At 66.1% G+C, this 56,875-nt stretch carries 53 protein-coding genes and 1 tRNA gene (2 of these 54 only partly in view); 15 read left to right on the plus strand and 39 right to left on the minus strand.

Annotated features, from left to right (window positions below; all coding sequences use genetic code 11):
• On the minus strand, positions 1–113 hold the 5' end (the start) of the coding sequence (locus F1C58_RS12315) for a LemA family protein (RefSeq protein WP_185201382.1). The gene continues 454 nt to the left of window position 1, outside the view; the window shows 113 of its 567 coding nt (coding positions 1–113); the start codon lies at positions 111–113; its stop codon lies beyond the left edge, outside the window.
• A 166-nt stretch (positions 114–279) separates the two neighbouring features.
• Here F1C58_RS12315 and F1C58_RS12320 point away from each other — a divergent pair, with 166 nt between their 5' ends.
• Positions 280–807: an adenine phosphoribosyltransferase gene (locus F1C58_RS12320; protein ID WP_185201383.1), complete on the plus strand. Its 528-nt coding sequence runs from the start codon at positions 280–282 to the stop codon at positions 805–807.
• Between the two features lie 47 nt (positions 808–854).
• Entirely contained in the window at positions 855–2,822 is a 1,968-nt protein-coding gene (locus F1C58_RS12325; RefSeq protein WP_185201384.1) for an amino acid transporter, read from the plus strand.
• 16 nt (positions 2,823–2,838) lie between these two features.
• Here the strand turns inward: F1C58_RS12325 and F1C58_RS12330 are convergent, their stop codons facing one another.
• From F1C58_RS12330 to F1C58_RS12345, 4 genes are read right to left on the minus strand one after another with little or no spacing between them, the layout of a single operon-like run.
• The gene (locus F1C58_RS12330) at positions 2,839–4,176 is read right to left on the minus strand and encodes a D-arabinono-1,4-lactone oxidase (protein ID WP_255461094.1); all 1,338 of its coding nucleotides are present in this window, start codon (positions 4,174–4,176) and stop codon (positions 2,839–2,841) included.
• A 46-nt stretch (positions 4,177–4,222) separates the two neighbouring features.
• Positions 4,223–5,470: an amino acid deaminase/aldolase gene (locus F1C58_RS12335; protein WP_185201386.1), complete on the minus strand. Its 1,248-nt coding sequence runs from the start codon at positions 5,468–5,470 to the stop codon at positions 4,223–4,225.
• A complete protein-coding gene (locus F1C58_RS12340) occupies positions 5,470–6,753 on the minus strand; it encodes an MFS transporter (RefSeq protein WP_185201387.1) in 1,284 nt (427 codons plus the stop codon). The genes F1C58_RS12335 and F1C58_RS12340 overlap by 1 nt, the downstream gene beginning before the upstream one ends.
• Positions 6,750–7,376 carry a TetR/AcrR family transcriptional regulator gene (locus tag F1C58_RS12345; RefSeq protein ID WP_185201388.1) on the minus strand — a complete coding sequence of 209 codons (627 nt, stop codon included), beginning with the start codon at positions 7,374–7,376 and terminating at the stop codon, positions 6,750–6,752. Before F1C58_RS12345 ends, F1C58_RS12340 begins: the two co-directional genes overlap by 4 nt.
• A 119-nt stretch (positions 7,377–7,495) precedes the next feature.
• Between F1C58_RS12345 and F1C58_RS12350 the strand changes: the two genes are divergently transcribed.
• Positions 7,496–9,745 (plus strand): hypothetical protein, encoded by a 2,250-nt coding sequence (locus tag F1C58_RS12350; RefSeq protein ID WP_185201389.1) that lies wholly within the window; start codon positions 7,496–7,498, stop codon positions 9,743–9,745.
• On the opposite strand, the gene F1C58_RS12355 is transcribed toward F1C58_RS12350, so the two are convergent.
• From F1C58_RS12355 to F1C58_RS12365, 3 genes are read right to left on the minus strand one after another with little or no spacing between them, the layout of a single operon-like run.
• Positions 9,742–10,701, minus strand: a complete 960-nt coding sequence (locus F1C58_RS12355) for a carbohydrate kinase (RefSeq protein WP_255461095.1) — start codon at positions 10,699–10,701, stop codon at positions 9,742–9,744. The genes F1C58_RS12350 and F1C58_RS12355 overlap by 4 nt on opposite strands.
• A gap of 33 nt (positions 10,702–10,734) precedes the next feature.
• Complete coding sequence (locus F1C58_RS12360) at positions 10,735–11,067, minus strand: putative quinol monooxygenase (protein WP_185201391.1); 333 nt, start codon at positions 11,065–11,067, stop codon at positions 10,735–10,737.
• Positions 11,064–12,182, minus strand: a complete 1,119-nt coding sequence (locus tag F1C58_RS12365; protein WP_185201392.1) for a LacI family DNA-binding transcriptional regulator — start codon at positions 12,180–12,182, stop codon at positions 11,064–11,066. Before F1C58_RS12365 ends, F1C58_RS12360 begins: the two co-directional genes overlap by 4 nt.
• Positions 12,183–12,397: 215 nt before the next feature.
• Between F1C58_RS12365 and F1C58_RS12370 the strand changes: the two genes are divergently transcribed.
• The 3 genes from F1C58_RS12370 (at position 12,398) to F1C58_RS12380 (ending at position 15,323) form a co-directional block, all read left to right on the plus strand.
• Entirely contained in the window at positions 12,398–13,405 is a 1,008-nt protein-coding gene (locus tag F1C58_RS12370) for a substrate-binding domain-containing protein (protein WP_185201393.1), read from the plus strand.
• 140 nt (positions 13,406–13,545) lie between these two features.
• Complete coding sequence (locus F1C58_RS12375; protein WP_185201394.1) at positions 13,546–14,550, plus strand: ABC transporter permease; 1,005 nt, start codon at positions 13,546–13,548, stop codon at positions 14,548–14,550.
• Positions 14,547–15,323 carry an ATP-binding cassette domain-containing protein gene (locus tag F1C58_RS12380; RefSeq protein ID WP_185201395.1) on the plus strand — a complete coding sequence of 259 codons (777 nt, stop codon included), beginning with the start codon at positions 14,547–14,549 and terminating at the stop codon, positions 15,321–15,323. Before F1C58_RS12375 ends, F1C58_RS12380 begins: the two co-directional genes overlap by 4 nt.
• 14 nt (positions 15,324–15,337) lie before the next feature.
• Here the strand turns inward: F1C58_RS12380 and F1C58_RS12385 are convergent, their stop codons facing one another.
• The 6 genes from F1C58_RS12385 to F1C58_RS12410 all read right to left on the minus strand — a co-directional run bounded on the left by F1C58_RS12385 (position 15,338) and on the right by F1C58_RS12410 (position 22,591).
• On the minus strand, positions 15,338–16,597 hold the full coding sequence (locus tag F1C58_RS12385; protein ID WP_185201396.1) for a D-arabinono-1,4-lactone oxidase: 1,260 nt from the start codon (positions 16,595–16,597) through the stop codon (positions 15,338–15,340).
• Between the two features lie 3 nt (positions 16,598–16,600).
• Complete coding sequence (gene aspS, locus F1C58_RS12390; RefSeq protein ID WP_185201397.1) at positions 16,601–18,373, minus strand: aspartate--tRNA ligase; 1,773 nt, start codon at positions 18,371–18,373, stop codon at positions 16,601–16,603.
• A gap of 55 nt (positions 18,374–18,428) precedes the next feature.
• Complete coding sequence (locus F1C58_RS12395) at positions 18,429–19,040, minus strand: DedA family protein (RefSeq protein WP_185201398.1); 612 nt, start codon at positions 19,038–19,040, stop codon at positions 18,429–18,431.
• On the minus strand, positions 19,033–19,890 hold the full coding sequence (locus F1C58_RS12400) for an SGNH/GDSL hydrolase family protein (protein WP_255461096.1): 858 nt from the start codon (positions 19,888–19,890) through the stop codon (positions 19,033–19,035). Before F1C58_RS12400 ends, F1C58_RS12395 begins: the two co-directional genes overlap by 8 nt.
• Positions 19,887–21,020, minus strand: a complete 1,134-nt coding sequence (locus F1C58_RS12405) for a glycosyltransferase family 1 protein (protein WP_185201399.1) — start codon at positions 21,018–21,020, stop codon at positions 19,887–19,889. Before F1C58_RS12405 ends, F1C58_RS12400 begins: the two co-directional genes overlap by 4 nt.
• Before the next feature lie 104 nt (positions 21,021–21,124).
• Positions 21,125–22,591 carry a SulP family inorganic anion transporter gene (locus F1C58_RS12410; protein WP_255461097.1) on the minus strand — a complete coding sequence of 489 codons (1,467 nt, stop codon included), beginning with the start codon at positions 22,589–22,591 and terminating at the stop codon, positions 21,125–21,127.
• 294 nt (positions 22,592–22,885) lie between these two features.
• On the opposite strand from F1C58_RS12410, the gene F1C58_RS12415 reads away from it, so the two are divergent.
• Entirely contained in the window at positions 22,886–23,305 is a 420-nt protein-coding gene (locus tag F1C58_RS12415; RefSeq protein WP_185201401.1) for a MerR family transcriptional regulator, read from the plus strand.
• Positions 23,306–23,340: 35 nt separating this feature from the next.
• Here the strand turns inward: F1C58_RS12415 and F1C58_RS12420 are convergent.
• The 9 genes from F1C58_RS12420 to F1C58_RS12460 form a co-directional block, all read right to left on the minus strand.
• Positions 23,341–23,414: transfer RNA gene (locus tag F1C58_RS12420), tRNA-Leu, on the minus strand.
• Between the two features lie 57 nt (positions 23,415–23,471).
• Positions 23,472–24,791 carry an NAD(P)/FAD-dependent oxidoreductase gene (locus tag F1C58_RS12425; RefSeq protein ID WP_185201402.1) on the minus strand — a complete coding sequence of 440 codons (1,320 nt, stop codon included), beginning with the start codon at positions 24,789–24,791 and terminating at the stop codon, positions 23,472–23,474.
• Between the two features lie 10 nt (positions 24,792–24,801).
• Positions 24,802–26,106: a S8 family serine peptidase gene (locus F1C58_RS12430; protein ID WP_370543657.1), complete on the minus strand. Its 1,305-nt coding sequence runs from the start codon at positions 26,104–26,106 to the stop codon at positions 24,802–24,804.
• Positions 26,099–26,596, minus strand: coding sequence for a DUF501 domain-containing protein (locus tag F1C58_RS12435; RefSeq protein ID WP_185201403.1), 498 nt, complete (start codon positions 26,594–26,596; stop codon positions 26,099–26,101). The genes F1C58_RS12430 and F1C58_RS12435 overlap by 8 nt, the downstream gene beginning before the upstream one ends.
• A gap of 18 nt (positions 26,597–26,614) precedes the next feature.
• The gene (locus F1C58_RS12440; RefSeq protein ID WP_185201404.1) at positions 26,615–27,160 is read right to left on the minus strand and encodes a septum formation initiator family protein; all 546 of its coding nucleotides are present in this window, start codon (positions 27,158–27,160) and stop codon (positions 26,615–26,617) included.
• 73 nt (positions 27,161–27,233) lie between these two features.
• Positions 27,234–28,514, minus strand: coding sequence for a phosphopyruvate hydratase (eno, locus tag F1C58_RS12445; RefSeq protein WP_185201405.1), 1,281 nt, complete (start codon positions 28,512–28,514; stop codon positions 27,234–27,236).
• Between the two features lie 79 nt (positions 28,515–28,593).
• Positions 28,594–29,904 carry a histidine--tRNA ligase gene (gene hisS / locus F1C58_RS12450; protein ID WP_185201406.1) on the minus strand — a complete coding sequence of 437 codons (1,311 nt, stop codon included), beginning with the start codon at positions 29,902–29,904 and terminating at the stop codon, positions 28,594–28,596.
• Entirely contained in the window at positions 29,897–30,508 is a 612-nt protein-coding gene (locus F1C58_RS12455) for a TetR/AcrR family transcriptional regulator (protein ID WP_185201407.1), read from the minus strand. Before F1C58_RS12455 ends, hisS begins: the two co-directional genes overlap by 8 nt.
• Before the next feature lie 336 nt (positions 30,509–30,844).
• On the minus strand, positions 30,845–31,519 hold the full coding sequence (locus tag F1C58_RS12460) for a YabN family protein (protein WP_185201408.1): 675 nt from the start codon (positions 31,517–31,519) through the stop codon (positions 30,845–30,847).
• A 54-nt stretch (positions 31,520–31,573) separates the two neighbouring features.
• Between F1C58_RS12460 and F1C58_RS12465 the strand changes: the two genes are divergently transcribed.
• Positions 31,574–32,344 (plus strand): CPBP family intramembrane glutamic endopeptidase, encoded by a 771-nt coding sequence (locus F1C58_RS12465; protein WP_185201409.1) that lies wholly within the window; start codon positions 31,574–31,576, stop codon positions 32,342–32,344.
• On the opposite strand, the gene F1C58_RS12470 is transcribed toward F1C58_RS12465, so the two are convergent.
• On the minus strand, positions 32,341–33,795 hold the full coding sequence (locus F1C58_RS12470; protein ID WP_185201410.1) for an MFS transporter: 1,455 nt from the start codon (positions 33,793–33,795) through the stop codon (positions 32,341–32,343). The two genes, F1C58_RS12465 and F1C58_RS12470, sit on opposite strands and share 4 nt — an antisense overlap.
• A 56-nt stretch (positions 33,796–33,851) precedes the next feature.
• Between F1C58_RS12470 and F1C58_RS12475 the strand changes: the two genes are divergently transcribed.
• Positions 33,852–34,685, plus strand: coding sequence for a DUF1206 domain-containing protein (locus F1C58_RS12475; RefSeq protein ID WP_185201411.1), 834 nt, complete (start codon positions 33,852–33,854; stop codon positions 34,683–34,685).
• A 10-nt stretch (positions 34,686–34,695) separates the two neighbouring features.
• On the opposite strand, the gene F1C58_RS12480 is transcribed toward F1C58_RS12475, so the two are convergent.
• Positions 34,696–35,580: an NAD(P)/FAD-dependent oxidoreductase gene (locus tag F1C58_RS12480; protein ID WP_185201412.1), complete on the minus strand. Its 885-nt coding sequence runs from the start codon at positions 35,578–35,580 to the stop codon at positions 34,696–34,698.
• A gap of 76 nt (positions 35,581–35,656) precedes the next feature.
• On the opposite strand from F1C58_RS12480, the gene F1C58_RS12485 reads away from it, so the two are divergent.
• Entirely contained in the window at positions 35,657–36,241 is a 585-nt protein-coding gene (locus F1C58_RS12485) for a helix-turn-helix domain-containing protein (protein ID WP_185201413.1), read from the plus strand.
• Between the two features lie 63 nt (positions 36,242–36,304).
• On the opposite strand, the gene F1C58_RS12490 is transcribed toward F1C58_RS12485, so the two are convergent.
• Entirely contained in the window at positions 36,305–37,663 is a 1,359-nt protein-coding gene (locus F1C58_RS12490) for an HNH endonuclease signature motif containing protein (protein WP_185201414.1), read from the minus strand.
• Positions 37,664–38,079: 416 nt separating this feature from the next.
• On the opposite strand from F1C58_RS12490, the gene F1C58_RS12495 reads away from it, so the two are divergent.
• Positions 38,080–38,514 carry a VanZ family protein gene (locus F1C58_RS12495; protein WP_185201415.1) on the plus strand — a complete coding sequence of 145 codons (435 nt, stop codon included), beginning with the start codon at positions 38,080–38,082 and terminating at the stop codon, positions 38,512–38,514.
• A gap of 180 nt (positions 38,515–38,694) precedes the next feature.
• On the opposite strand, the gene mfd is transcribed toward F1C58_RS12495, so the two are convergent.
• On the minus strand, positions 38,695–42,306 hold the full coding sequence (gene mfd, locus F1C58_RS12500; protein WP_185201416.1) for a transcription-repair coupling factor: 3,612 nt from the start codon (positions 42,304–42,306) through the stop codon (positions 38,695–38,697).
• Positions 42,307–42,784: 478 nt separating this feature from the next.
• Between mfd and F1C58_RS12505 the strand changes: the two genes are divergently transcribed.
• Positions 42,785–43,462 carry a hypothetical protein gene (locus tag F1C58_RS12505; RefSeq protein WP_185201417.1) on the plus strand — a complete coding sequence of 226 codons (678 nt, stop codon included), beginning with the start codon at positions 42,785–42,787 and terminating at the stop codon, positions 43,460–43,462.
• 33 nt (positions 43,463–43,495) lie between these two features.
• Here F1C58_RS12505 and pth read toward each other — a convergent pair whose 3' ends face one another.
• From pth to F1C58_RS12545, 8 genes are all read right to left on the minus strand, one after another.
• A complete protein-coding gene (gene pth / locus F1C58_RS12510) occupies positions 43,496–44,089 on the minus strand; it encodes an aminoacyl-tRNA hydrolase (protein WP_185201418.1) in 594 nt (197 codons plus the stop codon).
• A 32-nt stretch (positions 44,090–44,121) separates the two neighbouring features.
• Positions 44,122–44,757, minus strand: a complete 636-nt coding sequence (locus F1C58_RS12515; RefSeq protein ID WP_185201419.1) for a 50S ribosomal protein L25/general stress protein Ctc — start codon at positions 44,755–44,757, stop codon at positions 44,122–44,124.
• 211 nt (positions 44,758–44,968) lie between these two features.
• On the minus strand, positions 44,969–45,481 hold the full coding sequence (locus tag F1C58_RS12520) for a gluconokinase (protein WP_185201420.1): 513 nt from the start codon (positions 45,479–45,481) through the stop codon (positions 44,969–44,971).
• 152 nt (positions 45,482–45,633) lie between these two features.
• Positions 45,634–46,728 carry a substrate-binding domain-containing protein gene (locus F1C58_RS12525; protein ID WP_185201421.1) on the minus strand — a complete coding sequence of 365 codons (1,095 nt, stop codon included), beginning with the start codon at positions 46,726–46,728 and terminating at the stop codon, positions 45,634–45,636.
• A gap of 173 nt (positions 46,729–46,901) precedes the next feature.
• Complete coding sequence (locus F1C58_RS12530; RefSeq protein WP_219731972.1) at positions 46,902–48,008, minus strand: ABC transporter permease; 1,107 nt, start codon at positions 48,006–48,008, stop codon at positions 46,902–46,904.
• On the minus strand, positions 48,005–49,507 hold the full coding sequence (locus F1C58_RS12535) for a sugar ABC transporter ATP-binding protein (protein WP_185201422.1): 1,503 nt from the start codon (positions 49,505–49,507) through the stop codon (positions 48,005–48,007). The genes F1C58_RS12530 and F1C58_RS12535 overlap by 4 nt, the downstream gene beginning before the upstream one ends.
• Positions 49,504–50,295, minus strand: a complete 792-nt coding sequence (locus tag F1C58_RS12540) for an IclR family transcriptional regulator (RefSeq protein ID WP_185201423.1) — start codon at positions 50,293–50,295, stop codon at positions 49,504–49,506. Before F1C58_RS12540 ends, F1C58_RS12535 begins: the two co-directional genes overlap by 4 nt.
• A 6-nt stretch (positions 50,296–50,301) precedes the next feature.
• The gene (locus tag F1C58_RS12545) at positions 50,302–51,225 is read right to left on the minus strand and encodes an SMP-30/gluconolactonase/LRE family protein (RefSeq protein ID WP_255461098.1); all 924 of its coding nucleotides are present in this window, start codon (positions 51,223–51,225) and stop codon (positions 50,302–50,304) included.
• Between the two features lie 249 nt (positions 51,226–51,474).
• On the opposite strand from F1C58_RS12545, the gene F1C58_RS12550 reads away from it, so the two are divergent.
• Positions 51,475–52,413, plus strand: a complete 939-nt coding sequence (locus F1C58_RS12550) for a sugar phosphate isomerase/epimerase (protein WP_185201424.1) — start codon at positions 51,475–51,477, stop codon at positions 52,411–52,413.
• On the plus strand, positions 52,413–53,330 hold the full coding sequence (locus F1C58_RS12555; protein WP_185201425.1) for a D-isomer specific 2-hydroxyacid dehydrogenase family protein: 918 nt from the start codon (positions 52,413–52,415) through the stop codon (positions 53,328–53,330). The genes F1C58_RS12550 and F1C58_RS12555 overlap by 1 nt, the downstream gene beginning before the upstream one ends.
• 34 nt (positions 53,331–53,364) lie before the next feature.
• Here F1C58_RS12555 and F1C58_RS12560 read toward each other — a convergent pair whose 3' ends face one another.
• The 3 genes from F1C58_RS12560 to F1C58_RS12570 are packed head-to-tail and all read right to left on the minus strand — an operon-like array spanning position 53,365 to position 56,057.
• Positions 53,365–54,411 (minus strand): L-idonate 5-dehydrogenase, encoded by a 1,047-nt coding sequence (locus tag F1C58_RS12560; protein WP_185201426.1) that lies wholly within the window; start codon positions 54,409–54,411, stop codon positions 53,365–53,367.
• Positions 54,412–54,456: 45 nt separating this feature from the next.
• Positions 54,457–55,224: an SDR family oxidoreductase gene (locus F1C58_RS12565; RefSeq protein ID WP_185201427.1), complete on the minus strand. Its 768-nt coding sequence runs from the start codon at positions 55,222–55,224 to the stop codon at positions 54,457–54,459.
• Positions 55,221–56,057, minus strand: a complete 837-nt coding sequence (locus F1C58_RS12570) for an IclR family transcriptional regulator (protein ID WP_185201428.1) — start codon at positions 56,055–56,057, stop codon at positions 55,221–55,223. Before F1C58_RS12570 ends, F1C58_RS12565 begins: the two co-directional genes overlap by 4 nt.
• Before the next feature lie 102 nt (positions 56,058–56,159).
• Between F1C58_RS12570 and F1C58_RS12575 the strand changes: the two genes are divergently transcribed.
• Positions 56,160–56,294 carry an NAD(P)-binding domain-containing protein gene (locus F1C58_RS12575; RefSeq protein ID WP_185201429.1) on the plus strand — a complete coding sequence of 45 codons (135 nt, stop codon included), beginning with the start codon at positions 56,160–56,162 and terminating at the stop codon, positions 56,292–56,294.
• A gap of 18 nt (positions 56,295–56,312) precedes the next feature.
• On the opposite strand, the gene F1C58_RS12580 is transcribed toward F1C58_RS12575, so the two are convergent.
• The gene (locus F1C58_RS12580; RefSeq protein WP_185200817.1) for an IS3 family transposase occupies positions 56,313–56,875 on the minus strand; it runs 582 nt beyond the window's last position. Within the gene, positions 56,313–56,875 belong to an annotated coding region that runs on past the window's edge; the region does not span the whole gene.

The following is a 56,875-nucleotide window of genomic DNA, read 5'->3' on the forward strand; positions in this document are numbered from 1 at the left end:
GCTTCGTCGACGCGCACGTTGAGACGCACGAGCCCGTTGTAGGTCGACCACAGGTAGATGCCGATGATGACGACGAGTACGACGATGACGCCGACGACGATGAGGGTATCCATGACCATTCTCTCGGAACTGGATGCTGCGAAGCGGCGAACCGCAGGACGAGACAACTATATCCGCGACCCATTCCGACCCCGCTTTTTTGGAGCACACTCGGAGCGAACGCCGAGTCGTGACAGGCTCTACTGTCAGCACGGCCACGGGAAACCTCAAGGAGCACGGATGTCACAGGACGCCCGCGAAGCGATCGAACGCCTCAGCAGGAAGGTCGTCGACTTCCCCTCGCCGGGAATCGTCTTTCGTGACCTCAGTCCGGTTTTCGCCGATGGACCGGCCTATACCTCCGTGATCGACGCGCTTCTCGCGCCCTTTGCCGGAAAATTCGACGCCCTGGCCGGAATGGAGGCACGCGGCTTCGTGCTCGCCGCCGGTGCCGCCTACGCGACGGGGCTCGGCTGCGTGATGATCCGCAAGCCGGGCAAGCTTCCCCGCGCCGTCATCACCGAGGAATACACGCTCGAATACGGAACGGGCACGCTAGAAGTGCACCCCGACGAACTCGAGCCGGGCACTCGAGTGTTGTTGCTCGATGATGTGCTGGCCACCGGGGGCACCCTTGCCGCCAGTTGTCGACTCGTCGAACGCGCCGGCTGGCGCGTCGCCGGAATCAGCGTCGTGCTCGAGCTCGGAGAGCTGCACGGAACCGACAAGCTTCCTGATCGTCGGGTGAATTCACTGCTCACCATCTGAGCGATATTCTTGGCGAGTGAGGTTCGACCTCCGAGAGAGGGGCACTCATGTCTTCCCTGCCGCCGCAGCAGCGCAGCTCCGAATCGACTCGCACCACGGGGGCATTCCGCCGCTGGATGTTGCAGGGGCTGACCGAGCGCTCCGGGTCGCATCAAGGGCCGCACGCTCAGGTAGCCGAGAAGACGCACTCGTGGTGGAGGGTCATGTGCCTCACGGGTGTCGACTACTTCTCCACGCTGGGCTACCAACCCGCGATCGCCGCAGTGGCCGCGGGGCTCCTCTCCCCCTTCGCGACCATCGTGCTCCTCGCTCTCACCCTGTTCGGCGCCCTGCCCGTCTATCGTCGGGTGGCGAGTGAGAGCTTCCGTGGATCCGGATCGATCGCCATGCTCGAGCGACTGCTGCCGTGGTGGGCAGGCAAGCTCTTCGTGCTGGTGCTGCTCGGGTTCGCCGCCACCGACTTCATGATCACCATCACCCTCTCCGCGGCGGATGCCTCGGCTCACGCCATCGAGAACCCCTTCGCTCCCGGGTGGTTCCACGGCAACGAGGTACTGATCACCCTCGTGCTCGTCGCGCTGCTCGGAGGCGTCTTCCTTCGCGGATTCCGGGAGGCGATCGGCATCGCCGTGGTGCTCGTCGCGGTGTATCTCGCTCTCAACGTGGTGGTCATCCTGGTCTCGATCGGCCAGATCTTCGCGCATCCGATCGATGTGACCAACTGGTGGAGCGCGGTCAACACGCAGCACGGCAATCCGCTGGTGATCGTGGGAATCGCTCTCGTCGTGTTCCCGAAGCTCGCCCTGGGACTCTCCGGCTTCGAGACCGGGGTCGCGGTGATGCCGCAGATCACCGGCGACGCGAGCGACACCGATGCGAAGCCGGCCGGGCGCATCCGCGGGGCCCATCGGCTGCTCACGAGTGCGGCCATCATCATGAGCGCGTTCCTCATCACGTCGAGCCTCGTCACGACGATCCTCATCCCGCAGAAGGCGTTCCAGTCTGGTGGACCGGCCAACGGGCGGGCGCTCGCCTACCTCGCACATGAATACCTCGGACCGTTCTTCGGCACCCTCTACGACCTCTCGACGATCTGCATCCTCTGGTTCGCGGGGGCATCCGCCATGGCCGGGCTGTTGAACCTCGTGCCGCGCTACCTGCCCAAGTACGGGATGGCGCCGAACTGGGCGCGCGCCGTCCGGCCTCTCGTGCTCGTCTTCACCGCCATCGCGTTCCTCATCACCATCGTCTTCCAGGCCAACGTGGATGCCCAGGGAGGCGCCTACGCCACGGGCGTGCTGGTGCTGATCACTTCGGCGTCGGTCGCGGTGACGCTCTCCGCCTTGCATAAGAAGCAGCGCAAGCGCACCGTCGGGTTCGCCTTCATCGCCCTGGTGTTCCTCTACACGACCATCCAGAACATCCGGGAACGGCCGGACGGCATCCGTATCGCCGCGCTCTTCATCATCGGCATCCTGGTGATCTCGATAGTGTCGCGGGTGCAGCGATCGCTGCAGTTGCGGGCGACCTCGGTCGAGCTGGACGCCACCGCCCTCGAGTTCGTGACCGCCGATGCCGCCCACGGTCACATCCGCATCATCGCGAACGAACCGGATGACGGCAGCAAGTCGGAATACCAGAAGAAGAACTCCGACGAGCGCCGCTTCAGCCACATCCCCCAGAAGTCGAAGATCATCTTCCTCGAGGTGCACCCGGCTGATTCCTCCGACTTCGAGGAGGACCTGCTCGTGCGCGGCATCGAGAAGCACGGCTACCGGGTGCTCGAGGTGAACAGCGGCAACATCCCGAACACCATCGCCGCGGTGCTGCTGCAGATCCGCGACGAGACCGGAATGGTGCCGACGATCTACTTCGAGTGGAGTTCGGGAAACCCGATCTCCAACATGTTCAAATTCCTCGTGACCGGGGTCGGCGATGTCGCACCGGTGACCCGCGAGGTGCTTCGTGAATCGGAGAAGGACCCGAAGCGTCGACCCGGAGTGCACGCGAGTTGAGCCGGCGAGCACGCACTCAGACGCCGAGCACGCGATCCAGGTACGCATTGGTGAACGCCCGGTCCGGGTCGAGTCGATCACGCGCGGCCACGAAGTCGGCGTGATGCGGATAGACCGCCGCGAGTGACTCTGCGTCCTGGTAGTGGATCTTGCCCCAGTGCGGCCGCCCCTGGTAGCCCCGCATGATCTGCTCGACGCCCCGGAAATACTCCTCCGGGTCGTCGCGGAAGTAGCGGTGCACAGCGATGTAGCCGCTGTCGCGCTGTGACGCGGTCGATAGCCAGTTCTCGTCCGCGGCCGCGACGCGCACCTCCACCGGGAAGGAGATCCGCCAGCCGCGCGAATCGATGAGCGATCGGATGTCCCGCAGCGCATCCGGAATCGCCGCCCGCGGGATCGCGTACTCCATCTCGCGAAACCGGGTGGTGCGCGGGCTGACGAAGACCTCGTAGGAGTGATCGGTGTAGGTGCGGTTGCCGTAGACGCGGGTGGCGAGACGGTTGATCCCCGGCGTGAGCGCCGGTGCCACCCGGCCCACGTTGCAGAGCATGGCGAGCACGGCATTCGACAGCACTCGGTCTTCCAGGAACGCGGCCACCGGGCCGACGGGGTGCCGCTCGGCATCCACGGGCAGCCGCGTGTTGGACTTCGTCATCACACCGTCGGTGTGCGGCCACCAGTAGAACTCGAAGTGATCGACGGCGGCCACGCGCTGGTCCAGCCCGTCGAGCACCTCGTCGAAGCCCCCGGGGCGTTCGACGGCGTGCAGCAGGAAGGCCGGCACGCACTGCAGAGTGAGATCGACGAGGATGCCGAGCGCACCGAGTCCGAGGCGTGCAGCGGGCAAGAGCTCGGGGTTCTCGGTCTCGCTGATGCGCATGATCGAGCCATCCGCCGTCACCATCGTCACCGCGACGATCTGAGCGGCGAGACCGGGGTAGCGCGCACCGGTGCCGTGGGTGCCGGTGGAGGTCGCTCCGGCGATGGTCTGCCGGTCGATGTCTCCCATATTCGGCAGAGCGAGCCCGTAGGGGCCGAGCAGTGCGGGCAGTCGGTGCAGCTTGGTTCCTGCCGCAAGGGTGACTCGGTTTCGCGGCAGGTCGACTCCGAGCAGTCCCTCGAGGCGTGACACGTCGAGCTGCACATCCTGCGCGCGGGCGATGGCGGTGAAGCTGTGACCGGCGCCGACGGTCTTCACGGTGAACTCGCGCTCGCGGGCGAAACGCACGATCGCCGCCACTTCGTCGACGCTCGACGGGCACGCCATCAGGAGCGGACGCACCGACTCCGAACGACCCCAGTTGCGCCAGGTCGTGCCCGGGGTGATGCCCGCGATCGCTGTTTCGACTGTCACCATTCACTCCTCAGCGAGACTCTACTGCGAGCGCGTTTCGAATCTGTCACAGGAAGACCTTGCCTTCGCCGCGGTAGGTCGGTGCCGATTCGACGACGCGATCTCCGTCCACCAGTACGAAAGCATCGAGGTGCTCGCTCAGCTCGCCGGCCTTCGTGTGCCGGAGCCACACGCGGTCACCGACCTGCAGCCGGGCAGCCGCCTCGCCGGTGAGTGGGGTCTGCACCTCTCCGGCCATCTCGTTGGGGACCATCTTGGTGCCCTCCGGCCAGGCCACGACGGGAAGCCGATCGACCCCGGGCGGACCGGATGCGACCCACCCGCCGCCGAGTAACGTCGCCATCTGCGCCGAGGGTTTGCGCACCACCGAAAGCACGAAAGAGGCGGCGGGAGCCGGGAGGAAGTGGCGGTAGTGGTCGAAGAGATGAGGGCCGAACAACCCGCTGCCCGCAGCGACCTCGGTCACCGCCTCCTCCGCACTGGTCGACTCGAGCGAACCGGTGCCGCCTCCGTTGACGAACTCGAGGTCGGCGAGTGAACGCACCGCCGCGACGGCCTGCGCCCGTCGCGCGGCAAGCTCGTTGGCCGAATTCTTCTGGATCCAGCGCACTGCCGCGCCCCGGGCTGCGCTCGCCGGCTCGTTCACGAGCCCGGCGATCTGGCCCTCGTAGGCCATCAGCCCGACCAACGCGAATCCGGGGCGGGCGACGATTCGTTCGGCGAGAGCCCGGGCATCCTGTGCGGTGAAGACCGGGGAACGGTAGGTGCCGAGATGGCCGAGTACCTTCGGATTCCAGGAGGCGTCGAGCTCGAGACAGACTCGGATGCGTTCACGGTTTTGGGGGGAGATCACGGCGTCGATGTAGTCGAGCTGTTCGACGCTGTCGACCATCAGCGTCACCCTCGCGGCGAGCAACGGGTCTAGCCCGAGTCGCCGGATCGCCGCCCGGTCGACGCTCGGGTAGCCCACGACGACGTCGGTGATGCCCTCGTGCCGATCATCGCCCTCCGCGAGCCAGAGCGCCTCGGGAAGGGTGTAGGCGAGCACCCCGGAATAGCCGGGAAGAGCGAGGACCGCATCGATCACGCTGCGCACCCGCACCGATTTCGATGCGACCCGGATGGTCGTGCCTCTCGCTCTCCGCAGCATGTCGAAGGCATTGTGGGCGAGGGCGGGCACCGAGATCACGCCGAACGGGGGGTCGAATTCGGCCGTTGCGCCCTGGAGCGACGTCCAGTATTCGGCCGGACGGAGCCAGGGGGAGTCCGCGGGCGGCAGGAGAGACAGCGGCATCAGCGCACCGATCGGATCGGCAGAACGGCGAGTGCACCGAGCAGGGCTGCTAGCGCGGAGAGGACGAACAGCCCCTGGAAGCCCGCGAGTGCGGCGACCACGAATGCTCCGATCAGCGGCGCGATCGCCTGGGGCACGGCCGTGGCGATATTCATGATTCCGAGATCCTTGCCGCGGGTGTGGGCATCGGGCAGCACCTGTGTCGCCAGCGCCTGGTCGACGGACAGGAAACATCCGTAGCCGAGACCGAGAATTCCGGCTGCCACCATCGCGACACCGAGCACGGGCACGAAGGCGAGCATCAGGGCCGCGACGCCCTGGAGTGCGGCGGCGGCGAAGACGAATGCCTTGCGCCGACCGAGCCGGTCGGAGAGCCGTCCGAGCACCAGAGAGGCGAGCACCACGAACACCATGTAGATGAGGATCAGCACGAGCAGCACATCGTCGGCGTGCTCTACTTTCAGGCCGTCCTGCAGAAAGTAGAGCAAGAGGGAGGTGCCGAAGGCGTTGCCGAAGTTGACGAGGATGCGGCTGGTGAGGGTCCACCCGAAGTCCGGATACTGCCGCGGGCTGATCCAGAAGCCCGCGACGAGGCCGCGAAGGGTGAGGGGCGATCTCGCGGACCTGGGGAGCACGGCATCCGGGATCCGCAGCACGAAGGGCAGCACCAGCACCACCAGCAGCACCGCGACCACGGTGTAACCCACCACCTGGCTGAGCACGAGAACCACCACGAGCAGCACGCCGAGGATGGTGCCGATCGCCTGGGGGGCGGAGATCCATCCCGAGACGAATCCTCGCTGCTGCACCGGCACCTGGTCGGAGATCACCGCGGTGAGCGCGGCGGTGAGCACGCAGAATCCGATGAGGGCCAGGGACCAGAAGATGCCGATACCCAGAAGCGACTGCTGCACGCCGAGCAACACGAGCGCGGTGGCGAACACCAGCGCGCCCCCGAGAATCCAGGGCCGGCGGCGGCCGAGCCTCGACGTCGTGCGGTCGGACAGTGCGCCCGTGAGCGGAAAGGCGATGAGCGCGAACACGCCGGCGATCCCCGACACGATGCCGAACGCGACCACCTTGTCGACCCAGTAGGTAGCGCTGAGCTGCGCCTCGACCTGGGCGGGCAACAGCAGCTGGATCGGCGTGAGCTGGGCCATCCAGACTCCGAGCCAGGCAATGGCGAAGAGCGCGATCCATCCGCCGGAGACGGGCCGTTTCGGCTCGCCGAACACCTGCCCCACCGAGTCGGTGGTCGAACGGTCGAGGGCGGGGGTCGTCATCGGACGTCCACATTGCCGGCGACGAGCGGCAGCTCCACAGCGAGCGCGCCGATCGTGTCCGCGGCGAAGTCCATCAGGCGCCCCGCGGCGACGTCGTCGCGGTCGGCGAGCCAGGCGATCGTGAGCCCGTCGGTGATCGCGATGAGAATGCGCGCGAGCTGTTCGATCGGCAGGGTCCACTCCACCGCGGTGAGCTCGGCACCGCGCTCGAGAAGGACGCGGGCGGTGTGGAAATAGCTCGCATACTGCGCCCGGGGCAACTCCTCGAGGCCCGGGGTCCGCAGCGCGTACTGCACGAGCTCCTGCATCGCCTGCTCCCGCGACGGATGGGCTCTCAGCAGGTCGAAGTATGCCTGAAGCCCGGCTCTGACGGCCGAGCGGATGTCCGCATCCCGGTCGAGGGCCTCGAGAGTGACGCGCTGCTCGTCCTGCACCACGAAGGCGATGAGTTCGCGGATCATCTCGTCGCGCGACCGGAACGCGTAGTGGAAGCTCGCGAGCGACATCTCAGCCTCGGCGACGATCGCCCGGGTGGTTGCGCCGTGCACGCCGTCGCGGTCGATGACCCGAAGGGCGGCCCTCACCAGTGCGGCTCGTCGTTCTGTGGAACTTACCCGGGCCATACCGGCTCCTCTCTGTGGGTCACTCGTCCCAGTCGCGTGACTTGAATCATGGCGGGGATCATCGGCCGCGTCAATATGCCGATCGACTCCGGTGCCCTCCCTCTCGATCGGTTGAGCGGATGATTACTCACTTCCATTACCACGCACAGATAATTGACATCGGTCACGATGCCGTGCTGAATGGACTCACGGTGCAGCCCTCACGCTCGAGCGTCCCCCCACGTCCGTTTCGCGATCGCGGAGCGAGCGCATCCCGCCGACGCCTCCTGACGGTGCTCGCCGTCGCCGGCTTCGCGTTGCAGTCCGTCCTGGTCCTGGGAGCCGCCGCGGTCCCGCCCGACTCGCCGAGCGCGGCGGATTCGACAGAAGTGCCGGATTCGGCGACTGCCGCGACCGCAACCCCCACGCCGAGCCCCTCCCCCACGCCGTCTGCGATGCCCTCGAACTTCAGCTTCAGCGCGCCCGACTTCTCTCCCACGAATGCCGTGCGGCTGAGCGGCACCAAGGACGCGGGAAGCAGCGTCGTGATCTCCCCCCGCTCGGCCACGGGCAGCCCCTTCTGCACCATCCCGGCCTCCGATGACACCGAATTCGACTGCACCGCGGCCGTGGCGAGCGGCGCCGCGATCAGCCTCATCGCGGTGCAGACGCTCGCCGGGGTGGCATCCGCCCCTCTGTCCGCCACTGTGGACGTGCTCGGAGCGCCCACCATCGACGGTGCGCCCGAATCTCTGACGACCGGCATCATCTCCGGCTATGGCTTCGCGGGCAGCACCGTGACCGCGGTCGTGGACGGCGGGGCGGCCGGATGCTCGTCCGTCGCGACCGACGCCGGCTACTGGTCCTGTGTACTCACCGTGCCCTCCGGACCCTATGTGATTCGGGCGAAGCAGTCGCGCGCCGACCTCGGCGGTGGGGCATCGTCGTCGCTGTCCGGCTCCCTCTCCCTCGTCGTGGACCGGGATTCCCCGGCGAGCGCGGTGATCACATCACCGGCACCAGGCAGCCAGGTGGCCGGCACCCAGGTCGCCGTCTCGGGAACCGGAGAGGCCGCGCCCGCCGGACTCTCCGGCACGGCAGACGTGTACCTCGACAACCTTCCCGCCTGCCAGTCGGCAATCGTCGGCGGCACCTTCAGCTGTATTGTCGGCGGAGTTTCGAAAGGTCCCCACAGCCTTCTGGTGATCCAGCGGGATGCCGCGGGCAATTACAGCGCTCCGAGTGCGCCGATCACCGTCACCTTCGGTTCGCGCGGCGCCGCGGCTCCCGCTCCCCCGGCGATACCACGACCGCCAGGCTCCCCCGCCGTTCCGAGTACGCCGCCGAGCGCCGCCCCGCCGAGCACGACTCCCAGCGCACCGCCTTCTGTCACCCCCCTGCCTCCGGGAGGCTCCATCGACAACTGGGGAACTCCGACGACCTTCGGTGCGATGCTTCCCACCCTGTCGAGCAGCGTGACGTCGGGCAATCTCGCACTCGCCCCGCTCCTCGCGATCGCATTCGTGCTGCTCATCGCGTTGCCGCTGCGCCTGCTGGCCGGGGCGCTTCGCGGACGCATCCGAATGCCGTCGCTGCAGTTCACCGGCCGCAATCACGCTCGGCCTTCGGCGTCCGTGCCCGTCATCGAATCGGCACCGTTGAACCCCTGGGTCGTCGGAGCGATTCCGCTGGCGGCAGCGGCGGCGCTGATCGTCATCGCCGGCGGGGTCGACGACCAGGTGCGTTACCTGAGACTCAGCCTCGCGGTGGTGATCGGTCTTGCCGTGCTCAACGTGGTCGGGGTGGCCGTTGCGACCCGATGCGGCTCATTCGCGCAGCGCGTCAGCGGCCGGCTGCGGTTCGTGCCACTGTTGCTCTTCGCCGCGGTTGTGGCCGCGGTGCTGTCGCGGGTAGCGGGCATCCATCCCCCGGTGATCGCCGGCGTGCTCATCGGGGTGGGGTTTTCGAGCACAGTCGCCGCTCGAGCGCGCGCGATCGTGAGCCTGGTGGAGATCGGATCGGTCACCGTGCTCGCCGCCGGCGCCTGGCTGCTTCACGGCCTGTTCGGAGCCGCATCGGGATTCTGGGCGCTGTTGGCCGCAGAGTCCCTCGCCACCATCGCGCTCGCCGGACTCGGATCGGTAGTGGTGCTCATCCTCCCGATCGCCTCCCTGCCCGGGCGAGCGGTATTCGAGTGGTCTCGACCGGCCTGGCTGGCGACGATCACGGTTGCCGCGCTGTTCGCCTCCGTCGTGGTGCTCGGCGGCGGCGACGCATCCTTCCCTGTGATCGGCGCGATCGTCTGCGCCGGCGCCTTCGCCGCCCTCAGCGTGGCCGTGTGGGGTTGGTTGCGCTTCGTCGAACCCGGCGCGGTCGAGCTGCACGACTAAGCTAGCGCCTCCGCAAGAGTGGGAGGGTTCGAACCGGGGCGCGAGACCGTGACTGCGGCGCAGGAGACGGCGAACTCGCCGATGTCGGCCAGCACGGTCTGGTCGAGAGCGTCGCCGCCGGCGAGCGCGGCCGCATCCACTCCCGAAAGCAGGAGAGCCTGTAGTTTGTGCACGACCGCACTCATGAAGGAATCCCCCGCACCGATGGTGTCGGCCACCGTGACTCGCCGGCCCGCCACGCTCACACGATCAGTCGCTGTCGCCAGCAGCGCTCCGGATGCCCCGAGAGTGACGATTGCGAGCGTGGCACCCATCGCCAGGAGACGGTCGACGACCCCGTCGGGAGTCAGCTCGCCGAAGAGCCAGAGGGCGTCTTCATCGCTCACCTTGACCACGGTGGACAGCGCGGAGAGCCGCTGGACGACGGCAAGCGAGTCGGGCTTCGACCCGATGATCGAGGGGCGGATGTTGGGGTCGAAGGTGATGATCGCCCGACGCTCCGCAGCGGCCTCGAGCATGGCTTCGAGTTGGGATGCCCCCGGCTCGAGGAAGGCGGCGATCGAGCCGGTATGCACTAGCGCGCTCTGGTGGACTATCGAGCTGTCGGGCAGGTCGGCAACGAAACCCAGGGACCAGTCGATCAGAAACTCGTAGCTCGCCGATCCGCTGTCATCGAGGGTGGCGGTCGCGGTGGAGGTGCGCCCGTCGACGATCGAGCCCGGCACGAGTGGAACCCCCGCGGAGGCGAGGTAGTCGGCGATGACGACACCGCGCGCGTCCGTGCCGAGGTTCGTCAACAGCTGCACCGGGCTGCCCAGCCTGGCGAGACCGACGGACACGTTCATCGGCGATCCGCCCGCATGCTCGTCGTGGCCGCCCGGCGAGGCGACGACATCCATGAGCGATTCGCCGATCACGAGCACTCCCGCCGAGGGAGAGGGGGCTTCACGGGTCATGCGGTTCATCCTTTCGTGGCAGGGCCAGAGCTTTCACGGCAGGTCCAGTGCTTTCGGGGCAGGTCCAGTGCCGACGGTGATCGGGGACAGCATCGTGAGCCGGGATCCGCCTCCCACGACCAGTCCTCCCAGCCTCAGGTTGAAGTCGTGTCCGTGGCTGCTCGCGAGGTGCTCATCGAATGCGGCCTGGTCACGATAGGTCTCATAGACGAATACCGTATCGGGCGAATCGACGCGGTGGTGCGGATCGAACACCATGTTGCCCGGCTCGGCTCGCACCTGCTGTGCGAACTCCGCGATGAGGTCGGAGACGAGAGCGTGGTTGCCTGCGGTGGCGGTGAATTCGGCGTACAGCGCGATCGTCATGTGGTCGCGGTGCCCGTCGCCACTGTGCCGGAAACGGGACCGACCGAGCCGCGAACGACGAGTTTCATCGGCAACACGACCGATCGAAGAGCCGTGGCACTACCGGTGTCGGCGTGGACGGCGTCCGAGGCGATCTGCGCCACGAGGTTCTCGACGGCGGCTTCTGCCATCGCCTCGATGGGAAGGTCGACGACCGTGAGCCCGGGGGTGAGCACCGGCGCCAAGGGCGCATCGTCGAACCCGATGTAGGAGATATCGACACCGACGGTGAGACCGCGTTCCTTGGCCACACTCAGCATCGCGAGAGACACGTTCGCATTCGAACCGAGGATGGCCGTCGGCGGGTTTGCAGAATCGAGGATGCTCCGAACAGCCTGCCGAGCCGTCTCTCCGCCGTCCGCGGCGAACCACACCCAATCGTCGCCCACCGGCAAGCCCGCGGCAGCCATGCCCTCGAGATACCCCTCGGTGCGGTCGTGCAAGGTGGAGACGAGGCCATCCGGCCGCACGGAGGTCTGGCCGTGGATGTTCGCGGTCACCACCACGAGGCCGATACGGGTGTGGCCCCTGGCCCGGAAGTGGTCCAGCGCATCTCGCGCCCCGGCACGGTTGTCTGCCGAGATGCTCGGAAGGTCGAGGGAATCCAGAGTGCGGTCGAGGAGCGTCACCGGCTTGCCCTTGAGCGCGTCGGGACTGATGAATCGCAGGTCGTGCACCGCACTCGGAACCAGGATGACGCCGTCGACCTGTTTCTCCAGCATCACCCGCATCGAGTCGCGCTCTGCCGAGAGGTCTTCGTTGGTGTTGGAGACGAGCACCTGGTAGCCCTTGCGGTGCGCGGCCTCGATCACCGCACGCATCGCGAGGTCGAAGACGCTCAGCCCGACCTCGGTGATGATGAGGCCGATCGTCTGGGTCTTGCCGGCCCGCATCGAGCGAGCGAGAACGTTCGGCACGTACCCCAGAGTCTCCGCGGATCGACGCACCTTGTCCCGGGTCTCGGAGTTGACGACACCGTAGTCGGAGAGGGCGCGGGAGGCGGTGGCACGAGAGACACCCGCGTGCAGGGCGACATCCCTGATCGTGAGGGGGGCTTCGTTACCCGATTGTTTCATGAAGGAATTCCTGTGCGTTTGACAGCGGCGTTGAACGGTGTGATGATCATACCCACATCAGCGAGATCGATCTCATAAAACTTCTGAGATCGATCTCACCCCCTCGTCGAACTTCACAGCCCGGCCACGTGCCGGTCCCCCACGGTCAGACGAATTGATGTCGCGGAATGGCATAAGCGATCCGCGACCATGCACTCAAAGGAGAGTTACCAACAATGAACCGAATCGTCAAAACTGGGGCTGTGTTCGGGGTCGCGACGACCCTCTTGCTCGGCGCAGTCGCGTGCAGCTCCACCTCCGGAACCACCAGCTCGAGCGGTGCATCCAAGTCCCTGACCATCGCGTTCGTGATGGGTGCGGAGGCGGATCCCTTCTTCAAGGCGATGAAGGTCGGCGCCGAAGCCGAGACCACCGCCAAGAAGGCGAAACTGGTCTGGCAGGGCGATCCCTCGGTCTACTCCCCCGCGACCCAGATCCCCATCGTCGACCAGGTGCTGGCGCAGAAGCCCAGCTGCCTGGTGCTCATCCCCACCGACCCCAAGGCGCTGCAGGCCTCGGTCACCAAGGCGAAGGCCGCGGGCATCCCGGTCGTCAACGTCGACACTCACGTCGAGGACCTCAGCGATGTCGTCTCCTTCATCACCGGAGACAACAAGCAGGGTGGCGAGGCTGCCGCAGACGCGATGGCCAAGGCGATCAAGTACACCGACGGCCAGAAGTACCAGGTCGTCGCCGGACTCACCTCCGCCACCGCCACCACCAACGTCGACCGCCTCGAGGGCTTCAAGTCGCAGCTCGCCTCCAAGTACCCGGGCATCGACCTCGTCGACACCGCGTACTCGCAGTCGCAGGCCGCCACGGCCAACAGCAACGTGAGCAACTGGCTCACCAAGTACCCGAACCTGAGCGGCATCTTCGCGATCGATGGCACCAACGCCACCGGCGCGGCCTCCGCCCTTCAGGCGAAGGGCCTCACCGGCAAGGTCGCCCTCATCGGCTACGACGCGTACCAGACCAACGTCGACCTGATCGGCAAGGGCGTCTTCACCGCGCTCATCGCCCAGGACCCGGCCGAGGAAGCCCGCCAGGCCGTCGACACCTGCGTCAAGTACATCGAGACCAAGTCGAAAGACGGCATCACCGCCGCAGTGACCCTGCCGAACATCCTGCTCGACAAGTCCACGTCGGCAGCCGACCTCAAGAAGTACACCTACGTCCAGTAAGTAGGCAGCACCTCTCGTCCGGTGCCGCGAGACTCTTTCGTCCGCGGCACCGGACCACTCCCCCACTCTGTACAGTGCATTACACGCAACGAAGCGAAGGGCCGATCGTGCCAACCAATCAAAAAACGGCAGAGTCTCCAGTGGCAGCGACGGGCGCCCCAGCCGGCCCGCTGACCGGGCGGATCGGCCGCATCCTCTCGAACCAGCAGACGATCCTGCTGCTGGTGCTCGTGGGCATGATCATCCTCTTCTCGGTGCTGAACCCCGTGTTCTTCACGACGGATGTCTTCGGCAACATCCTGCTCGACTGGGGACCGATCGCCCTCATCGCCGTCGCAGAGACATTCGTCGTCATCTCGGGCGGAATCGATCTCTCCGTTGGCGCCACCCTCGGATTCGCCGGAGTCATCGCCGCCTATGCGATGCAGGCGATGACCGGAGCGGGTCTCCCTGACGGCCTCGCCATCTTCTTCGGCACCCTCGTGGCCGCGGCGGTCGGCATCGGTGTCGGTCTGATCAACTCGCTCCTCATCAACCGCGCTCACCTCGTGCCGTTCATCGCCACGCTCGCCACCCTGGGTGCCGCGGGCGGCATGTCCATCGTGCTCACCGGCGGAGCGCCGATCGGCAATGGCCCGCCCTCCGCCATCTCCCTCAGCGTGCCGTGGCTCGGACCGCTCTCCTGGCCGGGGATCGTCGTGATAGTCATCGTCGTGATCACCGGCCTCTACCTGCACAAGTCCCGCTTCGGGCGTTACACCTTCGCCGTCGGCTCCAACCCCTTCGCTGCCCTCGCGGCCGGAATCAACGTGAAGCGCCAGATCACCAAGATCTACGCGCTCTCGGGCTTTCTCTCCGGCCTCGCCGGCATGTACCTCTACCTGCGGCTCGGGTCGGGCGCCCCGACCTCTGGAGCCGGCAACGAGCTCGATGCGATCGCCGCGGTCGTCATCGGTGGTGTCGCCCTCTCCGGCGGAATCGGTCGCATGACCGGTACAGTGCTCGGCTCCCTGATCCTCGCCACCGTCACCAGCGGTCTCATCATCATCGGCGTCGAGCCGAACTGGAAGCAGGTTGTGGTGGCCATCCTCATTGCCGCCGCCGTTTCGCTCCAGGCACTTCGTTCGAAGGGAAGAACCTCATGACCGACAGCCCGCTCTACGAAGTCCGCAACATCTCGAAGAGTTACGGCAGTGTCGTCGCCCTCGAGAATGTGAGCCTGCAGGTGCGCGCCGGAGAGGTGCTCGGCCTCGTCGGAGACAACGGCGCCGGTAAGTCCACCCTGGTCAAGGCGCTCTCCGGGGCTCACCTCCCGGACACGGGAGAGATCCTGCTCGACGGCGTCGCCCGTCGGTGGAAGAGCCCACACGACGCGCTCGAATCGGGAATCGAGACCCTCTATCAGGACTCGAGCCTGGCTTCACACCTCTCCGTGTCGTCCAACGTGTTCCTCGGTCGCGAGCTCACCGCTCCCGGCATCCTCGGCAAACTCGGTTTCCTGGCCCAGAAGAAGATGGACTCCGTCGCCCACGCGGACCTCGAGCGCGTCGGCATCGCGGTGCCGGCCTCCAACCGCCCGGTGGCGCAGCTCTCCGGTGGACAGCGTCAGGCCGTGGCCATCGGACGTGCCGTGTCGTGGGCTCGCAAGGTGATCATCCTCGACGAGCCGACCAACCACCTCGGGGCGCGTCAGGCCAAAGAGGTGCTCGAGGTCATCCGCGCGGCCAAGGCCAAGGGGCTCGGAGTGATCTTCATCTCGCACACGCTTCCGCACATCCTCGAGGTCACGGACCGCGTCGTGGTGCTGCGCCTCGGAAGGGTCGTGCACGATGCGCCGACGTCGAGCTTCACCGTCGACTCCCTGCTCGGCACGATCACCGGTCTCATCACCGAGGCGATCCCGACGCTCGACTCGTAGCGCGACCGCGCCCTTCAGTCGGTGAGGCCGAGCACCCGTTCGAGATAGGCATTGCGGAAGCGATGCTGCGGGTCGAGGCGCTCGGCGAGCGACGTGAATTCTGCCAGCCTCGGATAGAGCGCAGCGAGATCCGCCACGGCCATCGTGTTGACCTTGCCCCAGTGGGGGCGGGCCCCGAACGGCGCGAGTGCGGCCTGGATCTGAGGCACCAACCGGGCGACCGCCTCCGGTTCGTTCTTCCAGGTGAAGTGGATGGCGAGGCTGGGACGCCCGTTCGCCGTGCTCAGCCAGAGATCATCCGCTGCAATGGTGCGCAACTCCGTGATCAGCAGGTGCGGCGCGATGGACTCACCGAGCGCGCGCACGGCGGCCAGAGCCTCGGGCGCCGTGCGGCGATCCACAAAGTACTCGGTCTGCAGTTCGTCGCCATTGCTCGGCGTCGAATCGAGCCGGAAGTGCGGCAGCCGCTCCGACCACGGGCCGGGGATGCCTCCCTGCACCGTCGTGTTGCTCTCTCCCTCGACCAGTGAGACCTCCGCCGTCGACGCGACAGTCCCGAACAGCGTCGGTGGCATCGAGCCGGATTCCCCGGGCGCCAGTCGTGTCTTGAACCACGCGCTCTGCAGGCTGTCACCCCGCCAGTCGGTGAAGAGGCTCACGCTGTACGCCGCCGCGGTGATCTGCTCGAACTCGGCAAGCACATTATCCCAGGGCAGACCGGTGTACACGTCCTGACGAACATCGAAGCTCGGCTGGATGTCGAGGGTCACGCGGGTGACGATGCCGAGCGCGCCGAGGGAGACGACCATCCCGTCGAACTGCGGATCGCTGCGGTCGACCTCGAGCAGCGTGCCCTCCCCGGTCACCGACTGCAGCCCCGCGACCGCGGTCGACAGATTGCCGAGGGCGTTGCCTGAGCCGTGGGTGCCGGTCGCGATCGCACCGGCCACGGAGATGTGAGGGAGCGAGCCCATGTTGTGCAGGGCGAAACCCCGATCGGCCAGCCAGCTCGCGAGCACCCCGTACCGGGTGCCGGCGGCGACCGACACGGTCATCCGATCGGTGTCCAGTCGCGGTTCCGGCTCGCGCTCCACCAGCGACACGAGAGTTCCCGTGGTGTCGGCCAGGTCATTGAAGGAATGACGGGTGCCGAGGGCCCGGATGCGGGGAGAAGCGATCACCAGCGCCTGCAACTCTTCGACGCTCTCTGGCCTGCGCAGTTCCGCTGCACCGAACCGGTAGTTGCCCGCCCAGTTGACGCCGACCTCGCTCACGGCTCAGCCCCGGGGCACCGCACGCACGCCGAGCGTGCGGTACAGCTCGGTCAGCTGAGCAGGCTCGAGTTCGGCCGGCGCGCCGGTGAGCGGGTCGTTGCCGCCGCCGGACTTGGGGAACGCGATCACGTCGCGGATCGAGTCCGTGCCGGCGAGGAGAGAGACGACACGGTCGAAGCCCATGGCGAATCCACCGTGCGGGGGCGCCCCGAACGCGAAGGCCTGCAGCAGGAATCCGAACTTCTCCTGTGCCTCCTCGTGGGAGATGCCCATGACCTGGAAGACGCGCTCCTGCAGCTCGCGCGTGTTGATGCGGATGCTGCCACCGCCGATCTCGTTGCCGTTGCAGACGATGTCGTAGGCCCAGGACAGCGCGGACTCCGGGTCAGTGTCGAAGCTGTCGAGGAACTCGTCCTTCGGCGAGGTGAAGGCGTGGTGCACCGCGGTCCAGGCGCCCGCGCCGACCGCGACATCGCCGCTGGCGACCGCGTCACCGGCGGGCTCGAAGAGCGGAGCATCCACGATCCAGGTGAACGCCCAGGCCGCGGGATCGATCAGGTCGAGGCGCGCCGCGATCTCGCCGCGAAGGGCTCCGAGCAGTCCGCGAGAGGCCTTCACCGCACCGGCAGCGAAGAAGATACAGTCGCCCGGCTTCGCCCCGGTGTGGGCCGCGAGTCCGTCGCGCTCCGCCTCGGAGAGGTTCTTGCCGACGGGACCGCGCAGCTCGCCGTCCTCACCGACCAGCACGTAGGCGAGCCCCTTCGCACCGCGCTGCTTGGCCCATTCCTGCCAGGCATCGAGGGTACGGCGGGGCTGGTCTGCGCCGCCGGGCATGACGACTGCCCCAACATACGGCGCCCGGAATACACCGAATTCGGTGTCGGCGAAGTACTCGGTGCACTCGACGAGCTCGAGCTCGAAGCGCAGGTCCGGCTTATCGGATCCGTAGCGGCGCATCGCTTCGGCGTAGGTCATCCGGGCGATCGGGGTGGTCAGGGTCACGCCGATGGTGCCCCACATCGCGGAGAGCACCTCTTCGGCGAGGGCGATCACGTCGTCCTGTTCGACGAAGCTCATCTCGACATCCAGCTGCGTGAACTCCGGCTGGCGGTCGGCGCGGAAGTCTTCGTCGCGGTAGCAGCGGGCGATCTGGAAGTACCGCTCGAAGCCGCCGACCATGAGCAGTTGCTTGAAGAGCTGCGGACTCTGCGGAAGCGCGTAGAACGAGCCCGGCTTGAGGCGGGCGGGCACCAGGAAGTCGCGGGCGCCCTCCGGGGTGGAGTGGGTGAGGGTTGGCGTCTCCACCTCGACGAAGTCTCGATCGACGAGCACGTTGCGCACCGCCGCCGAGACCTTCGACCGCAGCTTGAGCGGATAGGCCGCGGACTCCCGCCGCAGGTCGAGGTAGCGGTAGGCCAGTCGGGTCTCTTCGCCCGGTTCGTCATCGAGCTGGAAGGGAAGCACGTCGCTCGCCGCGAGCACGGTGAGGCTGGTCGCTTCGACCTCGACCTCTCCGGAGGAGATCGCCGTGTTCACGTTGCCCTCGGGGCGCTCGCGCACGATGCCAACGATCTTCACGCAGGATTCGACCCGCAGGCTGTCGGCAGTGGCGACCTGGGCGTCGCGGAAGGTCACCTGCGCGATGCCCGAAGAATCCCGGAGGTCGATGAACGCCACGCCACCGTGGTTGCGGATTCGCGCCACCCAGCCGGAGAGTGTGACTTCGTTGCCGGCATCCGATCGCTGGAGCGAGGAGGCGTAGGTGGTTCTGTACATGGGTATCCCTGGGCTGTCGGTGGTCGCGAGACCGACTACCAGCCTAGGACACTGGTCACCACGAGGCCCGCTCCCTGCTGAGCGTGACCAGCCGGTGGATGCCGCCGATCGCCGCCGCGGACACCACGCCGAAGGTGATCGAAGCCGCAAGACCGAGGAAGGGATTGGAGACGAAGAGCTCGCCCGCGGTCACCGCGACGCCGACATGATAGGCCGTGTAGATCGTCGCGGCGAGAAATGAGAAGACGAGATATCGCCGCACCGGCAGCTCGGTCGCGCCCGCCGTCATGGTGACCGCGACGCGCACGAAGGGCAGGAATTTCGCTCCGACGAGGATGACTCCGGGGCTGTGCTCGATGCGGGCGGATGCCCACTCGAGGCCGCGCTGTGCTCGCGCGCCCCGCATCCAGACCCACCTCCTCGGATGGATGGAGCGGCCGATCAGGAACGCGATACCGTCTCCCACCATCGTCGCCGCGGTCGCCACCTGCATGACCACGAGCGGGGCGGGTCCGTGCCCGGAGGCTCCGAGAGCCGCGAGCGTGACCACCATCGTCTCGCCCGGCACCAGCGGGAAGAAGCCGTCGATGACGAGCAGCGCCACGAGGACCACGAGTGCCCAGGGCGAACTGGCGACGGCGAAGACTACATCGGCGAATTCATTCACGAGCGCCCTCCGCCCGCTCCCTCACCAATCGGCGGAGTCCCCCCTTGGGCGGCACCGCCACGGGATGCGGCCAGCGCGGCTCCGTCCAGTCGCCGAGGGTGACCCGTCGGATCTTGCGATGGAGCAGCGGCACCACCCAGTCGCGCAGCCACTGGCCCTGGTCGGCCAGCCATCGGGAGGTCGATCGGGATTCGAGCGCGTCGAACTGCTTCGGCGTGATGGAGTGCCGCACGGCGAGCAGGTCGAGCACCCGGGCGGCGAGCAGTTTGTGCCCGAACTTAGACAGGTGCAGGCGGTCGGGCGACCACATCCGCGGGTCCCGGTAGCCGTCGAAGGTCCAATAGTCCACGAGCGTCGCCCCGTACTTCTGCGCGATCCGGCGCACGCCCTCGTTGTAGGCGTGATTGCGACGGCGGAACAACCAGACGACCGGGTACAGCGGAACGTCGTATCCCGTGAACAGCAGGAGCGTCGCTCCGGTCTCGGACAGCGCCTTCACGAGTCTCTCGTAGTCCTCGAGGATGGATCGGATCTCCGTGCCCGGGTCGAGCACGTCGTTGCCTCCAGCGTAGAGGGTGACGAGGCTCGGATGGAGCCTGACGGCGGCGTCCAGTTGATCGGTGACGATTTCGCGGATTCTCTTGCTCCGCACCGCGAGGTTGGCGTACTGCCAGCCGGGTTCGGCTTTCGCCAGCTTCTCGGCGACGCGATCGGCCCAGCCGCGCACGCCGTTCGGCAGTCGCGCATCCGGATCCCCGACGCCCTCGGTGAACGAGTCTCCCAACGCGACGAAGAGTCGCACCGGGGTGACATCCTCGCCCGCTCGCGATGCCCTGTCCGTTCTGGTCACCGTCGCAACAGGAGCGCGTGCTGGGCGATCGCGAGTTCGAAGTGATGGATCAGCAGTTCGCAGACCACGGGCCAGGTACGGCCCTGGACGCTATCGAAAGCGGCCTCGCCGAAGGCCGCGCGCTTGGCATCGTCGCCCACGAGGTCCAGCACCCGACGGCGCAGTTGGCCAAGGTCGCCCGGGGTGTACAGCCACCCGGTGCGCGACGAATCCACCAGGTCGACCGGGCCGCCGCGACCCGTCGCCACTACCGGCACTCCGGATGCCATCGCCTCCTGGATGGTCTGACAGAAGGTCTCGAACTCACCCGGATGCACGAACAGGTCGACGCTGGCCAGGGCCGTCGCCAGCTCCTCGCCGCCCAGGAATCCGGTGAAATACGCCGTCGGAAGCAGGGCTTCGAGCGTTCCCCTCTCCGGGCCGTCACCGACGATCACCAGTCGAGTGCCCTCGATTCCGGCGAGAGCGGCGAGATCTTCCACCTGCTTCTCGACCGCGAGTCGCCCCACGAAGCCGATGAGGGTCTCGCCGTTCGGCGCTGCCTTCGCGCGGAACGCGGCGCTGCGCTTGCCGGGGTGGAAGCGGGTCGTGTCGACCCCGCGCCCCCACAGCTCTACTCGCGGAATACCGTGCTGCTCGAGTTGCCGAGCCGCGGACAGGGAGGGAGCAAGAGTGCGGGTCGCCAGCTGGTGGATCGCGGTCACGCGCTGCCAGGCCAACGCTTCGAGGAACGGAAGACCGTACTTTCCGAGATATCCCGGCACGTCGGTCTGGTAGACGGCGACCGTCGGCAGGCCGAGTTGGTCGGCCGCCTTCGCGGCGCGTCGCCCGAGTTCGAATGGCGAGGCGAGATGGACCACGTCCGGAGCGAAGCTCGCGAGGATGCGCCGGACCCTGGAGACGCCACCGACGGCGAGGCGCACATCGGAATATCCGGCGACGGAGACGGATGGCAGCCGCACGACCCGCACGCCGTCTCCGCGATCGACGTCGTTCGCGTCGATCGCCGACGGGGCGATCACCAGCACTTCGTCGCCCCGACTCACGAGATGCTCGAGAACACGCTGCAGCGAGTGCGTGACCCCGTTGACGAGGGGAAGGTAGGTCTCAGCGACAATCGCGATCCTCATGCTTCGACGCTGCCATCCGCCCGTAGTCAGCGACCTGCTTTCGGGTGTCTGTCAGCCAAGGGCGAGGTGAACTCTTGGGTTCAGCGCCGCAGCGTCGACCGCGGTCAGTGATCTCCGCCGAGGTTGCCCGCGAGGCGCGCGTGCATCGCGGTGCTGGCGAGGTTCATCCCCGTGATGCTCACGGTCTTGCCGTGTCGTTCGTACTTGTCGGTGATGCCATCGAGAGCCGCGACGGTGGACGCGTCCCAGACGTGCGACTCAGACATATCGATGACCACCCGTGCGGGATCGTCCGCATAGTCGAACTGGGTGGTGAGGTCGTTGCTCGAGGCGAAGAAGAGCTCTCCATTCACGGCGTACCGTGCGGTGGCGACGCCGTCCTCTGTCGTGAGCGTCCGTTCGACGGTCACGAGGTGCGCGACCCGTCGGGCGAATGCGACAGTCGCGACGACCACTCCGACCACCACGCCGATCGCGAGGTTGTTGGTGAGAACCACGACGATCACCGTCGCCACCATCACGATCGTCTCGCTTCTCGGCATCCGCTTCAGCGTGGACCAGCGCACGCTGTGCCAGTCGAAGGTGCCCACGGACACCATGATCATCACGGCCACCAGCGCCGCCATCGGTATGGTCGCAACCACGTCACCGAGGCCGACGACGAGGATCAGCAGGAACACTCCGGCGAGGAAGGTGGAGATGCGGGTGCGGGCGCCGGAGGCCTTCACATTGATCATCGTCTGGCCGATCATGGCGCAGCCGCCCATTCCACCGAAGAGCCCGGACAGGATATTCGCGGCTCCCTGGCCGAGAGTCTCGCGGGTCTTGTTGGATCGGGTGTCGGTGATGTCATCCACGAGCTTGGCCGTCATGAGGGACTCCATCAGTCCGACCAGCGCCATCGCCAGCGAGAAGGGGGCGATGATCGCGAGGGTCTCCCACGCGATCGGAACATGCACGATGAACAACTGCGGCAGGCTCTTCGGCAGCGCTCCCTCGTCGCCGACTGTCGGCACCCTGATTGCGGTGACAACGACCGCGAGAGTGATCAGGACGATGGCGACGAGGGGAGCCGGCACGACCCTGGTGAGCCGCGGCATCACGACCATGATGGCGATCCCGGCTACGACAAGCGGATACACCAGCCAGGGTACACCGATCAGGTTCGGCAGTTGGGCCGAGAAGATCAGGATCGCCAATGCATTGACGAAGCCGACCATGACGCTCCGGGGGATGAATCGCATCAGCTTGGCGACTCCGAGCAGCCCGAGAACGATCTGGAACACCCCTGCCAGAATGACGGCGACGATGAGGTAGTCGAGACCGTGGTCCCGCACGAGAGGGGCGACGACAAGCGCGATCGCGCCCGTCGCAGCCGTGATCATGGCGGGCCGCCCACCAATGAACGCGATAGACACCGCCATCACGAACGACGAGAACAGCCCGACGCGCGGGTCCACCCCGGCGATGATCGAGAATGAGATCGCCTCCGGGATCAGTGCCATCGCGACGACGAGGCCCGCGAGCACCTCACGGGTGAGGATGCGAGGCGATCGAAGCGCGGTCGACACCGTCGGCTCCGCCCGGTATCGCTGTGTTGTGGGACGTGTCGATCTTCTGGTGATTGCCAAGGTGGCCTCCGGACAGGGGGCTCTCTCGTGAGAGCCGGTGAGTAAGAGCGGTGAGCGCATCGGTGCGCAGTCCCAGCACAGTCGTGTTCGACTACGGGGTGAGTTCGAGCTGGCGCTGGGTTCGAGCAGAGACTGAGATCGACCAGAGACTGAGATCGAGCAGAGGCTCAGGAGAATATCGACCAGCGCTGCAACACTACTCTAACGTAAGGGTTACTTGTGAGGAGGCACGACATGGAGCGAGCTGAAGCGACGATGCACATCGGCGAACTCGCGGAGAGGACCGGCCTGTCCCTCCGCACGATCCGGCACTACGACGAAGTGGGGCTCCTCGAACCCACCGGCCGTACGGTGGGGGGATTCCGACTCTACACGCACGACGACTTCGGTCGCCTGATGCTGATCCGCCGCATGAAGCCGCTCGGCTTCACCCTCGAGGAGATGACCGAGCTGTTGCGGATCATCGATTCGTTCGGCAGCGACCGGGCGGGATCCGACGATCCCGGGGAGTCGCACAGTCCAGTGCAGACGCACAATCCCGTGGAGCGCGCGAAACTCGACAGCTTCATCGCCCAGGCCGTCGAACGGCGGGCCAAGCTCGAGCAGCAGCTGGCGATGGCCGATGAATTCCTGGAGCTTCTGCGCGCGCAGTGAGACTTCCGCCCGGCGCGGCAGACGATCACAGCGGGTGCCCCCACAGGGATTCGAACCCTGACTGGGACGATTTTAAGTCGTCTGCCTCTGCCGATTGGGCTATGGGGGCGAGCAGCACCAGTCTGCCAGTCCATCCGCCCGGTCGACCGGAGCGATGAGCGTGCGGCTACGCCTTCGGTCGCGACGCGAAGGTCTCGAAGGCCTCGCGAGGGGTCTCGCGGGCTTCGATCGACACGACGTCACGTCGCAGCACGAAGTTGTCGACCCAGCCGCTGAAGACACGGATCTTGCGCTCCCACGTGGGGATCGCGAGCACGTGGTATCCGCGGTGCATGAACCAGGCGGGGATGCCCGTGATGCCGATCTTGCCCGACTGGAACGCGCCCTCACCGAGTCCGAGGCCGGCGACGGCTCCGAGGTTCTTGTGGAAGTAGTCCTTCGGCAGGTCCCCGCGAAGGGTCGCGATGATGTTCTTCGACATCAGCTTGCCCTGGCGAACGGCGTGCTGCGCGTTGGGAACACAGTAGCCACCGACGCCGGCACCCGTGAGGTCAGGAACGGCCGAGACATCGCCGGCGCCCCAGGCATCCGCCACCACACCGTCGTCGTTGATGACCCGGAGGTCGGGCTGCACGCGAAGGCGACCGCGCTCTTCGATGGGAAGGTCGGTGTTGCGCAGCATGGGGCTGGCCATGACGCCTGCCGTCCAGACGATGAGGTCGGTTTCGAAGGTCTCTCCGGTGGAGAGCTCGATCACACCGTCGACCGCCGAGGTCAGCTGAGTCTCGAGGTGGATCTGGGCGCCGCGCTGGGCGTAGTTCTTGATGACCCAGAGGCTCGTCTTGAGCGACACCTCCGGCATGATGCGCCCCATCGCCTCGATGAGGTGGAAGTGGGTGTCATCGAAGGTGATGGTGGGGTAGTAGCGCAGCAGGGCGCTGGCGAGACTGCGCAGTTCGCCGAAGATCTCGATGCCGGCGAAACCGCCACCGACCACCGTGAAGGTGAGCAGGCGGTCGCGCTCGGGGCCGGCGGGAAGAAGGGCGGCCTTGTCGAAGTTGGTGAGCACGCGGTCGCGGATCGCGGCGGCCTCTTCGATGGTCTTGAGGCCGATGGCCTGGTCGGCGACTCCCGGAATCGGGAAGGTACGCGAAACGGATCCCGCGGTGACCACGATGATGTCGTACTCGAACTCCCACGGGTCGCCGATGTCCGGCGTGATCGTGGCGGTCTTGTTCGCGTGGCTGATGGCGGTGACCTTGGCCGTGATGATCGTGGTCTTCTCGAGATGACGACGGTGGGAGACCACCGCGTGACGCGGCTCGATCGACCCGGCCGCGACCTCCGGAAGGAAGGGCTGGTAGGTCATGTAGGGAAGCGGATCAACAATAGTGACCTCGGCCTCACCCGGCCGCAGTGAGCCCTCCAGCTTGAGAGCAGTGTAGAAACCGGCGTAGCCGCCGCCGACAATCAGGATTTTAGGCACGTCGGTAAGTCTATGGCCTGCGCCGCGGACCCTTGGACTCTCGTAGTCGAATCGCCTCGCGGAAAATGCTCCGCAGCACAAGAATCAGCAACGTCGCAAACACAGCGTAGACCAGAACCGGTATACCGATGTCTCTCAGATCGCCGACCGCGGGCAACACCCGGCCGAAGGGGCTCAGCGGCCCCGCGACCGCCCTCGGGGCCGGGCTTGCCGACGGGGGCGCCGAACTCGTCGGAGCCGGCTCGGTGGTCGCAACAGCCCGCCGATTCAGACGGATCCAGTTCTTCAGATCGTCCGCCGGATCCGCTGAGACGCTCGCCACTGTGGCGCTCACGGCGGCGGATGCATCGAACAGGCCACTGCCGTAGACGATGGGGTTGCCCTGGGAACGGGCGGTGGCCGTGAGCCGGTTGATCACATTGCCGGCGCTGAGACCGGGATGCGAGGCCTTGATCAGGGCAAGCACGCCTGCCACGAGCGGAGTGGCGCCACTCGTGCCCGCCCAGCTGTAGTACCCCCCGCCCGGAGCCGCTCCGACGAGCCCTTCGCTCGGGGCGGACACCGAGAGGGTGATGCCCTGCGACGAGGCGTCGAAGCTCGCGGTGCCGTTCTGGTCGACGCCGGCGACGACAACGACCCCCGGCATGGTGGCCGGAGCGCCGACTTCCGCGGTGCCGCTGCCCCGGTTGCCGGCGGCGGCGACCACGATCACCCCCTTCTCCATGGCGTAGAGGAAGGCATCATCCCAGCTCGTCGGCCAGTCGAGAGTGTTGCGAGTGAGCGACATGTTGATGATGTCCGCGCCATGATCCACGGACCAGCGCACGGCTTGCGCGATCTGGTCGTCGGAGCCGACGCTGCCGACGCCGAAGCCCACCGACACAGAGAGGATCTTGGCCTCCGGGGCCACCCCGAGGATGCCGAGGCCGGTTCCGTGACCGTGCCCGGCGAGCAGGGAGGCCACCATCGTGCCGTGCTGGCTGTCGGAGCCGATAGGAGTCTGTCCGTTCGCGGAGCCCACCCCCGAGACATCGGTTCCCCCGATCACCGTGCCGGTGAGGTCGGGATGCGATCCGTCGACACCGGTATCGATCACCGCGATCGTGACGCCCGCGCCCTTGGTCGTGGCCCACGCCTTCTGCACGCCGTAGTCGGCGAGCCAGTACTCACGGTCTCGGATGTTGTCCGCCGATGCGGGGGAGGCCAGAAACACGGTCGCCGCGATCGCCAGTACGAGGGCGGCTGCCACCCCGACGCGGGCCCGTCTCACGGTGCCGCCAGTCACGGTGCCGCCCGTCACGGTGCTCCTAGTCACACTGGCAGACCAGCGGCGACCAGTCCGCCTGCTCGAGCGCGAGATCGCCGATGGGGTTCACCCCGGGTCCCGCGGCGAGTGAGTGGCCGGCGAGGGCATGGAGGCACTTGACCCGGAGGGGCATGCCCCCGGCCGAGATGCCCGCGATCTCCTCGACGAATTCCAGGCCCTCCCGGTCGGCGAGGTAGGCGCGGTGGGCGTCGAGGTAGTGCGCTCCGACGGTCTCGTCGGCGAGCAGCTGCTGCAACTGCGCCATCACACCGTTGGCTTCGAGGGTGGAGATAGCGGCGGTGGCGGCGGGGTGGGAGAGGTAGTACAGCGTGGGGAATGGCGTGCCATCGTCGAGACGCGGACGGGTGGCCACCACAGTGGGGTTGCCGCAGACGCAGCGTGCGGCGATGCCGATCACGTTGCGGGCGGGTCGTCCGAGCTGACGGGACACCGCGTCGATGTCGGCCGCGGTCGGAGCCGCGAAGGGTGGAGTGGTCATGTCTGTATCGACTGCCTGTTACTTCGACTGGCCGGAGATGACCGGCGCGACGATCTTGTTTGCCGGCGCATCCGTGAGTCCGGCGGTGAATACCGAGGAGAGCATGGATTTGACCCAGTCCACCTGGGTGGTCTGCAGCTTGTCACTGATGGGCTGGCCGTTGGCTGTCGTCGGGGTGGCAGCGGCGGCATCCGTGATCAGGTAGCTGTACTCACCGGGGAAGACGTAGTCGAGACGTTCACGAGCGAGAGCTTCGATGTACTTGGGATCGCTCCAGCGCGCCTTCTGTCCCTTGAGGTCCTCGACCGCATTCTTCGACGCAGCGACCTCGGCCTGCAGGGTGGCGATCTGCTGGCGCTGTTCCACCAGGATGCGCAGCGACGGTGCGAGCACGACGATGAACATCACGATGAGCACGAGTGCCGTGATCGCGAACCCGGACAGACGGATGCTGCGCAGCCACTGTCCGGAAGGCGCCTCCGCGGGCATCTGCACGGGAACACGCTGCACCGGCACACGCCGCGAAGAGCTGCGCGTGCGCCGGGTGCGGCTGTCCTTGGTCATGCCTCGAGCCTAACCGCGCGAATCCGCCCGGCCTCTCGACACGTCGCTGGCGCTCCCACTCGGTGAGGGAGCGTCAGCCCTTGAAGCGCGGGAAGGCGCTGCGCCCGGCGTAGACGGCTGCCTCGGCGAGCTCCTCCTCGATGCGCAGCAGCTGGTTGTACTTGGCGACGCGCTCGCTTCGTGCCGGCGCTCCCGTCTTGATCTGCCCGGAGTCCGTCGCGACCGCGAGGTCGGCGATCGTGGTGTCCTCGGTCTCGCCTGAGCGGTGCGAGAGCATCGCCGTATAGCCGGCGCGCTGGGCGAGGGAGACCGCATCCAGGGTCTCGGTGAGAGTACCGATCTGGTTCACCTTGATGAGGATGGAGTTGGCCGCACCGAGGTCGAGGCCCTTCTGCAGGCGGGTCGGGTTGGTGACGAACAGGTCGTCGCCCACGATCTGCACCTTGCCGCCGAGCTCGGCGGTGAAGTGCTGGTAGCCCTCCCAGTCGTCTTCCTGCAGCGGGTCTTCGATCGACACGAGCGGGTAGTTCGCGGCGAGGTCGGCGAAGTAGGCGGTGAGCTCGAGCGCGGAGAGCTGCTTGTTCTCGAAGTGGTAGGAGCCGTCCTTGTAGAACTCGGTGGCGGCGACATCCGTCGCAAGGGCGATGTCGTGGCCGAGCGTGAAGCCGGCCTGCTCGATCGCCGTGGCGATGAGGTCGAGAGCCTCGCGGTTGCTCGACAGGTTCGGGGCGAAGCCGCCCTCGTCGCCGAGTCCGGTGGAGAGTCCCTTCGACTGCAGCAGCGACTTGAGAGAGTGGTAGGTCTCCACGCCCCACCGCAGTGCCTCGCTGAACGTCGAGGCGCCGAGCGGCACGATCATGAATTCCTGCACATCGATGTCGTTGTCGGCGTGAGAGCCGCCATTGATGATGTTGAGGAGCGGCACGGGAAGGGTGTGCGCGTTCGGTCCGCCGACGTAACGGAACAGCGGCAGGTCGGCCGAGTCTGCTGCGGCCTTCGCGACGGCGAGTGAGACACCGAGGATGGCGTTGGCGCCGAGCTTCTTCTTGTTGTCAGTGCCGTCGAGCTGGATCATGGCCTGGTCGATGAGGCGCTGGTCGGTGGCGTCGAAGCCCTCGAGGGCCGGTCCGATCGTGTCGATGACGGCCGCCACGGCCTTCTGCACGCCCTTGCCGCCGTAGCGTTTCTTGTCGCCGTCGCGCAGCTCGTAGGCCTCGAACGCTCCGGTGGACGCCCCGGAGGGAACTGATGCGCGGGCGACGATGCCGTCTTCGAGAAGCACCTCGACCTCGACTGTCGGGTTTCCTCGGGAATCGAGGATTTCGCGGGCGCCTACTGCTTCGATCAAAGCCACGACGGGACTCCTTAACGTTGGGGGATTTGCGTTCGCCATCTTACTCGGCGGCCCGTTCCCCCACTCGGCGGCCGTGCTCCTACTCGGTAGTGAGGGCGCGCATCCGCAGGTCGCCGACGGTCGTCGTCGTGGCCGACACCGTCGCCATCTCGACGAACCCGGATGCCGCAAGCTGCGCCAGCAGCGGCTTCAGGTTGCGCGGTGCGCGCTCCAGCCGCACGCGCCGCCCACTCTCGATGAGCTCGCTCTTCAGCCGCATCAGGATGTCGGATGTCACCTCGCTGTCATACACGAGGGCGACGCCTCCCGTGCCTTCGCCGTCCTGCAGCCGCGCGAGATCCACGATGCGTTCGAAACCGATCGAGAAGCCTGCGGCCGGCACATCCACGCCGAGGAAGCGACCGATCATGCCGTCGTACCTTCCGCCGCCCCCGAGCGAATAGGGCAGCTCGGGGTGCACGACCTCGAAGATGGCGCCGGTGTAGTAGCCCATGCCCCGCACGAGGAAAGGATCGAACTCGATGGTGGGTCTCGACGCCGCCGCGTCAGCGCCTCGATCGCCGGCACCGCCGACCGCCTGCCCGATGGCCACGAGCTCGGCCACCACCGCGTCATCCGCGCCCTCGGGGAGCGCCTTGCGGATGGCACGCTCGCCGAAGCTGAGGAACTCCATCGTCTGCGGGCGGCGGAAGAAGGTCTCGAGCGCGTCGACCGCCGCGGCGTCCACGCCGCGTTCCCGCAGCTCTGCGATCACGCCGTCCTGGCCCACCTTGTCGAGCTTGTCGATGGTGATGAGCACCTGGTCGTGCGAGTCGGCGGCAAAGCCGAGAGTCGTCAGCATGCCGATCAGCAGACGACGGTCATTGATGCGGATGGTGCACCCGACGAGGCCGAGAGCCGACAGAGTATCGGCGGTGGCCGTGAGCAGCTCGATCTCGGCGAGCGGGCCGGCCTCTCCGATGATGTCGATGTCGCACTGCACGAACTGTCGGTAGCGGCCCTTCTGCGGTCGCTCCGCACGCCAGACCGGGGCCGCCTGGATGGCGCGGAACACGGTGGGCAGCTCCGCTCGGTGGCTCGCGTAGAACCGGGCGAGGGGCACCGTGAGGTCGAAACGCAGCCCGAGGTCGGCGAGGTCGAGGGGGTCCGTCGCCGCGGCGATGTCGGCCGCGGTGAGGCCGCGCTTGAGCACCCCGTAGGCGAGCTTCTCGTTGTCGCCGCCGAGTCCGGCGTGCAGGCGGGCGGAATCCTCCATCACCGGCGTCTCGATCTCGTCGAAGCCGTGGGCTGAGAAGACCGATCGGATGACCGCGAGTACGCGTTCACGCCGCGCCTTGTCGGCGGGCAGGAAGTCACGCATTCCGCGCGAGGGATTTATCGGGCTAGCCATTCCTCGATTGTTCCACGACGGCAAGGTCCCGGATGCGACGGCCGTAGTGGTCGAGAGCCCGCTCGAACGCGGCGGTGCTGCGCTCCACATCCCTGGTGACGATGAGGTCGTAGTGCAGTCCGTACATCGTGACCACGATGATGCGCACCTCGAGCTCGGCGTCGGGCCGCGGAACCCCCAGCTTCACGAGTGCCTCGACACCGGCGCGGTGCCACCGTTCGAAGGAGGCAAGGGTGATGCGATCGGGGAGAAGGTCGCGGGACTCGAGCATCGCCGCCTCGAACTCGAGACGCTGCAGCTGCAGGCTGCGCTCATCGAGCGACAGTCGCCAGGAGTTGTGCAGGTTCTCGAGGTGCTGGTCGAGCAGTCCGGTCTCTTCGTCGACGGCGCCGACCACATAGTTCTGGCGCTCGGACACCGCAAGCATGACCTCGCGAACCAGTTGGGCGCGCGAGCCGAAATGGTAGACGAGCGTGTAGGTACTCACGGCGAGGGCCTCGGCAAGGGTGCGGAAGCTCAGCCCGGAGAGTGGCTTGTCGAGCAGGTAGTCGACGATTTCCGCGAGCAGCGCGGGCTTGCGATCGAGGTCCTTGGGGCGCGCCACGCGATTAACATAACGTACGTTTGAAGAATCGCGCCAGAGCGACTATGATGTGTCGAGGCATGCAGATGCCGGTGCCGTCGATGGAAATCCGGCGCTTGCTTTCCTCTCACAACCCCACCGCCCAACCGCTCAGAGATCTCCCCATGAGATCCATCGGCGAGGTGCGGTGCCCACAAGCAGGGCCGTCGGATCGGGTAATTCGTCGGCCTGTGCCCGAAGCGGCTTTCCACTGCGGAATTCCCAGTGAAACCAGCTGCTTCGGACTGAGGTGCCCCTCTCATTCGGGTTGAGGGGGGCACCATTTCATTTCGCTGCCGGTGTCTCTTCTCGCTCGGCTTACTTTTCGGCCCGGCGGATGTCTTCCTGGAGCTCGCGCAACGCGCCCCGGAGTGCGCGCTCGGCATCCAATCCCCTGGCCTTCGCCGCGGAGACGATGGACAGCAGCAGGGCGCCGAGCTGTTGCTCGTCGGGCTGTGGGGTATCGAACACTGCAGCCGCGGCATCCACCTCCAGCCCCACCCGGTGGGCGCGACCGATGAGCTTGTCGGCGAGCGCGAGCGAGGGCATGCCGTGCGGGATGCCGTCGAGCACGCTTGTGCGGTGCGGTTTCTCCTCCGCCTTGCGCACATCCCAGAGGGCGACGACCTCGTCCGAAGTGTCGGCACTCGCATCGCCGAAGACGTGCGGATGCCGCCCGATCATCTTCTCCGTCATATGCGCGGCGACATCCTCGATGGTGAATTCACCGGCCTCCGCTGCGAGGTCGGAGTGGAAGATCACCTGGTAGAGCACGTCACCGAGCTCCTCGATGAGATCCTCCCGCCGCGTCGGAGAAGCCGGCTCGCTCTCGATGGCGTCGACCAGTTCGTAGGTCTCCTCGATGAGGTACTGCACGAGAGACTCGTGCGTCTGCTCGCGGTCCCACGCGCATCCGCCCGGTGCCCGCAGGCGGGCGAGCACGGCGATCAGCTCGTCGAGCTTCGGGTGGGGAGGGGCGAGGGGTTCACTCATGGGTCCATCCTGCCGCGCCCAGCTTCGGCCGGGGGTCACCGGCCAGAATGAACTGTGCTCTCCCCCGCAGACCCGACGACCCGGGCCATCCTGCTGGTGCTGCTCGCCGGCTTGGTGGCGCTGCTGGTGTATCGCGCCGTGCGCAAGGATCGCAACGAGTTCCAGCGCTTCAAGCGTTTCGAACGCACGCGCAACCGCCAGCGGATGATGCGCAAGTGGTTTCTCGACTCTTTGACCGTGTTCGGGGGCGCAGCCGTGATCATCCTGCTGCTCGCCGGGCAGTTCGTGCCGCTCTTCCAGCGGCAGGTGGACGGCTGGCCCATCGGACTCTGGTGGCGTTCCCTGCTCGCCGACACGGGAGGTCTCGTTCCCGGCTTCGCGACGGGGCTCGCGGTCGCGCTCGTGGGTGGCACCATCGCCGCGGTCGCGCTTGCACGGCGATCCGAGTCCGTGCCGACGATCGGTGATATCGGAGCGCTCCTGCCCCGCAATCGTCCGGAATTGGTGCTCGGTGCGGTTCTCTCGGTGAATGCGGGAGTCGTCGAGGAGTTGCTGTTCCGTCTCGCAGTCCCTGCCCTCGTCTTCGGCGCAACCGGCAGCGCCCCGGTGGCCTTCATCGGCAGCGTGCTGCTCTTCGGTGCGTTGCACTTCTACCAGGGCTGGCCAGGCATCGTGGGAAACACCGTGATCGGAGCACTGCTGATGGTGCTGTACCTCGCCACCGGAAGCATTCTCGTGGCGATCGTGGCGCACGCCCTCATCGACCTTCGGTCTCTCGTGCTGATCCCTGTACTGGTGTTCGGGGTGCAGCGGGTGCGCGCTTAGCCCGGGGTCTGCTCGGCGTCACCCGCACGGCTCTCTTCCTGCGCAACCGGGGTGCGCGGCATCGCAACGGCCGCCGCGACCGTCGCGACCGCGGCGATCGCCACGGCGATGAACACGGCACCGGATGCCGCCTCCACGCTCGACGGAATCTTCTCGCTCCCCCCGATCGACTGGAAGATGCCGTTGGCGATCGCCCCGAAGATCGCGACGCCGAGGGCGCTGCCGATCGAACGGGAGAAGAGGTTGGTGCCGGTGACGACTCCGCGTTCGTTCCACTGAACGCTCGCCTGGGCGGCGATGAGGCTCGGTGTGGCGACGAGCCCCATGCCCAGACCCACCACGAAGCAACTCGAGGCGACGACGGCGATGCTCGGGGTCTGGCTGGTGAGAGCGAGAATCAGCGTGCCGGTCACCGCCACGGCCATGCCGATGAGCACGGTGTTGCGAAAACCGATGCGCAGGTACAGCTTGCCGGACTGCGAGGCCGCGATGGGCCATCCGATGGTAAGCGCGGCGAGGGCGAGCCCCGCGACGAGGGGCGGTGCTCCGACCGAACGCTCGAGATAGGTGGGCACATACGAGGTGAGCCCGATGAGTACCGCGCCGACGCCCAACGAGATGAATGCGGTGGTGAGGAGGAGCCTGCGAGAGAAGACCCACAGTGGCAGCACCGGTTCGGCAGCGTATTTCTCCGCGATCACGAATCCGGCGAGCAGAACCGCTCCGAGCGCGAAGGCACCGATGCTCTGCGGCGCATTCCATGCCCAGGCCTGGCCGCCCTCGAGCACAGCCAGGATGATCAGACTGAGCGATGCCGTGAGCAGGATGGCTCCCAGGTAGTCGACCCGGTGTCGCGTGCGCTCGATCTTCTCGTGGAACACTCGCACCAGCAGCACCATCGCGAGGATGCACAGTGGCACGTTGACAAAGAAGATCCAGCGCCAGGAGAGGAACTGGGAGAACACACCGCCGAGGGTCGGTCCGACGACGGACGACACGGCCCAGACGCTCGCGAGGTAGCCCTGCGTCTTCGCGCGTTCGGCGACCGTGTAGATGTCTCCCGCGATCGTGATGGCCATGGGCTGCACGGCTCCCGCACCCAGTCCCTGGATGGCGCGGAACGCGATGAGGGCCGGCATGCTCCAGGCGAATCCGCAGAGGATCGAGCCCACGAGGAACAGAGCGATGCCGATGAGGATGATCGGCTTGCGGCCGAGCGTATCGGAGAGTTTCGCGTACACCGGCACCGAGACCGCCTGCGCGAGCAGGTAGATCGAGAACAGCCACGGGAAGGCGGAGAAGCCGCCGATGTCTCCGACGATCGAAGGGACTGCGGTCGCGAGAATCGTGGAGTCGATCGCCACGAGGCCGGTCGTCACCATCAGCGCGATGAGGATCGGACCGCGCTCGGAACGGAATCCCACGTCGAGGGTCTGGGGCGGAGAAGTCATTAACTCTGTAAGCGACCGATCACGCGCTTCATTCCCGGCGGCGTACACTCGGCGGCATGTCACCCTCCCCCCTCTCTCGCTCCTCCGCCTCGAGCATTGCCAGCCAGGCGAAGAACAGCCCGATCCTCTCGATGCTCGCCCGCACCGGATATGCGGTCAACGGCATCCTGCACCTCCTGATCGGCGGGATCGCCATCGGTGTCGCATCGGGGGCGGGTGCTGGCTCCGGTGGTGAGGCCGACCAGTCGGGTGCGCTCGGCGCGCTCGCCTCGGCCCCCGGTGGAGTGTTCGTGCTCTGGGTCGTGTTCGTGGGTCTCGCCGCGCTCGGCATCTGGCAGTTGCTCTCGGCCGCTCTGGTGCGTGAGCCGGATGCCACCAAGCGCGCCGCCCATGTCGCCGGCGAACTGGGCAAAGCGGTGGCCTATCTCGCTATCGCTGTCACCGCCTTCACCTTCGCCCGAGGGGGGAGCAGCAATTCCGCATCGAGCACCTCCAGTTTCAGCGCCACGCTTCTGGCCAGCCCGGGTGGGGTGTTCCTGCTTGTGGTGCTCGGTCTCGGTGTTCTTGCCATCGGAGTGGTCTTCGTGGTGCGGGGCGTGCGGAAGTCGTTCACGGAGCACATCCGGGTGCCGGCCGGCACCGCCGGAAAGGCCGTGGTCGGGCTCGGCGTCGCGGGCTATGTGGCGAAGGGAATCGCCGTGGGGGTCGTGGGCATCCTCTTCATCGTCGCCGCCGCGACCACGAACACCTCGCAGGCCACCGGACTGGATGGCGCGCTGAAGGCCCTGCTCGGATTGCCGTTCGGCGTGGTGATCCTCGTGGTCGTCGGCCTGGGTGTCATCGCCTACGGGCTGTACTGCTTCGCCCGGGCACGGCTGGCGAAGCTGTAGCCGAGGCGTTTTAGTCTGGCTCGATCACGAGCGCGAACACGGCTCCCGTGCCGGCAGCGTGGCCGGAGCCGACCGCGAGGTTGACCTGCATCGCGTTGGCGCTCTGATCGCCCGCCGCGAAAACTCCTGCGACGGTGGTCTGGCCGAAGCCGTCGAGCTGGAGAAGCCCGTCGTCAAGACGCGCGCAGCCCAGGGCATCCGCGAGCGCGGTGCGCTGGGTCCACTCCTGCTGCACGAATGCACGGCCGAAGGTCTCGCTGCGGCCATCGGTGAAGCGCACCTCGAGCCCCTCGGTGCCCCGTTTCATCCCCGCGATCTCGGTGCCCTCGGCGTAACTCAGGTCGTCGATCCAGGCGGGGAGCATCGCGGCCATGTGCGTGAGATAGTCACTCGTGCCGGCGACCAGCACGTGCAGATCCCGTGACTCGTAGCCGTCACAGAACGGACAGTTCACGACGCTCGTGCCCCACAGCGCATCCGCGCCCGGAATCTTTGAGGGCGAGAACTGCACCCCCTGGGCGAGCACTATCGTCTTTGCAGTGAGCACCTCCGGCGGGAGACCCTCTGGCTCGCTCACCAGCCGAAAGCCACCGTCGACGGCCCCCGCGGAGGTCACCAGCGCCTGCCTCCGCTTGAAGGTCGGATAGACCGCCAGCTGTTCCAGCGCTCGCGCGTAGAGAGATGCGGGTGCCTCCCCGTCATGAAGGAACACCCCGCCGGCATGAGTGGTGCGCAGGTTGTTCTGGGCGCCCGCGTCGATGAGCAGCACCCGACGGCGTGCGCGGGCGAGCACCATCGAGGCGGCCAGCCCCGCGGCTCCACCGCCGATGACGATCGAGTCGAAGTCGAAATGGGCGGCGGCGAGGTCCGGGCTGTGGAGTTCAGGGATGTTCATTCCTCGAGCATCCAGCGCTGGCTGCCATGAAGGCAAACGAGATTGCCATTCCGGCAATGAATGTGATACTTGATGAATGTCCGATTCCACAGTCCTCGATGACATCGGCCCGCACCTCCGCGCCCTGCGAGCGGAACGGGGCCTCACCCTCGCGGACCTGTCCGAGACCACGGGCATCTCGGTGAGCACCCTGTCCCGTCTCGAATCCGGTCAGCGCAAAGCGACGCTCGAACTCCTGCTGCCGATCTCCCGCGCTCACCAGGTCAGCCTCGACGATCTCGTGACGCCGCATCCGGTTGCCGATCCGCGGGTGCGCACCCGCGGATCCCACCGTTCCGGTGTCACCACCTTTCCGTTGAGTCGCGAGCCGTCCGCGATTGCCGCCTTCAAACAGGTGATCGCCGCGTCGAAGGAGGTGCGACATCCCACCCCGGGCGTGCACGATGGCTATGAGTGGCTCTACGTGCTCAGCGGAAAGTTGCGGCTCGTGCTCGGTCCCCACGATCTCGTCCTGGTGCCCGGCGAGGTAGCGGAGTTCGACACCCGGGTGCCGCACTGGTTCGGCAGTGCCGACCAGGGTCGGGTCGAATACCTGACGCTCTTCAGCAAGCAGGGCGAGCGGATGCACGTGGCGGTGAGCACTGGCGGTGGACGGAAGTAGGACGGCGGGGCGACTCGTGGCGTCAGGGTTGTAGATTCGCGAGTGCAGGCGGGTCTTGCATCATCACTCCCGCCGCACGGTCGGCACCGGTGGGCGCCCACCCCGGCGTGGACGACGGCGAACATCCACCGATGACGGCGGCGTGAACCACGGCACGTTGTCGATCACCTCGATGCCCCAGCCGTCGCGATGCACGGTGTGGTGGTGCTTGATACAGAGCAGGATTCCGTTGGCCAGATCGGTTGCCCCGCCGCGCGACCACCAGCGCAGGTGATGAGCCTCGGTATGGCTCGGCGGACGGGAGCAACCGGCCACGGCGCATCCACCGTCGCGTTCGGCGAGTGCCAGCCGCTGGGCCTTGCTGAAGAGTCGGCGCGATACCCCGAAGTCGAGCACCTCGCCCACTCCGTTCAGCACGGCCGGGATGAGGTGCGCGTCGGCCGCGAGGTGTCGGGCGGTGCCAGCGGAGATCGGTTGCTCGATACCGTCGATCTGAGCCTCGCCGACCCCGCTGAGCAGGGAATCGAGGGGCATCCGCACCACGATCGTGGCAGACGGCAGCGGTACGGAGGTGCCGTCACAGGAGATGGCATGACGGGCCAGCTCGACGATGGCATCCGCCGCGATCTGGGCAAGAGTGCGCGAATCGGGCACCGGATCGGGGTCGGGTGGGTCGGCATTCGGAGCACCGAGATCAGACTCGTGAAACCGCGGAGCACGGATGACCTGGCCGACCTGCGCGTCGATGGCGGCGTCGAGGAAGGCGGATCCCGCGGGGTCGAGATCGAGTCGATAGCGCTTCATTCCGTTTGCGAGGATGCTGCGGCGCAGGGAGCGCCGTTCGACAAGGTCACCCTCCCGCTGTTCGATGCCGTCCACGTCGAGCGCGTCGCGCCAGCGAGCGGCGACCGCGCGCACCAGGTCCGCCGGCGACTCCAGCGCGAACTTGACGAGTGCCAGCTCGGCGGCGACGCGATCGTCCTGTTGCGCACGCGGCGACGCCTGGGTGAGCGCCGCGACGATGTGATTGGCGGAATCGAGGGGGATGATCGCGGCACAGACCGCGTCGGCGACGATCGGGAACGCGGGTGGCATCCGCTCGCCGAGCAGCGTCACACGATCTGAAGTCGCCTCGGCGACCCGGCACAGCCGCTGCCCCTCGGCCGCCGTGATACGACCCACGTCGGCAAGCAGCACAGCCGCGCTGGTGCTGCCGAGACGTGAGGCGAAGCCGTCCGGCCCCAGGCTGGACCGGGACCGTTGCACTACCTCGGCCGCCAGCCGCACCAGCCGGGAGTCCGCGGCGTGCCGCTGTTCGAACCCGCGCTCGAGCGCGTCGAGCAGTGCGGCATCGGTGAGAGATGCGGCATCGAGGGAGCCCTCAACAACAGTGTCGGGATGCGTCGCAGTCGGGGTGGTCATGAGGACATGGTCGCAGTGGCCACCGACATTTGTAGACGTAATATAGCCGCGGACCAGGTATTTCTGTGGGGAACCCAGCGAAACGACAGTTGTGGAGGAGAGGGGGTACCGGCGCCGGAACAGCCCAGGTTCGGGTTGGAAGCCGCTGATGATGACGAGAGATCACCGGTACTCGATCGGATCACTAGACGTCCGGAACTCGTTGAGGAGATCGTTTTTTGCGACGTTCAGACCTGCCCGCTTTATCGGCGAGGTCAACAGCGGGGTCTACCGCTGACGAGGAAAGCCGTGATGGTGATTCGACGCACAATCACGGGCGTTGCGTACCACGCAACGATTTGAGTCTCGACACGACCGCTCGATCGACCTGCACGACAACCCGGCAGTCCACAAGCCACCCTCACTAGGCTTCCCCCATGCTGCGAGCACGAACCCGACGACTGCTCGCCCTTCTCGGAGTGGGCTATGTCGCGGCGTGCCTCGTGATCGGATTCTGGCCGTCTCCCGTCGACCGACCCATCGACTATTCGCTCTTACACGTGCTCGCGTATCTGCACTCCGTCGGGGTTCCGGATGTCGTGGACTACAGCTTCGTCGAACGCACAGCGAATGTGTTGCTGTTCGTGCCATTGGGGGCGCTGGTTGCAGCGCAACTGAATGCGCGGCAGTGGTGGATCGCGCTCAGCACCTGCGTCGCGCTGTCGGGGGTCATCGAGCTTGGCCAGGCGTTGTTGCTCCCGGCGCGTTATGCGAGTTGGATCGACCTTCTCGCGAATTCGGTCGGGGCCGCCATCGGCGTGAGCATCACGATGCTGTTGCGACGGCGCACTCGCGACACCACCAGCCGGTGAAGCGCTCGAGCATGACGAGCTCGCGCGGAGAGCCGCAGGTGTCGCAGGGCGGGCTCGGCGGGAGGGCGTCGGTGTGTTCGACGGCTCGGGGTTCGGGAGTGGTCATTGTCGGATTGTACGGCGGGTTTCGATACGGTCGCTGAGCGACCTACTCGACCGGCGACCTACTCGACCGGCAACCTACTCGACCAGCGGAGCATCCACCTTCAGCTCGGCGCCGAAGATGGCGACCAGCAGTTGGCCGGTCCACTCGATGAGGTCCGCGTCGGCCAGCGGGATGCCCTGGCGCACGGGGAGCGGAACCGAGACCGAGTGGGTCTGGGCGAAGTAGCGGGCTCCCGGGAACATCCGCTGCAGCCGGATCTGGATCGAGTCCAGCAGCTCCATGGATGCCACGCGAAGGTTGCCGCCCGCCGTGACGACCTCGGAGAGACCGGCCTTCTGCGCCATCCGCCGCAGCCGGGAGACGGCGATGAGGTTGAGCACCTGCACGGGCGGTTCGCCGTAGCGGTCGGTGAGCTCCTCGAGCACCCGATCGATCGAATCCGGAGATGCCGCGGGCGAGGATGCGGTCGACAGCTTCTGGTACGCCTCGAGGCGCAGACGCTCGCTCTCCACGTATTCCTCGGGGATGTGGGCATCCACCGGCAGTTCGAGGCGCAGTTCGGTCTGGCCCTCCGCGACCTCGCCGCGGAAGGTCGACACGGCCTCGCCGATCATGCGGAGGTAGAGGTCAAAGCCGACTCCGGCGATGTGGCCCGACTGCTCGCCACCGAGCAGGTTGCCGGCCCCGCGGATCTCGAGATCTTTCAGCGCCACCTGCATTCCCGCGCCGAGTTCGTTGTTCGCGGCGATCGTCGCTAGACGGTCGTGCGCGACCTCCCCGAGCGGCTTGTCGGCGTCGTAGAGGAAGTAGGCATAGGCGCGCTCCCTTCCACGACCGACCCGTCCACGCAACTGGTGAAGCTGGCTGAGGCCGTACTTGTCGGCGCGGTCGATGATGAGGGTGTTCGCGTTGGCGATGTCGAGCCCGGTCTCGATGATGGTCGTGGAGACCAGCACGTCGAACTTGCGCTCCCAGAAGTCGACCATCACCTGCTCGAGCACGTGCTCGGGCAGCTGTCCGTGGGCCACCGCGATGCGGGCCTCCGGCACGAGCTCGGCCAGTTGGGAGGCGACCCGGCTGATCGACGAGACGCGGTTGTGAACGAAGAAGACCTGACCCTCGCGCAGCAGTTCGCGACGGATGGCGGCCCCGACCTGCTTGTCGTTGTAGGGTCCGACGAACGTGAGGATCGGATGCCGGTCCTCCGGCGGTGTCGCGAGAGTCGACATCTCACGGATGCCGGTCACCGCCATCTCGAGCGTGCGCGGGATGGGCGTCGCGCTCATCGCGAGGATGTCGACGTTGGTCTTGAGCTTCTTCAGCGCGTCCTTGTGCTCGACACCGAACCGCTGCTCCTCGTCGATGATCACGAGCCCGAGATCCTTGAGCACGATGCTGGGGCTGAGCAGGCGGTGGGTGCCGATGACGACATCTACAGTGCCATCCGCCATGCCCTCGATCGTCTCCTTGGACTCCTTGTCGGTCTGGAACCGGCTGAGCGCGCGCAGGTGCACGGGGAAGCCGGCGAAGCGCTCGGCGAAGGTCTCCATGTGCTGCTTCACGAGCAGGGTGGTTGGCACGAGCATGACGACCTGCTTGCCGTCTTGCACGGCCTTGAAGGCGGCGCGGATGGCGACCTCGGTCTTGCCATAGCCCACGTCGCCGGAGATGAGACGGTCCATCGGGATCGGCCGCTCCATGTCGGCCTTGACCTCGTCGATGGTGGTGAGCTGATCGGGGGTCTCCGCAAAGGGGAAAGCCTCCTCGAGCTCGCGCTGCCACGGGGTGTCGGGCGGGAAGGCGTGCCCGCGGCTCGCCATACGGGCCGAGTAGAGCTTCACGAGTTCGACGGCGATGTCTCGCACCGCCTTGCGTGCCCGTCCTTTCTGCGCCGCCCACTCGGATCCGCCCATCTTGCTGAGCGCGGGCGCTTCTCCCCCGACATAGCGGGTGAGCAGGTCGAGTTGGTCGGTGGGAACGTAGAGCTTGTCGTTGGGGTAGCCGCGCTTCGACGGTGCGTACTCGACCAGGAGGTACTCGCGGTTGTTTTTGACGGCGTTGCGTCCGCCGGTGGAGACGGTGCGCTGCACCAGCTCCGCGAATCGGCCGATGCCATGCGTCTCGTGCACGACGAAGTCGCCGGCCTTGAGCTGCAGCGGGTCGACCACGTTCTTGCGCCGGCTGGCGAGTTTCTTCACCTGGCGGGTGTCGTAGCCGGCGGCGCGGCCGTAGAACTCGCTCTCGCTGAGCAGAGCGAACTTGGTCTCCGGCAACTCGAAGCCGTGCTCGACGGATGCGCAGAGCAGGTACGCGACGCCCGTCTCGGTCTCGGCCGGGAACTCCTCCACCATGCGGGCGGCGAAACCGTGCTCGCCGAGGGCCTCCGCTGCACGCTCGACCAGGCCGTGGCCGGCCGCGACAACCGCGACGGTCCAGCCGTCCTTCAGCTTGTCGCCGACGTAGTCGATCGCCCCGTCGGCCTGGCCCTGGAAGGTGGGAACCGTCGTGGCATCGATCCGGATGTAGTGGTCACCGTCACGGAGCTCGGAGGTCGCGGTGGTGACGGTCTCGGGTTCTGCCGCACCACTGTCGAAGGAGCTCAGCGTCCACCAGTTACGCGCGCCCGCGGCATCCCTCAGCGCGCTGATGCTGAGGAAGTCGCCGGAATCGAGATCGATCGGCGCCTCGGCCCCCGCGGTCGCGGCGTTCCACGCGGCGCTGAGGAACTCGCGGTTCGTCTCGACCAGGCTGACGGCGCGGCTCGCGACCCGTTCCGGCGCGAGCACCGCGATCGCGGCATCCTTCGGCAGGTAGTGCGTGAGCGGAACAAGCCTGTCGGCGAGCGCGGGCGCCAGCGACTCCATGCCGTCGACGGGAATTCCCTCGCTGATCTTGGCGAGCATCTGACTGAGGCTCGGGAACTCGTGCTGCATCTCCCGGGCCCGCTGTTTCACGGCCTCGCTGAGCAGCAGCTCGCGGCTGGGTGGGAGTTCGACCGTGGGAATCGGCTCGTCCATCGAACGCTGGTCGGCGACCGAGAACTGGCGGATTTGCTCGACCTCGTCACCGAAGAACTCCACGCGCCACGGATGCTCGGCCACCGGAGCGAAGACGTCGAGAATACCGCCGCGCACCGCGAATTCGCCGCGGCGGGTGACCATGTCGACCCGGGAATATGCCAGGTCGACGAGCTGACGGCTGATGCCCGCCAGGTTGTAACCGCGTCCACCGGCAGAGAGGGCGAGCGGCTCGATGCTGGTGAGGTTGTCGGCGAGAGGTTGGAGCGCCGCACGCACACTCGCGACGATGACCAGGTCGCGCTGCGGGGCATCCTGCCAGCGCTGCATGGTGCGCAGGGCGTGGATGCGCTTGCCGACGGTCTCGGCGCTGGGGCTCAAGCGCTCATGCGGCAAGGTCTCCCAAGCGGGGAACTCGACGACCTGGGCGTCCGGCATCACGCTGGCGAGCGCCGAGCGGAGCGACTCGGAATCGCGACCGGTCGCCACGATGGCGAGCAGCGCCTGTGGCGCCTTCGCCTTGACGGTTCGAGCCTTCAACAGCGAGGCGAGCAGAGGGGCGCGAAGCCCGTCGACCAGAGAGAAATCTGCGCTGCGGGAGCCCCAGGAGACGGCATTTTCGAACGTGTGGGCGCGCAAAAGCGCAGTATTCAAGCCCGAAAGGATCACTCGGGCAAGTGTACGCGTGGGGGCTGACATGCGGGTGGGTGGGGAGTCATCCTTCACTTTGCGTCGTCCCGGGAGCGTGTTGGAGGCGGGCGGATGCAGCTTCGGCGGTGAAGCCCTCCCGACCCCGGACCCATCCGGCGCAAGATCTCGCCGAGGAGAGCGTCGGCGACCGATACTGACGGGCGGACGCAGCTTCGACGGTGAAGCCCTCCCGACCCGGGCCGATCCGGCGCATAGTGTCACCACTGAAGGTGCAGGCGACCGATAGTGACGGGCGGACGCAGCTTCGACGCTGAAGCCCTCCCAACCCCGGGCCCATCCGGCGCAAGATGTCGCCGAGAAGAGCACCGGCGACCGATACTGACCGGCGGACGCGGGTCTCGTGCCGCTTGATCGGACAGCGCCACAATATTCGACCCTTACACCGCCCAAACACGGCCCGTACTCCGCGCCAACGTTGCAGTGGTGAGGTGACGTCATGGTCACATCGAAGAAGCCCTCCCCCAACCAGTCCAGCCCTGGCGACAATGACGCGCCATCTCAGCCCGCCGACACGGCACCGTATCCCGAGACGATAGACCTCGCTGATACCCAGCCATTTACCTCTGCGCAGCCCTACCCGGAGGCCACCCAGCCGCTTGGCGTGACCGAGCCACGCTCCCCCGGTGACGACCCGGGAGTTTCAGGGATGACCGCCCGGTCGTTCTTGGGGCGTCATCCGCTCGCGTTGGGCATCACCGCCGCGGCGCTCGCCGTCGTGGTCGTCGCCGGGCTCACAGCCTGGGGAGTCGGTAGGGCGGTCGCCGCCTCGTACCAGACCGTGGGATCCGCGGTGGTGGCGCCGACAGCATCCCACCGCCCCGTGGCTGGGGCACGAAAAGTGGCCGGCCACACGATCATTCGGGGAGAGATCGCGGGGATCGCGGGCTCCAGCTGGACGATCACCACCCGTGCCGGCGCGACACAGCACGTCACCGTGGGATCTGCGACCCACTACGGCACGCCCAAAGTGCCGGCCACGGCCTCAGACTTCGTCGTCGGCACAGCAGTCGTCGTCGTGGAGAAGTCGAGCGATGGCAGTAAGAGCGCAGTGCGGGTTGTTGCTCAGCGCGGTGCCGGAAAACAGCCGGGGGCTACCGCGGCACCGGGAGCCTGATGACGGGATCTCGATACGACCGCCCGGGGCGACCTACTCGACCGGCGGGGCCGTGTGGAAGCGCAGCTGGGCCGCGATGAGGCCGTCGCGCGCGATCGACTCGACGGCGTCCGCGGCATCCGTCAGAAGGTTCGGAAGCACGGCGCGCTCGGTGGATCCGAAGTCGCGCAGCACGAAGTCGGCCGCGGACTGCCGACCCGGCGGACGACCGATGCCGACCCGCACTCGCGTGAAATCGCCGGTGCCGATAGCCGAGATGATGTCGCGGATGCCGTTGTGGCCGCCATGTCCGCCACCGAACTTGATCTTGAGCTTGTCGAACGGGATGTCGAGTTCGTCATGAACGACGATGAGTTGCGCCGGCTCGATCTTGTAGAAATTGAGCAGAGACGCGACCGGACCGCCGGAGAGATTCATGAAGCTGTTGGGCTTGGCGAGCACCAGCCGCGGGCCCTCGAGCCCGGTACGCCCCTCGGCGACGGTCGAGTTGGTCTTGTGCGAGCGGAAGGATGCCGAGGCACGGTCCGCGAGCTCGGCCAGAACCATCTGGCCGACATTGTGTCGATTGCTGGCGTAGTCGGGCCCGGGGTTGCCGAGCCCGACTACGAGCCACTGAGTGGAGTCCATGGACCGCTACTGCAGGGTGGTGGTGAGTTTTACTACTCTGCGGCAGCTTCCTCGGCGGGAGCTTCCTCGGTCTCTTCGACCTCGGGGGTCTCGCCCAGGTCCTGCTCGACCGGGATGCTGATCGCGACGACGAGCACCTCGGGGTCGGTGACGAGCACCGAGCCCTCGGGCAGCGCGACGTCCTTCGCGAAGATCTGCGTGCCGGCTTCGAGTCCCTCGACGTCGACGACGACGTTCTGGGGGATGTTGGTGGCTAGCGCCTCGATCGTGATCGACTTGGCGTCCAGGTCGACGGAGGTTCCGGAGGCCGGCTCGCCCGAGACGTGCACGGCGACGTCTACCTCGACGCGCTCGCCCTTGCGCAGCACGATCAGGTCGATGTGCTCGATGATCTGGCGAAGCGGGTCCTTCTGCACGTCCTTGACGAGGGCGAGCTGGTTGGCTCCACCGTCGAGCTGAAGGTCCAGGATGGCGTTCGCCTTGCGCAGCAGGAGCGCGACCTCGTGGGCCGGAAGGCTCACGTGCTGCGGCTCGGTGCCGTGACCGTAGACGACCGCGGGCACCTTGCCGGCAGCGCGAAGCTTGCGAGCAACGCCTTTGCCGAAGGTGGTGCGGGATTCCGCCGAAATCTTGTTGGTGAGCTCTTTGTGAGCCTTTTTCTCAGACATTTTTCTCCTTGGCGGACCTTCTGTGGTTCAGCACAGTGGCCGCGTCTATTGGTTTCCACTCGAACGCATCAGCGTGAGGAAAGACTTGGGGCTGAAAGCAGCCACGTGCCCGATCCACCGCGTCGATAACGGATGCATGGCATCCCTCGCCGAAGTACAGCTTGAGAGTTTACACGGATCGCGTCGGGTCTCGATACGGTCGCGGGGCGACCTACTCGACCTGCGGGGTCAGCAGAGCAACCAGTGTTCGCACGACCGACTCCACCGTGGGGTGATCGTCGAGCGAGACCCGCACGCCCGGCTCGTGCGGCGTGAGAGGTTCGAGCGTTGCGAGTTGCGAGTCGAGAAGAGATGCGGGCATGAAGTGACCCTCCCGATGCCGCACGCGCGATTCAAGCAGCGTCCGCGACCCGTCGAGGAAAACAAACCGGGTGGAGGGCGCCGCGGCGAGGATCGCCTCCCGGTAAACCCGCTTGAGCGCGGAGCACGCGATGACGAGACCACCGGTTGCGGCAGCAAGCTCTGCGCCGACAAGGGCGAGCCAGGGCATACGGTCGTCGTCGGTGAGAGCCATACCCGACGCCATCTTCGCCACGTTGGAGGCCGGATGCAGCGCGTCCGCGTCGTCGAACCGGACGCCGAGCCGGGCAGCGAGAGCCTCCCCGATTGTCGATTTTCCGGATCCGCTTACCCCCATGACGACGATAAGCGGTGACGAGTTCATGGGTCGACCCTATTGCGCACGGTACGTTCCACGCCGCCTTCTGTTCGTTCTGGTAGACGGAGTTTCTTTCACGTCCATCGTCGGTCGCCACTCCCGTGTGACCGCACAGAATGGCCCGTCTTCGCAGAGCGAGACGGGCCATTCGCACAGGACTACTTGCCCCAGACCTTCAAGTACACGTCACGGAACCCACTGGCGGGATCGAACACGTCACCCGAGGGTACGTTCTGTTTCGTGATCAGACCGGGCGCCGCCACAAATGTCGAGGGCTTCTCGCCGGCAAAAGCGCGGTTCACCTCGTCGATGAGCTGCCACCCCTGCAGCGGAATGGGCTCGGCGACAGTTGCGGCTTGGTAGCTGTCGCTGCGGATACGCTGCATGTCTGCGGCGTCACCGTCGCCAGCGCCGATGGACTGCGGGGGTCCAGCGGCGGCGATTCCTGCGTCTTTCAGAGCACGGGACGCCCCACTGAAGTAGTTACCGTTTACAGCGAGCAGGTACGTGAGCTTCTTACCATTTTGCTGCAAGAGGTTCGAGACGATTCCGGGCATACGCTGGTCAGCGGTCGCGATCGGGGAGTCCTGGAACGAAAGGACGCTGCATCCTTTACACGCCTTGATATATGCCTCCATCGCGCGGGCTTTGGTGACGGCGAGCTCGTACTGGCCGTCCGTGAATACCGCGACCCCCGCCTTGCCGTTCGAGTTCGCGACCGCATAGGCAGCAGCGAGTTGTGCGACGACGAGCGGGTCGGTTCCCACGTTCGTGACGAGCCCGTTGCCCGGCCCGGTGAGAACGCCGGCGTGCCATCCGATCACGGGGATTTTTTCCGAAGTGGCAGTGGTGATGGCGGGAGCCTGCTCCGTCGGGTCGAGACCACCGAGGATGATCGCGTCCGGCTTGGACGTGATCGCCTGGTTCATCGCATCGGTGTTGCCCTGCGGGGTTCCGTGGCCGTCGTACACGCTCACGGTCCAGCCGATCTTCGCGGCGGCTTCCTGCACTGACTTACCCATCGCGTTGTGACCGCCGTTGGCAAGGTCACCCGCGACGTACGCGATTTTCGCGCCCGGCTTTTGAGCCTTCGGGCCTGTGGAGGGAGGCGTGAACCCCTCCGATGCAGTGAGGCTCTTTTCTACGAGCGCCTTCGAGAATGCGACCGGGTCACCCTTGGGGAGGATGGAGTCGAATTTGCCGGCGCTGGATCCACCGCTCGCCGACGGCGATGCCGAATTCTGACTCGACACACTCGCACTCGAGCAACCTGCGAGTGCGAGCATCGGCACAAGGGTTACTACGGCGACGGCGATAGAGAACCGCCTATTTTTCAGCTTCATTGCTTTCCTGTCTCTTGATGGTGCCCCGACCCGCTGCTGCGGCCGGAGGGAGTGAAGTTCTGCGCTGTGTTACCGGTACGGGCTCACAGGGGTGGCGGCGAGACGGCGGTACCGACCGAGGTTGCTGGCGACGGATCGCCAGCCACCGGTTTTTTGTTGGGCGGTGTGGCCTCAGCTCGCGCTACCCTCCTCCGGCTCGTCACCGACGCGATTGTGATCGCGGCGACAAGCGTCAGGCCGTTGAAGAGGGGTTCGAGGTAGAACTGTCCGGGGATGAGTTGCTGCAGTCCCGAGATACCGATGGTCGCGATCGTGACGCCGATGATCGTGCCGAGCGCGTTCATCCGCCCCGGGCGAATCGTGGTCGACCCGAGGAAGGCTGCCGTGAGAGCGGGGAGAAGGAACTCGGGTCCGATGTTGGACTGCACCACGCCGTTGGAGCGGGAGGCGATGAGTACTCCCGCGATCGCAACCATCACGCCAGAGGAGACCATCGCTCCGACAACATACTTACGGCGCGGAACGCCGGTCAGCTCTGCTGCGCGGGGGTTCGCGCCGATCGCATACAGGTAGCGTCCGATCGGGAAGTATTCGAGCAGCACGAAGATCACGAGACCCAGTACCAGTGCGATAACGAAGGTCCCCGGCAGCGGTCCCGCCGACCACGCGGCGAGCTTGTCGAACGCAGCGGCCCGCTGGCCGGCCGAATCGGTGATCTGACGGCCCCCGGTGATCCAGAACGTGATCGCGAAGATTACCTGCCCGGTCGCCAGGGTGGCGATGAACGCGTCTACCTGTGCAAGTTCGACCAGCAGCGCGTTCAGCAGTCCGATCAGCGCTCCGCCAACGAGACAGAGGAGTATCGACAGGCGGTAATCGACGCCCAGGAGTTGCAAATTCAACGCCATGACCTGCCAGAGGCCCGCTCCATAGCCGATGGAAAGGTCGATCTTTCCCGCGATCATCGGAATCGTCACGGCAAGGGCCAGGATCAGGAGAATCGACTGAGATGACGCGAGCAGCTGGAAATTCAGCAGCGTGGCAAAGGTGTTGGGCCTCAGAATCGCGAAGATCACGAAGAGGATGGCAGTGAGCACGACGAGCCCGTAGGTGGTGGTCAACTGCCGGTACCACGGTGTGCCGCGCGGCGGTTCGAGCGCCGTCGAACGGACGGACGTATTCATCGTCATGATGTGTGCTCCTCGGTGAGTGTGTGGAATTCAAGGCCCGATGCTGCGGCGACGAGATTGGCTATGGTCAGGTCTGCGCCGCTGAGGCTCGCTGTGGGCTGGCCACGCTCCATCACGATCGCGCGGTGGCTGATCTTGGCGACCTCCTCCATGTCGGTGGAGACGACGACAACCGTTGTTCCGGCTCTCGCGGCATCACGCAAGAGGCCGTAGATGTCCGACTTCGCTCCGATATCCACGCCCATGGTGGGTTCTTCGAGAACCAGGATCTTGCGTCCGGCACTCAACCAGCGCGCGAGGATCACTTTTTGTTGGTTGCCGCCGGAAAAGGTGTCCAGTGACAGTTCGGTATCGGCAGGGCGGACCCCGAACGCGCGAATCTGCTCGAGCGCCTCTTTTCGTTCGGTCCCCGGCCAGAAGAACGAGAGTGCTTTTCGCCCCCAGATGGAAGGGTTAAGGAAGAGGTTCTCGCGCACGGTCAGGCCGGACGCCACAGATTCGGTCTCTCGGTTGGACGTGGCAAAACCGATGCCCGCTTTGACCGCGCCGTAAGGGCTGCCGAACCGCGCGGGTGTTCCATCGATCGACAGCGCGCCCGAGTCGATCTTTATCGCCCCCGCAATGGCACGACCGATCTCGTCCTGGCCCGCGCCACGTAGTCCGCAGATCGAGATGACTTCTCCGCGTGGCGCGACAAGGTTCATGGGACCGACATCATTCACCCGCACATCGGCGAGTTCGAGCCGGGGCTCAACGCCGGGCTCTTCGAAAGTGATTGTCGATACCTCATGGCCGACGATCAGCTCCACGAGTTCGGTGTGAGACAGTCCATGAACTGATCGCTCGGCGACGACAGCGCCACTTCTCATCACCACGGTTCGCGTTGAAATCTCATACACCTCGTCGAGGCGGTGCGAGACATAGATCATGCCGACGCCGGTGTCTCGCAGCCTTCGAAGAACTGTGAAGAGGCGCTCGACATCCGCCGCGGGAAGGGATGCGGTCGGCTCGTCGAGCACCAGCAGCTTCGGGTTCGAAACGAGACCTCGCGCGATGGTGAGCAGGCTGCGCTCGGTGCGCGGCAGATCGAAAACACGAGCGTCGGGGTCGATCCCTCCCCCCACGAGGTCAAGGATTTCGCGCGATCGGCGGCGGAGCTCTTTCATGTCAACGAGACCGAATCGGCGCGGGTACCCCAGGGTGATGGCCATGTTCTCGGCCACAGTCATCCAGTCGATGAGACCGAGATTCTGGTGGATGAAAGACATCTTCGACCTCGTGCCGGGAGTCGACAGGTCACTGCCCGAAAGGAGCATCCGCCCGCTATCGGGTTTGTACACCCCCGCCAACATCTTGATCACCGTCGATTTGCCGGCACCATTTTCACCGAGTAGGGAGACGATTTCGCCCTGTTCTACGGTGAACGACACGTCTCGAGCGGCGCGTGTCGCGAAGAAGGTCTTGTTGAGATTTTCCACGCTGAGAAGTGAGGTACTCATAGTTGCTCCTGATCGCTCAGCCCGCGGGCGAGGATGGAAAGTTCGGATGCCAGTCGTGAGCGCATGTCTCCGGTGGCCCGGGGAGCGAGCAGTGTGGCGCTCACCGCAGCGGGCATGCCTTCTGAGACGAATGCGACCGCCACACAGGTGACGCCCACCACCCCTTGCTCGTCATCTATCGCGTACCCTCGCTCCCTGATTTGCATCAGATCGGCGTGCAACGAGTCGACACTCCGATGCGAACGGACAGTAGGTCGCGGGAGCTCGCCGATGGTGGCGAGTCGGGTATCGAGTTCGAGATCCGAAAGGCTCGCCAGCATCGCCTTACCGAGACCCGTGACGCCGGCGGGAGCCCGACTTCCGACGGCCGCCAAGAATCGAACCGGCTGAGTACCGCCGTTGCGAGCGAGGTAGATCACATCCGTGCCGTCGAGTACGGCGAGGAGAGTGGTTTCGCTGTGGAGCGTTGTCAGCGCCCGCGGGATGTGACCGAACTCGGCCACCATCGTGCTCGAGGCGAGCATCGAGCGGCTCAGCTCCAGCATCCGGTAGCTCAGCACCCAGCCGTGCTCCCCTCTCCTGACCATGTGGGAGGCTTCGAGACTGACAAGCAGGTTGAAGACGGAGGATTTCGCAAGATCCAGGTGAAGCGCGATGTCGCTGATCGTCAACGGCACTCGCCGGTCGCCCATGTGGGAGAGGATCAGGCCAGCTCGAAATGCGGCGGGTGACGGGGTGCTGGAGGCGGTATCGGTGGCGACTGCGGGTCGCGCGGGGGTCAAGGTCATCGGGCCCTACTTTCGTCGCCAGAGTGCGGATGCGTCTGTGGTGCGAGTACGAATCCGGTACAGGCTCGTGGTGGCGGTGATGTAGAGATCCGAGCCGTCGGCGCCGCCGAAACACAGATTGCTGACGACCTCTGGCACGTCGATGGTTGCGAGGTGATCGCCCGCCGGGGAGAAGATCTGCACTCCCGAGTCGGAGGAAGTCCAGACTCGCCCGTGCTCGTCGACGCGAAATCCGTCGGGAAGACCCGATTGCAGACTCACGATGGTCCGGCCGTTTTTGCAGGTCAGACCGTCGATGGTGTCGTAGGCGCGAATGTGACGATTTCCACCTCCGCCGCTCGCGCGGGCGGCAGAAGTGTCTGACACGTAGAGAATCGACTCATCCGGCGAGAAGGCAAGGCCGTTGGGTTCTTCGATATCCGCAATCACGACAGTCACTGAGGTGTCGCTGGGATCGATCCGGAAGACGAAGTTGTCGCCGTACTCGCGCTCCCCTGGATGACCCTCTCCGCTCACCTGTATTCCATAAGGCGGATCGGTGAACCAGATCGAGCCGTCGGAATGAACGACCACGTCATTCGGGCTGTTGAATCGGCGCCCCGCCCAGGCTGCGGCGATCGTGGTGACGGTGTGACCGTCGTCGCGTTCGATCGCCCGCGCGCCATGCGAGCACTGCACGACTGCCCCGGTTGCATCGGTCGTTCGCCCGTTGGTGAAACCGACACCCGCACGATAGACGCTCGTGGTGTTGGTGCCCGGATGGAATTGCATGATTCGGTCGTTGGGGATGTCGCTCCACCGCACGCTCTGGTCACCGGCGATCCAGGCAGGACCTTCCGCCCAGACGCATCCGCTCGCCAATTTCTCGAGCGTCGCTCTGGGTGCGAGAAGCGACGCGATCATCACATCGCCACCTACGCTGGCGCTCATCTGAAACTCTCCATCGGGTTCCCCATGTCTTTACTGTCGGCAGTCACTCAAACACTCGCGGCAACGGCAAACAAGACTTACGTTCAACTGGCTGAACGCAGGGCCGAGAGAATGGGGAATTTTCCGCTCAGAGTTCAGTCTGTTGAACAAATGCCAATGATGGAACCGGAATGTTCCATAGAGTTCTGGCGGTCGCGTTGGTAAAACGAGCGCGACACAGCACCACTCGGGTAAGGGAGCCAGGGATCTATGACAGCTGTGGATGAGTCGATCGTGGGCAGCGTACTCGCGCTGTGCACCCAGACCCCCGGTGCCCGGCGCGGCGCCGGGCCGATGAGTTGGCGCAGCGAACTCCGACGACTGAAACGCAGCGGTTTCAGCCGGGTGGATCTGCTGGATAACTGGCTCCCCTTCGTGAACTTGACGGCCAGCGAGGTCGATGATCTCGGAAGCATCCTGGTGGATCTTGGCCTCACGGCGCCCTGCTTGGGCACCTCTCGCCGAAGTCTCATCGATCCGGAGTTCGGCGAAGAGAACCTCGAGTACACCCTGAAAATCTTGGAGGTCGCACACCGGCTCGGGCTCCGAAGGGTGGGCGTGGGATTTCATCCCGCTCTCGTCGACGCGCAACGACAGTCCGCGCAATTCTGGGAACACGCGGGCCGGGCGGATGACCGCACCGAGGAGAACTGGGATGTTGCGGCCCGGCGTGTGGCGGTGGTCTGTGATGCGGCCGCGGAGCTCGAGATCGACCTGAACATCGAACTCTACGAAGACTCACTGCTGTGCACTTCCGAGGATGTGGCTCGGCTGATGGCCGCCGTGGATCGCCCGAATTTCGGGGTGAACCCCGACCTCGGAAATCTCGTGCGATCCGTCACCCCACTCCGCGAATCCTGGCTCGATACCCTTCGGGGATGCCTGCCTCACATGACCTACTGGCACCTCAAGAATTACACTCGGTCCACGCTGGCGCCGGGTGGTCCCTTCGCGGTCGCACCGACGGCGCTGGGGGACGGCACCATCGACTATCGACTCGCGGTCACAGAAGCACTGGCGGCGGGCTACAGCGGACCGATGGTGGTGGAGCACTATGGCGGAGACGCCCTGTGGATGCAGGAGCGGAGCGCCGAATATCTTCGTCGCCTCGTGGACGAGTTGCGGAACGACGAACGGGAAGAGCAGTGATGAAAGCAATCGACGACGTCAGGGTCTATGTCGGACCGAATCAGCTGCCCGATCTCGAGGAGGCTGTGGTTCGAGGCGGCGGCCGGGTCGTGCCACTCGCGGAAGCGAATGCGATCGTCTATCACGGATCAGACGATGCCCGCGAAGTCGTCGACATGATCAGCGAACGGATCCTCTGGATCCAGCTGCCGCACGCCGGAGTCGAGCGTTGGACCCAACCGGGATACATCACGGCAGAGCCGGTCTGGACGAGTGCCGCCGGCGCTTACTCGCCACAGGTGGCCGAACATGTGCTCGCCCTCATGCTTCTCGGGGCAAAGGGCCTACACATCCTTGCTCGTGCGACCGAATGGACGTCGAAGAACACCCGGTCTTTGGCGGGGAGCACTGTCGCCATCATCGGAGCGGGGGGCATCGGTCAGGCGCTCGTCACCCTACTGAAACCATTTGACTGCGTGATCATCGCGGTATCGAATTCGGGCCCGTTCCCTGGCGCGGAACGCACGGTTCCGCGCGACCGGTACCGGGAAGTGCTGCCCGATGCCGACTACGTCGTACTGACCGCTCCATCGACATCGGAGACGCGAGGAATGATCGGCGCCGCCGAGCTGGCAGCGATGAAATCGGGCGCCTGGCTCATCAACGTCGCGCGAGGAGATCTCGTGGTCACCGACGAACTCGTTGCGGCGCTTGGCGCTGGCGAGATCGCAGGAGCGGCTCTCGACGTCACCGATCCAGAGCCGTTGCCCTCCGATCATCCCTTGTGGCGGCTGCCAAACGCGTTGATAACACCGCACTCGGCCAACCCGGAGGACGCCTACTGGCGCACCCTCGCGAAGCGTGTGGAAGAAAACGTGCGCCGGGCGAACCTGGGAGAGCCCCTTCTCGGGGTGATCGATCCGGCTGTCGCGGGCTGACGGCCTGGTCGCGGGCCGAGCGCGGGGCCGCGACTCAGAATCTCAACAGCACCTTGCCCGAGACCGCTGGCTGGTTCGCGATCGTGAAGGCCTCAAGGGACTCCTCGACCGGGAACTCGTGTGTGACGACGGATGCGACGTCGAGAGATCCATCGGCGATCGCCGCGATCACCTCGTCGATCTCGTCATTGAAACGGAAGGATCCGACCAGGTCGAGCTCCCGGGTGATCGCGAGTGAGATGAGTGCGGGCTGCTCCCCCGAGGGCAACAGCCCCACCATGACGACCCGGCCGCCGCGGGTCGTGCCACGCATGGCGCTCGCGAGTCCCCGAAAACTGCCGGACGATTCGATCGCGATGTCGGCGTCCACGGCGGCAATCGCGTCAGCGTCCGTTGCAAGAAGTGTGCGTGTCGCGCCGACAGCCGTCGCGATCGCGAGTGGGGTTTCGAACATGTCGGTGGCGATGACCTCCGCGGCCTCTGCTCTGCGCAGCACCGCGATGATCAGCAGTCCAATCGGACCGCTTCCGGTCACGAGCACGCGCTTTCCCTTCACCTCACCCGCGCGCGACACAGCATGCCAGGCCACACTCGCCGGCTCCACGAGTGCGGCGTCTCGCAGGGACAGGCCCGTGGGCAGCTCTCGCAGCATCCGACTGTCGAGCACGACGGTCCGCGCGAACGCGCCGTCGGTGTGCGGAAATCGGGCGGCACTGCCCAGATAGGTGCACCCCGGGGAGAGATTGGGTCTGTTCTCGGGGTAACGGCCGCCGTCGCCGGGTCCGGGGGTGGCCGGGTGGACCGCGACGGAGGCTCCGATCCGTGGTCCGGATCCGTCGGCCGCGGCGACTCGCACGGTGCCCACGACCTCGTGGCCGAGAACCATGGGGGCCTTCAGGATGGACTCCCCCGCTGCCCCGTGCGTCCAGTAGTGCAGATCCGATCCACAGATGCCGCCGTAGGCGATGTCTACCACCGCCTGATGCGCTTCGGGCCGTTTCAACGCAACAGGCTCGATCCGAAGCTCGTCTTTCGCGTGGGCGACCACGCCGAGGGCGGTTTCTGGAAGGTCCGTCGTCATGTTCTCTCTCTCGATATGGGTCTGGCGCGAATAGGGGATGGCAACTCAGACCACTGCGGTCATGCCGCCGTCGACATAGAGGACCTGGCCGTTGACGAAATCTGATGCTCCGGACGCGAGAAACACGACCGCGCCGACCAGATCTTCGGTATCGCCCCACCGTCCGGCTGGAGTGCGCGTGCGCACCCACTGACTGAAGGTCTCGTCGTCGACGAGGGACTTGGTCAATTCGGTGGCGAAATACCCTGGCGCGATCGCATTCACCTGGATGCCGCGTGGCCCGAGGTCGGCGCACATCCCCTTGGTGAGCATCGCGATGCCCCCTTTTGTCGCGGCATAGGCGGCGATTCCCGGGCGGCCGAGCTGTGATTGCACCGATCCGATATTGATGATCTTGCCCGATCCGGCGTCGACCATACCTCGAGCGATCCTTTGGCCGACAAGGAACGCACTCGTCAGGTTCGATGCGACAAGTTCGTTCCAGTCGCTCAGCGCGAACTCGGTGAACGGCGCGCGGCGCTGGATTCCGGCGTTGTTCACCAAGATTTGCACAGACCCGACCGAGGATTCGATCTCGCTGATTCCACCATCTACGGCGGCGGCATCGGTCACATCGAAACGGGCAGTCGCGACCTCTCCCCCCGATTCCGCCAGCACCGTCTCCCTGGCGGCGTCCAGAGCCTGTTGGTCGCGCCCGTGCAGCACGACGCGGGCTCCCGATCTCGCGAGTCCGCGAGCGAGAGTCAGACCGATGCCGCGGCTGGATCCCGTGACGAGGGCGATACGGCCGGTCAGGTCGAATAGTGCGGTCATTGGAACTCCTCGGTGGTAGTTCGATCTGCGCTGGTCAGGTCATCCTCGTGCCGGGGGTGGACGAGCACGGGACGCGAAAGTTCGGCGGATGCCTGCTGCAGCGCCCGGAGCACCCTCTCTCGCTCCCCGAGCGTGTCACTCGGATGCACGAGGGAGACTCCGATCGCGAACGACGGCTCATCGGCACGGGTCGAGGGCACGAGAGTGGCCAGGGCGAAGACGCTGGGGTGAACTTCGCCATCGTCGACCGCGTACCCGTTTCGGCGGGTGATTTCCAGCTTCGCCTGCAGGGAAGCCAGGTCAGAGGTCGACCGGTTCGTCAGACTGACGAGATGGCTCGGCTCGCGAAAGAGCGCCTCGATCCGCGCGGGTGAGAGCTCGGCCAGCAACGCCGTTCCCACGGCAGTCGCCGATGCCGGGTAACGGTCGCCGACGCTGGCGGAGAGCGGAAATCGCTCTCTGCCCTCATACACGGCGAGATAGAGCGAGCGCACCCCATCGAGCATGGCTATCTGAACGAGCTGGCGACTCAACACCTCGGACTCCTCGCAGATGCGATAGAACTCGCGTATCTGGTCGAAGCCGGCGAGATAGGCACTGCCGAGTTCGACAGAGCGACGACCGAGCAGGAACCCTCCCGCCGTGCGACGGATGAGGCCGCCCTCCTCGAGGGAGGCGCAGAGATTGGAGGTGGACGACTTCGCGATCCCGAGTTCGCGGGCGATGTCGCTCAGAGGCTTCGGGCGCCCCGGGGAGGCTGCGAGCAGATCCAGAATCCGGATGGCTTTCTGCACGGCCGGTGCCAGTGCACCCTTCTCCTCCGCCTCCCGCATCGCCGCTCTTCCCCTCAATGAATCACGCCCTCTGTCATGAGGATTCGGGTTAATCTTAGCGATGTATCCATTCTGATGAACAGTGTTCTGTATGCTGTTTTCATGACTCAGGTGCCTGGAAAGTCCGTCCGAGCTGAGCAGTCCGTGGGATTTATCGGCCTCGGCAAGATGGGGCTGCCGATGGCGTTGAACTACCTGAAGGCCGACATCGGATGGGACTGCCCCGAGTTCAGTTGACTCGGTGGGTTAGTGGTTTCACGCGGCGTTGAGGGCCATGTTTATTGTCTCAAACTCGATCGGGGTGAGTTTGCCGAGGCGGCGTTGCCGACGCTTGCGATGGTAGGTTCGCTCGATCCAGACCACGATCGCGAGGCGTAGCTCTTCCCTCGTGGCCCATCGTTGCCGGTCGAGGACGTTCTTTTGCAGGAGGGCGAAGAAGGACTCCATCGCGGCGTTGTCGCCGCATGCGCCGACGCGGCCCATCGACCCGGTGATGGCGTTGTTCTTCAACACCCGCACGAAGGCGTTGGAGCGGAATTGAGAGCCGCGGTCGGAGTGCAGAATCGTGCCGGCGATGTCGCGTTGCCCGATTGCGTTGCGGGCCGCAGCGACCGCCAGGGATGCTTTCATTCGGGAGTCGATGGAGTAGCCGACGATCTTGTTCGACCACACGTCCTTGATCGCGCAGAGGTAGATTTTGCCTTCGTCGGTGCGATGCTCGGTGATGTCCGTCAACCACAGCTGGTTAGGGCGTGTCGCGGTGAAGTTCCGCTGGACATGGTCGTCATGCACGGGCGGGCCGGCTTTGCCCCTCAGGC

The sequence above is a fragment of the Glaciihabitans sp. INWT7 genome, assembly GCF_014217685.1.
GTDB lineage: Bacteria > Actinomycetota > Actinomycetes > Actinomycetales > Microbacteriaceae > Lacisediminihabitans.

Coding starts and splice junctions, on each gene's coding strand:
- F1C58_RS12320 (WP_185201383.1), top strand. CDS start 280: ATGTCACAGGACGCCCGCGAAGCGATCGAACGCCTCAGCAGGAAGGTC.
- F1C58_RS12325 (WP_185201384.1), top strand. CDS start 855: ATGTCTTCCCTGCCGCCGCAGCAGCGCAGCTCCGAATCGACTCGCACC.
- F1C58_RS12335 (WP_185201386.1), bottom strand. CDS start 5,470: ATGCCGCTGTCTCTCCTGCCGCCCGCGGACTCCCCCTGGCTCCGTCCG.
- F1C58_RS12340 (WP_185201387.1), bottom strand. CDS start 6,753: ATGACGACCCCCGCCCTCGACCGTTCGACCACCGACTCGGTGGGGCAG.
- F1C58_RS12345 (WP_185201388.1), bottom strand. CDS start 7,376: ATGGCCCGGGTAAGTTCCACAGAACGACGAGCCGCACTGGTGAGGGCC.
- F1C58_RS12350 (WP_185201389.1), top strand. CDS start 7,496: ATGATTACTCACTTCCATTACCACGCACAGATAATTGACATCGGTCAC.
- F1C58_RS12355 (WP_255461095.1), bottom strand. CDS start 10,701: ATGACCCGTGAAGCCCCCTCTCCCTCGGCGGGAGTGCTCGTGATCGGC.
- F1C58_RS12360 (WP_185201391.1), bottom strand. CDS start 11,067: ATGACGATCGCGCTGTACGCCGAATTCACCGCCACCGCAGGCAACCAC.
- F1C58_RS12365 (WP_185201392.1), bottom strand. CDS start 12,182: ATGAAACAATCGGGTAACGAAGCCCCCCTCACGATCAGGGATGTCGCC.
- F1C58_RS12370 (WP_185201393.1), top strand. CDS start 12,398: ATGAACCGAATCGTCAAAACTGGGGCTGTGTTCGGGGTCGCGACGACC.
- F1C58_RS12380 (WP_185201395.1), top strand. CDS start 14,547: ATGACCGACAGCCCGCTCTACGAAGTCCGCAACATCTCGAAGAGTTAC.
- aspS (WP_185201397.1), bottom strand. CDS start 18,373: ATGTACAGAACCACCTACGCCTCCTCGCTCCAGCGATCGGATGCCGGC.
- F1C58_RS12405 (WP_185201399.1), bottom strand. CDS start 21,020: ATGAGGATCGCGATTGTCGCTGAGACCTACCTTCCCCTCGTCAACGGG.
- F1C58_RS12415 (WP_185201401.1), top strand. CDS start 22,886: ATGGAGCGAGCTGAAGCGACGATGCACATCGGCGAACTCGCGGAGAGG.
- F1C58_RS12435 (WP_185201403.1), bottom strand. CDS start 26,596: ATGACCACTCCACCCTTCGCGGCTCCGACCGCGGCCGACATCGACGCG.
- F1C58_RS12440 (WP_185201404.1), bottom strand. CDS start 27,160: ATGACCAAGGACAGCCGCACCCGGCGCACGCGCAGCTCTTCGCGGCGT.
- hisS (WP_185201406.1), bottom strand. CDS start 29,904: ATGGCTAGCCCGATAAATCCCTCGCGCGGAATGCGTGACTTCCTGCCC.
- F1C58_RS12460 (WP_185201408.1), bottom strand. CDS start 31,519: ATGAGTGAACCCCTCGCCCCTCCCCACCCGAAGCTCGACGAGCTGATC.
- F1C58_RS12470 (WP_185201410.1), bottom strand. CDS start 33,795: ATGACTTCTCCGCCCCAGACCCTCGACGTGGGATTCCGTTCCGAGCGC.
- F1C58_RS12475 (WP_185201411.1), top strand. CDS start 33,852: ATGTCACCCTCCCCCCTCTCTCGCTCCTCCGCCTCGAGCATTGCCAGC.
- F1C58_RS12480 (WP_185201412.1), bottom strand. CDS start 35,580: ATGAACATCCCTGAACTCCACAGCCCGGACCTCGCCGCCGCCCATTTC.
- F1C58_RS12485 (WP_185201413.1), top strand. CDS start 35,657: ATGTCCGATTCCACAGTCCTCGATGACATCGGCCCGCACCTCCGCGCC.
- F1C58_RS12490 (WP_185201414.1), bottom strand. CDS start 37,663: ATGACCACCCCGACTGCGACGCATCCCGACACTGTTGTTGAGGGCTCC.
- F1C58_RS12495 (WP_185201415.1), top strand. CDS start 38,080: ATGCTGCGAGCACGAACCCGACGACTGCTCGCCCTTCTCGGAGTGGGC.
- F1C58_RS12505 (WP_185201417.1), top strand. CDS start 42,785: ATGGTCACATCGAAGAAGCCCTCCCCCAACCAGTCCAGCCCTGGCGAC.
- pth (WP_185201418.1), bottom strand. CDS start 44,089: ATGGACTCCACTCAGTGGCTCGTAGTCGGGCTCGGCAACCCCGGGCCC.
- F1C58_RS12515 (WP_185201419.1), bottom strand. CDS start 44,757: ATGTCTGAGAAAAAGGCTCACAAAGAGCTCACCAACAAGATTTCGGCG.
- F1C58_RS12520 (WP_185201420.1), bottom strand. CDS start 45,481: ATGAACTCGTCACCGCTTATCGTCGTCATGGGGGTAAGCGGATCCGGA.
- F1C58_RS12530 (WP_219731972.1), bottom strand. CDS start 48,008: ATGACGATGAATACGTCCGTCCGTTCGACGGCGCTCGAACCGCCGCGC.
- F1C58_RS12535 (WP_185201422.1), bottom strand. CDS start 49,507: ATGAGTACCTCACTTCTCAGCGTGGAAAATCTCAACAAGACCTTCTTC.
- F1C58_RS12540 (WP_185201423.1), bottom strand. CDS start 50,295: ATGACCTTGACCCCCGCGCGACCCGCAGTCGCCACCGATACCGCCTCC.
- F1C58_RS12545 (WP_255461098.1), bottom strand. CDS start 51,225: ATGAGCGCCAGCGTAGGTGGCGATGTGATGATCGCGTCGCTTCTCGCA.
- F1C58_RS12550 (WP_185201424.1), top strand. CDS start 51,475: ATGACAGCTGTGGATGAGTCGATCGTGGGCAGCGTACTCGCGCTGTGC.
- F1C58_RS12555 (WP_185201425.1), top strand. CDS start 52,413: ATGAAAGCAATCGACGACGTCAGGGTCTATGTCGGACCGAATCAGCTG.
- F1C58_RS12560 (WP_185201426.1), bottom strand. CDS start 54,411: ATGACGACGGACCTTCCAGAAACCGCCCTCGGCGTGGTCGCCCACGCG.
- F1C58_RS12565 (WP_185201427.1), bottom strand. CDS start 55,224: ATGACCGCACTATTCGACCTGACCGGCCGTATCGCCCTCGTCACGGGA.
- F1C58_RS12570 (WP_185201428.1), bottom strand. CDS start 56,057: ATGCGGGAGGCGGAGGAGAAGGGTGCACTGGCACCGGCCGTGCAGAAA.
- F1C58_RS12575 (WP_185201429.1), top strand. CDS start 56,160: ATGACTCAGGTGCCTGGAAAGTCCGTCCGAGCTGAGCAGTCCGTGGGA.